At 38.6% G+C, this 53,818-nt stretch carries 50 protein-coding genes; 12 read left to right on the top strand and 38 right to left on the bottom strand.

Annotation, left to right across the window (positions count from 1 at the left end; all coding sequences use genetic code 11):
- Positions 1-103: 103 nt before the first annotated feature.
- From RZ78_RS01185 to purB, 3 genes are all read right to left on the bottom strand, one after another.
- Entirely contained in the window at positions 104-784 is a 681-nt protein-coding gene (locus tag RZ78_RS01185; protein ID WP_054607867.1) for an Lreu_0056 family protein, read from the bottom strand.
- Between the two features lie 94 nt (positions 785-878).
- Positions 879-1,427 (bottom strand): hypothetical protein, encoded by a 549-nt coding sequence (locus RZ78_RS01180; protein WP_054607866.1) that lies wholly within the window; start codon positions 1,425-1,427, stop codon positions 879-881.
- A gap of 82 nt (positions 1,428-1,509) precedes the next feature.
- On the bottom strand, positions 1,510-2,805 hold the full coding sequence (purB, locus tag RZ78_RS01175) for an adenylosuccinate lyase (RefSeq protein WP_053791439.1): 1,296 nt from the start codon (positions 2,803-2,805) through the stop codon (positions 1,510-1,512).
- 230 nt (positions 2,806-3,035) lie between these two features.
- Between purB and RZ78_RS01170 the strand changes: the two genes are divergently transcribed.
- Entirely contained in the window at positions 3,036-4,328 is a 1,293-nt protein-coding gene (locus tag RZ78_RS01170) for an adenylosuccinate synthase (protein WP_054607865.1), read from the top strand.
- 15 nt (positions 4,329-4,343) lie between these two features.
- The gene (locus RZ78_RS01165) at positions 4,344-5,309 is read left to right on the top strand and encodes a GMP reductase (protein ID WP_054482847.1); all 966 of its coding nucleotides are present in this window, start codon (positions 4,344-4,346) and stop codon (positions 5,307-5,309) included.
- Positions 5,310-5,859: 550 nt separating this feature from the next.
- Here RZ78_RS01165 and RZ78_RS01155 read toward each other — a convergent pair.
- The 15 genes from RZ78_RS01155 to RZ78_RS01085 all read right to left on the bottom strand — a co-directional run bounded on the left by RZ78_RS01155 (position 5,860) and on the right by RZ78_RS01085 (position 24,023).
- Entirely contained in the window at positions 5,860-6,633 is a 774-nt protein-coding gene (locus tag RZ78_RS01155) for a rolling circle replication-associated protein (RefSeq protein ID WP_054607863.1), read from the bottom strand.
- Between the two features lie 265 nt (positions 6,634-6,898).
- Positions 6,899-9,091 (bottom strand): BspA family leucine-rich repeat surface protein, encoded by a 2,193-nt coding sequence (locus RZ78_RS01150; RefSeq protein ID WP_054607862.1) that lies wholly within the window; start codon positions 9,089-9,091, stop codon positions 6,899-6,901.
- A 163-nt stretch (positions 9,092-9,254) separates the two neighbouring features.
- Entirely contained in the window at positions 9,255-9,914 is a 660-nt protein-coding gene (locus RZ78_RS01145; protein ID WP_054607861.1) for a class A sortase, read from the bottom strand.
- A gap of 126 nt (positions 9,915-10,040) precedes the next feature.
- On the bottom strand, positions 10,041-10,985 hold the full coding sequence (locus tag RZ78_RS01140) for a dihydroorotate oxidase (RefSeq protein WP_054607860.1): 945 nt from the start codon (positions 10,983-10,985) through the stop codon (positions 10,041-10,043).
- Between the two features lie 11 nt (positions 10,986-10,996).
- Entirely contained in the window at positions 10,997-14,173 is a 3,177-nt protein-coding gene (gene carB, locus RZ78_RS01135; RefSeq protein WP_054607859.1) for a carbamoyl-phosphate synthase large subunit, read from the bottom strand.
- A 1-nt stretch (position 14,174) separates the two neighbouring features.
- Positions 14,175-15,254 (bottom strand): carbamoyl phosphate synthase small subunit, encoded by a 1,080-nt coding sequence (locus RZ78_RS01130; RefSeq protein ID WP_054607858.1) that lies wholly within the window; start codon positions 15,252-15,254, stop codon positions 14,175-14,177.
- Positions 15,255-16,523, bottom strand: coding sequence for a dihydroorotase (locus RZ78_RS01125; RefSeq protein WP_054607857.1), 1,269 nt, complete (start codon positions 16,521-16,523; stop codon positions 15,255-15,257). It lies immediately after the preceding gene.
- Positions 16,507-17,445: an aspartate carbamoyltransferase catalytic subunit gene (locus tag RZ78_RS01120; RefSeq protein ID WP_054607856.1), complete on the bottom strand. Its 939-nt coding sequence runs from the start codon at positions 17,443-17,445 to the stop codon at positions 16,507-16,509. Before RZ78_RS01120 ends, RZ78_RS01125 begins: the two co-directional genes overlap by 17 nt.
- Positions 17,446-17,861: 416 nt before the next feature.
- Entirely contained in the window at positions 17,862-18,578 is a 717-nt protein-coding gene (locus RZ78_RS01115; protein ID WP_081006869.1) for a LysM peptidoglycan-binding domain-containing protein, read from the bottom strand.
- Between the two features lie 387 nt (positions 18,579-18,965).
- Complete coding sequence (locus RZ78_RS01110) at positions 18,966-19,448, bottom strand: LysM peptidoglycan-binding domain-containing protein (protein WP_054607854.1); 483 nt, start codon at positions 19,446-19,448, stop codon at positions 18,966-18,968.
- 507 nt (positions 19,449-19,955) lie between these two features.
- Positions 19,956-21,341, bottom strand: a complete 1,386-nt coding sequence (gene nhaC / locus RZ78_RS01105) for a Na+/H+ antiporter NhaC (RefSeq protein WP_421391810.1) — start codon at positions 21,339-21,341, stop codon at positions 19,956-19,958.
- Positions 21,342-21,754: 413 nt separating this feature from the next.
- The gene (gene trxA, locus RZ78_RS01100; protein WP_054607852.1) at positions 21,755-22,075 is read right to left on the bottom strand and encodes a thioredoxin; all 321 of its coding nucleotides are present in this window, start codon (positions 22,073-22,075) and stop codon (positions 21,755-21,757) included.
- Positions 22,076-22,079: 4 nt separating this feature from the next.
- Entirely contained in the window at positions 22,080-22,814 is a 735-nt protein-coding gene (locus RZ78_RS01095) for a TerC family protein (protein WP_034534155.1), read from the bottom strand.
- Between the two features lie 79 nt (positions 22,815-22,893).
- Positions 22,894-23,571 (bottom strand): glycoside hydrolase family 73 protein, encoded by a 678-nt coding sequence (locus tag RZ78_RS01090; protein ID WP_054607851.1) that lies wholly within the window; start codon positions 23,569-23,571, stop codon positions 22,894-22,896.
- Entirely contained in the window at positions 23,571-24,023 is a 453-nt protein-coding gene (locus RZ78_RS01085) for a MerR family transcriptional regulator (protein WP_054607850.1), read from the bottom strand. Before RZ78_RS01085 ends, RZ78_RS01090 begins: the two co-directional genes overlap by 1 nt.
- Before the next feature lie 257 nt (positions 24,024-24,280).
- Here RZ78_RS01085 and RZ78_RS01080 point away from each other — a divergent pair, with 257 nt between their 5' ends.
- Positions 24,281-24,739, top strand: coding sequence for a C40 family peptidase (locus RZ78_RS01080; protein WP_337589037.1), 459 nt, complete (start codon positions 24,281-24,283; stop codon positions 24,737-24,739).
- Between the two features lie 63 nt (positions 24,740-24,802).
- Here the strand turns inward: RZ78_RS01080 and RZ78_RS01075 are convergent, their stop codons facing one another.
- Positions 24,803-25,468, bottom strand: a complete 666-nt coding sequence (locus tag RZ78_RS01075) for a histidine phosphatase family protein (RefSeq protein ID WP_054607848.1) — start codon at positions 25,466-25,468, stop codon at positions 24,803-24,805.
- 61 nt (positions 25,469-25,529) lie between these two features.
- Positions 25,530-25,796, bottom strand: coding sequence for a hypothetical protein (locus RZ78_RS01070; RefSeq protein ID WP_034530962.1), 267 nt, complete (start codon positions 25,794-25,796; stop codon positions 25,530-25,532).
- Between the two features lie 198 nt (positions 25,797-25,994).
- On the opposite strand from RZ78_RS01070, the gene RZ78_RS01065 reads away from it, so the two are divergent.
- Together RZ78_RS01065 and RZ78_RS01060 are read left to right on the top strand one after the other, a co-directional pair.
- Entirely contained in the window at positions 25,995-28,109 is a 2,115-nt protein-coding gene (locus RZ78_RS01065; protein WP_424580123.1) for an LTA synthase family protein, read from the top strand.
- Positions 28,110-28,218: 109 nt separating this feature from the next.
- Positions 28,219-28,980, top strand: coding sequence for a potassium channel family protein (locus RZ78_RS01060; protein WP_054607846.1), 762 nt, complete (start codon positions 28,219-28,221; stop codon positions 28,978-28,980).
- A 4-nt stretch (positions 28,981-28,984) separates the two neighbouring features.
- Here the strand turns inward: RZ78_RS01060 and RZ78_RS01055 are convergent, their stop codons facing one another.
- Positions 28,985-29,974: an NAD(P)/FAD-dependent oxidoreductase gene (locus RZ78_RS01055; RefSeq protein WP_054607845.1), complete on the bottom strand. Its 990-nt coding sequence runs from the start codon at positions 29,972-29,974 to the stop codon at positions 28,985-28,987.
- An 81-nt stretch (positions 29,975-30,055) separates the two neighbouring features.
- Here RZ78_RS01055 and RZ78_RS01050 point away from each other — a divergent pair, with 81 nt between their 5' ends.
- Both RZ78_RS01050 and RZ78_RS01045 read left to right on the top strand, forming a co-directional pair.
- Positions 30,056-30,835, top strand: coding sequence for an alpha/beta hydrolase (locus RZ78_RS01050; RefSeq protein WP_054605332.1), 780 nt, complete (start codon positions 30,056-30,058; stop codon positions 30,833-30,835).
- A gap of 214 nt (positions 30,836-31,049) precedes the next feature.
- Positions 31,050-32,012, top strand: coding sequence for a nucleoside hydrolase (locus tag RZ78_RS01045; RefSeq protein ID WP_041152831.1), 963 nt, complete (start codon positions 31,050-31,052; stop codon positions 32,010-32,012).
- Positions 32,013-32,052: 40 nt separating this feature from the next.
- Here the strand turns inward: RZ78_RS01045 and RZ78_RS01040 are convergent, their stop codons facing one another.
- Together RZ78_RS01040 and spx are read right to left on the bottom strand one after the other, a co-directional pair.
- Entirely contained in the window at positions 32,053-32,856 is an 804-nt protein-coding gene (locus RZ78_RS01040; protein ID WP_054607844.1) for a Cof-type HAD-IIB family hydrolase, read from the bottom strand.
- Between the two features lie 64 nt (positions 32,857-32,920).
- Complete coding sequence (gene spx, locus RZ78_RS01035) at positions 32,921-33,319, bottom strand: transcriptional regulator Spx (protein WP_034534086.1); 399 nt, start codon at positions 33,317-33,319, stop codon at positions 32,921-32,923.
- A 218-nt stretch (positions 33,320-33,537) separates the two neighbouring features.
- Between spx and RZ78_RS01030 the strand changes: the two genes are divergently transcribed.
- On the top strand, positions 33,538-35,124 hold the full coding sequence (locus RZ78_RS01030; protein ID WP_337589036.1) for a bifunctional UDP-sugar hydrolase/5'-nucleotidase: 1,587 nt from the start codon (positions 33,538-33,540) through the stop codon (positions 35,122-35,124).
- Between the two features lie 57 nt (positions 35,125-35,181).
- Here the strand turns inward: RZ78_RS01030 and rny are convergent, their stop codons facing one another.
- Both rny and RZ78_RS01020 read right to left on the bottom strand, forming a co-directional pair.
- Positions 35,182-36,774, bottom strand: coding sequence for a ribonuclease Y (rny, locus tag RZ78_RS01025; RefSeq protein ID WP_054607842.1), 1,593 nt, complete (start codon positions 36,772-36,774; stop codon positions 35,182-35,184).
- A gap of 172 nt (positions 36,775-36,946) precedes the next feature.
- Complete coding sequence (locus RZ78_RS01020; protein WP_054607841.1) at positions 36,947-37,900, bottom strand: alpha/beta hydrolase; 954 nt, start codon at positions 37,898-37,900, stop codon at positions 36,947-36,949.
- 116 nt (positions 37,901-38,016) lie between these two features.
- On the opposite strand from RZ78_RS01020, the gene RZ78_RS01015 reads away from it, so the two are divergent.
- Positions 38,017-38,448 carry a helix-turn-helix domain-containing protein gene (locus RZ78_RS01015; protein WP_034530974.1) on the top strand — a complete coding sequence of 144 codons (432 nt, stop codon included), beginning with the start codon at positions 38,017-38,019 and terminating at the stop codon, positions 38,446-38,448.
- Between the two features lie 200 nt (positions 38,449-38,648).
- Here the strand turns inward: RZ78_RS01015 and RZ78_RS01010 are convergent, their stop codons facing one another.
- The 6 genes from RZ78_RS01010 to RZ78_RS00985 all read right to left on the bottom strand — a co-directional run bounded on the left by RZ78_RS01010 (position 38,649) and on the right by RZ78_RS00985 (position 44,914).
- Positions 38,649-39,134, bottom strand: a complete 486-nt coding sequence (locus RZ78_RS01010; RefSeq protein WP_053796214.1) for an S-ribosylhomocysteine lyase — start codon at positions 39,132-39,134, stop codon at positions 38,649-38,651.
- Positions 39,135-39,158: 24 nt separating this feature from the next.
- Positions 39,159-40,034, bottom strand: a complete 876-nt coding sequence (locus RZ78_RS01005; RefSeq protein ID WP_054607840.1) for a MetQ/NlpA family ABC transporter substrate-binding protein — start codon at positions 40,032-40,034, stop codon at positions 39,159-39,161.
- Between the two features lie 13 nt (positions 40,035-40,047).
- Complete coding sequence (locus tag RZ78_RS01000) at positions 40,048-40,719, bottom strand: methionine ABC transporter permease (protein ID WP_054607839.1); 672 nt, start codon at positions 40,717-40,719, stop codon at positions 40,048-40,050.
- On the bottom strand, positions 40,709-41,752 hold the full coding sequence (locus RZ78_RS00995; protein ID WP_054607838.1) for a methionine ABC transporter ATP-binding protein: 1,044 nt from the start codon (positions 41,750-41,752) through the stop codon (positions 40,709-40,711). The genes RZ78_RS01000 and RZ78_RS00995 overlap by 11 nt, the downstream gene beginning before the upstream one ends.
- A 264-nt stretch (positions 41,753-42,016) precedes the next feature.
- Positions 42,017-43,153, bottom strand: coding sequence for a 5-methyltetrahydropteroyltriglutamate--homocysteine S-methyltransferase (locus RZ78_RS00990; RefSeq protein WP_054607837.1), 1,137 nt, complete (start codon positions 43,151-43,153; stop codon positions 42,017-42,019).
- 432 nt (positions 43,154-43,585) lie between these two features.
- On the bottom strand, positions 43,586-44,914 hold the full coding sequence (locus RZ78_RS00985; RefSeq protein WP_034530975.1) for an ammonium transporter: 1,329 nt from the start codon (positions 44,912-44,914) through the stop codon (positions 43,586-43,588).
- 210 nt (positions 44,915-45,124) lie between these two features.
- Here RZ78_RS00985 and RZ78_RS00980 point away from each other — a divergent pair, with 210 nt between their 5' ends.
- Complete coding sequence (locus RZ78_RS00980; RefSeq protein WP_054607836.1) at positions 45,125-45,967, top strand: hypothetical protein; 843 nt, start codon at positions 45,125-45,127, stop codon at positions 45,965-45,967.
- Positions 45,968-46,188: 221 nt separating this feature from the next.
- Here RZ78_RS00980 and RZ78_RS00975 read toward each other — a convergent pair whose 3' ends face one another.
- Together RZ78_RS00975 and RZ78_RS00970 are read right to left on the bottom strand one after the other, a co-directional pair.
- Positions 46,189-46,722, bottom strand: coding sequence for a hypothetical protein (locus RZ78_RS00975; protein WP_054607835.1), 534 nt, complete (start codon positions 46,720-46,722; stop codon positions 46,189-46,191).
- A gap of 18 nt (positions 46,723-46,740) precedes the next feature.
- On the bottom strand, positions 46,741-47,121 hold the full coding sequence (locus RZ78_RS00970) for a hypothetical protein (RefSeq protein ID WP_053791403.1): 381 nt from the start codon (positions 47,119-47,121) through the stop codon (positions 46,741-46,743).
- Between the two features lie 86 nt (positions 47,122-47,207).
- Between RZ78_RS00970 and RZ78_RS00965 the strand changes: the two genes are divergently transcribed.
- Entirely contained in the window at positions 47,208-48,098 is an 891-nt protein-coding gene (locus RZ78_RS00965) for an RluA family pseudouridine synthase (protein ID WP_054607834.1), read from the top strand.
- Between the two features lie 76 nt (positions 48,099-48,174).
- Here RZ78_RS00965 and RZ78_RS00960 read toward each other — a convergent pair whose 3' ends face one another.
- The 4 genes from RZ78_RS00960 to RZ78_RS00945 all read right to left on the bottom strand — a co-directional run bounded on the left by RZ78_RS00960 (position 48,175) and on the right by RZ78_RS00945 (position 52,498).
- Positions 48,175-50,565, bottom strand: a complete 2,391-nt coding sequence (locus RZ78_RS00960; protein WP_054449616.1) for a phosphoketolase family protein — start codon at positions 50,563-50,565, stop codon at positions 48,175-48,177.
- 241 nt (positions 50,566-50,806) lie between these two features.
- Positions 50,807-51,526 carry a GntR family transcriptional regulator gene (locus RZ78_RS00955; RefSeq protein WP_054607833.1) on the bottom strand — a complete coding sequence of 240 codons (720 nt, stop codon included), beginning with the start codon at positions 51,524-51,526 and terminating at the stop codon, positions 50,807-50,809.
- A 67-nt stretch (positions 51,527-51,593) separates the two neighbouring features.
- Entirely contained in the window at positions 51,594-51,923 is a 330-nt protein-coding gene (locus tag RZ78_RS00950) for an ArsR/SmtB family transcription factor (RefSeq protein WP_054607832.1), read from the bottom strand.
- 11 nt (positions 51,924-51,934) lie between these two features.
- Complete coding sequence (locus RZ78_RS00945) at positions 51,935-52,498, bottom strand: cadmium resistance transporter (protein WP_054607831.1); 564 nt, start codon at positions 52,496-52,498, stop codon at positions 51,935-51,937.
- A 118-nt stretch (positions 52,499-52,616) separates the two neighbouring features.
- Here RZ78_RS00945 and RZ78_RS00940 point away from each other — a divergent pair, with 118 nt between their 5' ends.
- Positions 52,617-53,114 carry an aminoacyl-tRNA deacylase gene (locus tag RZ78_RS00940; RefSeq protein WP_034530987.1) on the top strand — a complete coding sequence of 166 codons (498 nt, stop codon included), beginning with the start codon at positions 52,617-52,619 and terminating at the stop codon, positions 53,112-53,114.
- 12 nt (positions 53,115-53,126) lie between these two features.
- On the opposite strand, the gene RZ78_RS00935 is transcribed toward RZ78_RS00940, so the two are convergent.
- Positions 53,127-53,768 (bottom strand): HD domain-containing protein, encoded by a 642-nt coding sequence (locus tag RZ78_RS00935; RefSeq protein WP_054607830.1) that lies wholly within the window; start codon positions 53,766-53,768, stop codon positions 53,127-53,129.
- Positions 53,769-53,818 lie beyond the last annotated feature (50 nt).

The raw sequence follows: 53,818 nt of genomic DNA, 5'->3' as shown, positions 1-53,818 counted from the left end.
ATAATCTTTAATGGCAGCTAATTTTAATTCTTTAGAAAACATAAAAGAACCCCTTAAGTTAGATTTCTCCAACTCAAGGGGTTCAGTTCAGAGTCTTTTTTATTTAGTTATCTGTCATATATCTAGTTGAGGATTCCTGTTGTTTCTCCCAATCATCTTCATTTGGAATTGATTTTACGTAATTATCAACATGTTCTCTTTGGGCACTGGTTTTGTAAAAAGTTTTGACTAGGTAATCTTTACTTACAGTTTTTCTGATCACCGGAAGTTGAGACATGGCTAACTTTCCTGAAGGATCCTTACCCTTATATTGTAAAGAGACAGTTGATGTACCCACCTTGAAAAATGTGTCAGCAGTCGTGTCCCCGTTATATGTGAATTGATTATATTGGTGGTTATTTGACTCTTCTAAACTATTACTTTTATCAGCATAAAACAAACCACCCATAGATGTAGAATTCTTTGAGCTTAGTTTCTTTACGGATGTAAAATCTTTAAAGTAATCCGTGCTAGCTTTTTTATCAGATTCTTGAGAAAATCTGTATTCTAATGCCAATACACCATATGTCTTATCATCTAAGTTCAAACTGTTAGCAGCATTTGTGCCTTTACTGTCACTTGATGAACTTGCATCACTAGCTGATTCTGAGCTAACCTTCTTTGAAATTTGACCCGCTCCGTATGGTTTGTCGGATTGGTGGGAAGCCTTACTCTTACCACATCCCACCAGCATCAATGAAATAATTGATGCCAATCCAATTATGTATATTGTTTTCTTTAACATTTATGATTCCCCCTACAACTTTTATATTACCATTATTTTAAAGTTATAAATGGATAATTTTCAAAATAAAAAAGCCAACCAACCTGGCTGACTCTTACTTAAATGTTAATGTCATTAGCATTGACGCGTTAATAATCATGTAGATAACAATTGAAATCACTAGTGGTTTCCAATCATATGCTAGACTGACTTTCACTCGGTTAAACCAACGCTTGAAGTAATTTCCTTCATCCGCATCAATGATTGAATCAATGATGTTAAAACTAATTTTAGCGTTGATGTATGCCATGTATAGGATGGTCAAAGTACCAATCAATAGTACCAATCCACCTAAAATATCACCAACTGGGAGTGTGTAGTAAGCAAGCGCTAATTCTTGTCCAGCTAGTAATAATGTAATAATTGTTGGCAAGGCCACAATACGACGTGATGGTAGCAAAGTACATACGAGGTAGAACAATACCAAGATCACTGCGTAAATCAATGAGCTTAATAGCGTTGACCAGTGTACTAAGAAGAATGTCACTTTAACATTGCCCCAGTGAGCAAAGTGCGCCTTACTGAAACTGTAGTAAACAGCGAATAAGAAGAATAGAACTGAGAAAGTCCAACCTTCTTTTGTCATTTCAAATTTTTTATTCATTATATATCACCTATGTTTCATTCTAACTGATTTTAAAAAATTACACAAAAAAAGAGCTGGCGGATTGCCAACTCTTTTTGTTTTACATTAAACCACAGCGTTTGAAAATTTCATCGACGTGGCGGATGTGATAGTGATAATCAAAGGCATCATCAATGTCTTCTTTTGAAAGTTTTTCGTTAATTGTTTCGCTTGCTTCAACCAATGGCTTGAATTGTTTGTTTTCATCCCAAGCAATTGCAGTAAGTGGTTGAACTGTGTCGTAAGCAGCTTCTCTAGTCATCCCTGCTTCAACTAACTTCAACATTACACGTTGTGAGTAGATTAGACCATTAGTAATGTTTAGGTTACTTAGCATTCTTTCTTCGAATACATCTAGATCGCGAACAATATTGTTGAAACGGTGCAACATGTAGTCGATTAAGATAGTAGAATCTGGCAAGATAACACGTTCTGCAGATGAGTGGGAAATGTCTCGTTCATGCCATAATGCAACATTTTCCATCGCAGTAACAACATGTCCCCTCATTACACGAGCTAATCCACAGATGTTTTCTGAACCAATTGGGTTTCTCTTGTGTGGCATTGCTGATGAACCTTTTTGACCCTTAGCAAAGTGTTCTTCAACTTCATGAATTTCTGAACGTTGTAGTCCACGAACTTCGGTAGCAAATTCTTCTAAACTAGTAGCAATCACGCCAAGACATGCAATGTAGTTAGCATGTAAATCACGTGGTAGCACTTGGCTGGCTACTGATTGGGCACGGATACCTAACTTTTGACATACGTATTGTTCAACGTATGGATCAACGTTAGCGAAAGTACCAACGGCACCCGAAATCTTACCTGCTTCAACATCCTTTGATGCCATGTTGAAACGTTCCAAGTTACGTTTCATTTCTTCATACCAACGAAGTAACTTCAAACCAAAGGTAGTTGGTTCGGCTTGAACACCGTGAGTTCTTCCCATGATAACAGTATCCTTGTACTTAAGGGCCTTGTTACCGATAGTTTCGATAATTTCTTCGATATCTTTACGAATAATGTTGTTAGCTTGTTTCAAACGGTAACCTTGGGCAGTATCAACGATATCTGTACTGGTCATACCGAAGTGAATCCATTTACTTTCATCACCTAAGTATCTTGAAACATCACGAGTAAATGCTACGACATCATGATGGGTAGTCTTTTCAATTTCTTCAATTTCTTTTTCGTCAAAGGTAGCGTTCTTTTGAATCTTAGCTAAATCTTCAGCAGGAATTTCTCCTAACTTAGCCCAAGCTTCGTCAACAGCAACCTCCACAGCTAGCCATGAGGCGTATTGATTATATTTAGACCATACATTTCCCATTTCTGGTCTGGTATAACGATCAATCATCACAATCCATCCTTTCGAATATCTTGCTTTAATATTAACATATAAAATTCGCTTTTTCACTATTATCTTAAAATTAATTATACTTATTGTTCGTTTTTTATTTATTTTCCGAACATTATTTTCTCATTTATACAAATAGTTCTTGATTAATTTTTCCAGCATGGTAAAATCTTTCCTGGAGTGTTGAAATACACTCCTCAATACTTAAAGAAATATATGAGGTGAACTTGATGTCATCAATCGTTATTATAGGTAGCCAATGGGGCGACGAAGGAAAGGGTAAAATTACCGACTTTCTAAGTCAAGATGCTGATATGATCGTAAGATATTCTGGCGGAGACAACGCCGGCCATACCATCGTTATTGACAACAAGGAATTTCACTGCCGTTTAATTCCATCCGGAATCTTCTATTCCGATAAGCTAAGTATCATCGGAAACGGAGTTGTAGTTAATCCAGAAACTTTAATTTCTGAAATGGACTACTTAGAAGAAAATGGTTTTGATTATTCTGGACTACGTATCTCAAACAGAGCCCAAGTAATCATGCCATACCACATCTTGTTTGATAAATTACAAGAAGAACAAAAAGAACATAAATTAGGTACCACCCACAAGGGTATCGGACCTGCTTATATGGATAAACTAGAACGTATCGGTATTCGAATCGCCGACTTGATTGACGAACATACCTTTGCTGACAAGTTACACCAAGCATTAAACATTAAAAACAACATCTTAGAAAAACTATACGACCAACCTGGTTTTGACTTCGATGAAATCTTTACTAAGTACAGTGCATACGCTAAGAAGATTGCACCATTCGTTACTGACACTTCTCTACTAATTAATGAAGCTTTAGATAACGACAAAAAAGTACTATTTGAAGGTGCCCAAGGCGCAATGTTAGATATCGACCATGGGACTTATCCATACGTTACTTCATCTAACCCTACTGCCGGAAACGCAGCCACTGGTACTGGTATCGGTCCTAACCGTATCAACTCAGTCGTTGGTGTATGTAAAGCCTACACATCACGTGTTGGTGATGGACCTTTCCCAACCGAACTATTCGATGAACGTGCTGATCGTATCCGTGAAGTCGCTCATGAATACGGGGTTGTTACTAAGCGTCCTCGTCGTATTGGTTGGTTAGATGCCGTTGTCCTACAACACGCCGTTCGTACTTCTGGTATCACCCACCTATCACTTAACTGTCTAGATGTACTTTCTGGTTTTGACACCGTTCGTATCTGTACTGGCTACAAATACGATGGCGAATTAATCAAGTACTACCCTGCTAACCTAGACTTCCTAGATAAGTGCGAACCTGTCTTTGAAGACCTACCTGGCTGGGAAGAAGACATTACTAAGTGCAAGACTGTCGAAGAACTACCCGCTAACGCACAAAATTATCTAAAACGCGTTTCTGAACTAACTGGCGTTGAACTATGTACTTTCGCCGTTGGTCCAGACCGTGAAGCTACTAACATTTTGAAAAACGTTTGGGAAGATCATAAATAAAGTGAGGTCATTATAATGAGAACTTTTGATTACCACAATGTCCAATTATTACCTGAAAAATGTATCATTAAGAGCCGTAGTGAAGCTGATACTTCAGTTCAATTCGGCCCACATAAATTCCAACTACCAGTTGTTCCCGCAAACATGGAAACAGTTATGGATGAAAATCTAGCTACTTGGATGGCTCAACATGACTACTTCTACGTAATGCACAGATTCCAACCGGAACAACGTCTAGAATTTGTTCAAAACATGCACAAAAAAGGTTTATTTGCTTCAATTAGTGTTGGTATCAAGGATGCTGAATACGACTTTATCGATGAATTAAAAGCCGCTGACGCTGTCCCTGAATACACTACTATTGATGTGGCTCATGGTCACTCAGACTTCGTTATCAAGATGATTAAATACATCAAAAAAGAAATTCCAGAAACTTTCTTAATCGTAGGTAATCTAGGTACTCCTGACGCTGTTCGTGAAATCGAAAACGCCGGTGCTGACGCTACTAAGATTGGGATTGGACCTGGTAAAGCATGTATTACTAAGTACAAGACTGGTTTCGGTACTGGTGGTTGGCAACTTTCAGCACTTAAGTGGTGCTCAAAGGCTGCTACTAAGCCAATGATTGCCGACGGTGGTATCCGTACTAACGGTGATCTTGCTAAGTCAATTCGTTTCGGTGCAACCATGATGATGATTGGTTCAGTTTTCGCTGGCCACGTTGAATCACCTGGTGAAATCGTTGAAAAGAATGGTAAGAAATTCAAACAATACTGGGGTTCAGCTTCTGCCAAACAAAAAGGTGAACACCACAACGTTGAAGGTCGTCAATTGTTAATCCCATTCAAGGGAAACATTGAAGACACCCTTCTAGAAATGAAAGAAGATCTACAATCATCAATCTCATACGCTGGTGGAAAAGACTTAATGTCACTACGTAAAGTTAACTACGTTCTACTAGACAGCATTGATGAATCATAGGATTTATATGTAAAAAGACCAACTCGGGGGAGTTGGTCTTTTTTTGTTGCTAAGTGTTAATTGAAACAAGTATATCTCTACAAAGTGGTCAGATTGGTTCGATTTGTTTGTGAACCTACTTTCCATTTGGGACTTCTTCGCTTCTGAAAGAAGTGTTGGCAATAACCTAGCGGTCATTGTTCTTGTGTTTCTAGTATCTCAAAAAATTTATAAGAAATGATATGGAGGATTTATTCATGAAAGCTGCAAAGAATTTACTAAACATAAATAACATTGAAATTATTTCAAACTTGTCATCCTTATGTCTATTCATTGGATTAGATAAAAGCATGACTTTTTTGATAGTTACATTTTTCATGTTTTCAAAACATCTATTAATTATGACCAAGAATATTTTCACTTACTTAAATGATATTCGAAGTGGCGTCGAGCCGACGCCCGGAAAAGACTTGATTAAGGTCAAAACCATCCACAGATGCTCTCGCATCTGCAGTAAAGATTTGAGGATGAAGAAGTCGGTAAGTGAGTTTTATATTAAATATTAATAGAACTATTTAGCAAGTGAGTAATACTTAATTCTTTTTCCACTATATGCATCGGTATATTCTGCACGACTAATAATTTGATTGTTATTAATTAATCGATTAATTTCATTTTCGTTATTAAAGGCATTATCAATAAGCATATTGGATGGTTTCAATCTACTTAGATTTTTAGATGTAGAATAGCACTTCTTACCAAATAGCGATTCCTTCCCCAGAGATTTGGTCATATATTTGCTAATGTAGGATGAAATCCTCATAGCATCATCATTATTACTTATATTTTCTACTCTTACAGATCCACCATCATCTTTTATTCTTTCGTCTTTTTTAATTATGGAAGCCCAATACTCGTGAATTTTTTTGTAATCCGGCTTGTATAAATTGGAAATTAAATGATAATGGATTGCTCCTCTTTTTTGGAATTCCATTACACATATGTATTTAAACTCTTCTTTACTTATCTTTCTTATTTTTCTTATGTATTTAGCTAATATTTCATTGGCCATACTAACATCTTCCAAATTATATCTAAAAGTTAACGTAATAAAGCTAAATTTAGTATTTAGAAAATTATTTTGAATCAATCCAATTATTTTCTTCTTAGCTCTATGGTTACTTTTTGTTCTACTTTCCATGTTTGTTTTTTTATTGCCAGATTTCTTTGTGATATGTAGTCTCTTTACTTTCTTACCTTTCGGTTTAACTTTTTCAAAAATACGAATCTCTCTTACATGTTCACCTTCCATCAAGCTGACATTATAATAATTATCGCTTTTCATCTTCATGCTCCTTATAAATGATATTAATAACTCTACCAAATGAACATTAATAATATATTATATAAAATTAATATTTTGCATATAATGTTTATATGGTTACGATAAACGTAAAGTCAGTATTTCCAAACCCTTCTGGTTCTTTTTTTACTTAAACTTAACTATAGTTAAATATCAGTAAACATTAACTGATCCTAATGAACTTGCGTTTAAATATAATCAAAAATAAAAAAGCCAACTCTTTCGAGTTGGCTTTTTTGGTTACTTATTATTTTTCATTTCTTTTACGTCTAAATAAAGCTAAAGCAAAAGATGAAATTAACATTAATAGCCCCGTTACTTGGTAGGATTTGGTACCTTCATCACCAGTTTGTGGCAATTTATCTTTTTGTGTCTTATCGACATTCATTTTCTTGTCGTTAAGCTTTTGGTTTGTTGTCTTTTTACTGTTCTTACCTTTTGTTTTAACAGGGTTTGCAGCGTTGTTTTTGTTTGAGCTTGGTACCTTCGCTACTGAACTTGAAGCACTTGAACTTTGCGCGCTGCTTTGTTCTGTGCTTGTGGCACTTGAACTTTGAGCACTACTTTGTTCTGTGCTTGTTGCGCTTGAACTTTCTGCACTGCTGTGTTCTGTGCTTGTGGCACTGGAGCTTTGTGCACTACTGTGTTCTGTGCTTGTTGCACTTGAACTTTGTGCGCTGCTTTGTTCGGAACTTGAGACGCTAGAACTTTGGGCACTACTGTGTTCAGCACTTGAGACACTTGAACTTTGAGCACTGCTGTGTTCTGTGCTTGTGGCACTTGAACTTTGAGCACTGCTGTGTTCTGTGCTTGTGGCACTTGAACTTTGCGCACTACTTTGTTCGGCACTTGAGGCACTTGAACTTTGTGCGCTGCTTTGTTCGGCACTTGAGGCACTTGAACTTTGCGCACTGCTTTGTTCTGCACTTGAGGCACTTGAACTTTGCGCACTGCTTTGTTCTGCACTTGAGGCACTTGAGCTTTGCGCACTGCTTGATGAAGAGCTTGATTGTGAAGTAGTTTCTTTGGCAATCAAGATTTTGTATGTTTGAGTTCCATCAGTTGGTACTAGTGTAGCTTCCTTATCATTTACTAAACGATAACCAGATGGTAATAATGCACTTACATTAACAGATTGTGTATCTAAAACATTAAAATCTTTAGAAACAACAGTTGAGTCGTTATTTTGATCAACTAAGTTAATAGTTCCATTTAATTGTTTGTAGACCTTAACATCAATTTTACCGTTATCACCTTGTTTTAAAGTAATAACGTTATCATTATCATTTATGACACCGTATCCTGCAGGAACCGGGATACTAATAGGGGTATTAACCACACCTTGAGCAGCTACAGAAAGAGATAACGGTTGTCCATTAACATTACCGTTAATAATCTTAACTACTGCAGCTCCCCAATCTTTGCTTGGTTCACCATTTATACTCAATGTTCCATCTTGATTTAATTTATATAGATTAACATTTCCGACTGCACTATCGAATTGAACCTTGGATGGGTCGTAATTAGGTCCAATAATGATGGATTGAAGATTACTTTTAACTAAATCCTGTTTATCATTGTATGGATATCCATCGTCATTTCCTCCTGGTATAAAAGCAAAAGCTTGACTTACACCATTAATATTACGGGTGTCCAAGTTAGCAATATTAACACTAGTTAATTGAAGAGTGTTAATAAACATATATACCATTGAAGATAAATTAGGTGTTTTAAAGTTAGATAAATCGATACTCTTTAATGATGTTGCCCATCCTAAAAAGTAGTTAAGATTTGTTACTTTTTCAGTATTAAAAGTATTAACACCGACAAGATTTGTAAGATTGTAGTCATGAGCAAACATTTCTGACATATCGGTTACATTGCTGGTGTCTAGACCAGTAACATTAATGTCTGTGACGCGGTGATCACCTGCAAACATTTCAAAAGCATTAGTTAAGTTTGGTGTTTTCCAACTGCTTACATCAATGGATTGTAAGTTATGATCTTCAACAAATAATCCACTTGCGATAGATAGTTGACTAGCATCAACTTTATTTAGGCCAACAAATTCAGTTAGGTTATTAAAATCACCTAACAATCTACCAGATTCACTTGGTAATTTCACCGTGTTTAAAAAGACAATCTTCTTTACACTTGATTTGTCAAATGGGAATGTTCCTAATGTCGCAACGGTATCACCAGATGAAACTGTTAAGACACCGTCACTACTTAAGGCAACATTAGCATCTCCCCACTTACCTGTTTGCACCTGAGTTGCAGAAGCAGTATCAGCATGGACATTGTTTACGTTACTTTGGACATATGCTCCAGTTCCTAGCAAACCGACTGTCACGATGGATACTACGACCCAGTTCTTTTTTACTTTGCGCATTACTTTTTTATCATTGTATTTATAATTATTTTTATTGTTATATTTCATTGTTAACACCCCTGAGTCAATAAACTTTATCTTCATTCCATTATAGTCATTCTAAAAAATAAAATTAAAACTCCATTAAAACTTAATATTTTCTTATCAATTTTTTCACTTTCTTAACATAAGTAGACACAAAGTAAAAAGAGGACCATAACAGTCCTCTTTTTTACTTAAAGTATTTAGCTGTCTTATCACTTAAGTCGGTAATTGAGCTTAGTTTAGCTCTTACCATTGTACGGTTTGGTTCGTTTGGTGTCCCACTAGCACAGGTAATCAATGTTAATGTTGGTTTCTTGTACTTCTTGGTGATGAATTGGGTATCGTATTGATCAATCACAGATACTGAGCTGACTTCATACTTGTATACCTTTTTACCGTTGGTGATGTAAATGGCATCCCCTTCAACCACCTTGTGTAATGGGCCAAACAAAATCTTTTCGTTGTTCATGTGATGTCCGGCAATCGCATAGTTACCCTTACCTAATTGTTGGTTGGGTTTCATAGTTCCGACCCCTGACAATAATTCTTCGTTATCCAAACCATAGTAGACTGGTAGGTTGATTGAAACTGATGGAATAGAAATCTTACCAATCATTGTGTGTTTATGACTAAATATGGCCTTTGAGATTGAAGAAGCACTAACGCTTTCAATCTTTGAAAAGTCAAAGTTGGCCTTCTTGCTTTTATCTTGTTGAACGATCTTACCGTTCATTTCACTGCTAATCAAATGTTGAATGGCTGAGTTTTCTAGAAATGGTAGACTAACTAGAAAAATTCCAACTACAAGTAGCAATACCCATGTAGCTGTATATAATTTCTTTCTCATGATGATTCCTCACTCGTTATTTTATAGTTTTATCGTACCATAAAAACGAAAAATTTCGTCATTTGAGGTTCAAGCATTACCAATTTTTAAATAAAAAAAGACTGGGTCTTCCCAGTCTCTTTTTGGCTAGTCTTCAATTACCTTTAGTTTGCCGCGGAAATCATCTAGTGATGCGTATCCCTTAGCTTCCATAATGTCAGTTAACTCTCTTGTGACACGTTCGAAAGTTTGTAGCCCTTCTTCGTATAATTGAGTCCCGATTGAAACCATCTCAGCACCACACAAGATGTGCGCGAAAGCGTCTCGTCCGTTGGTAACTCCACCGGTACCAATAATCTTAATGTCATCGTTTAGACGTTGACGTAAACCGCGGACATTGGCTAAGGCAGTTGGTAGGACCATTGATCCACCGACGCCCCCAAAGCCACCTTTTGGTTTTAATACGACGGTTTCTGAGTTGGTATCAATCCATAGTCCATTTCCCACTGAGTTAATGGTATTCACGTGGCTTAATGGGTACTTGTTCAATACTTCGGCAATCATGTCGAAGTGAACTAAATCGAAGTAAGGTGGCAACTTAATGCCTAGTGGTTTCTTGTAGAAACTGAATACTTCGTGTAGTAAGTCATCAGCAGCTTCAAAATCATATGCCATTTGAGGTTTACCAATCACGTTTGGACAAGATAGGTTCAACTCGGTCAAACCATGGTAGTCATCGTTATCTTGAAGTTGGTGTAGTATCTCCAAGTCTTCTTCCTTTGACATCCCTGCCACTGATACGATGATTGGCTTTTTTTGGTCGTGATTCTTCAAGTAATCCATGTAGTAATCGAACCCTTGGTTAGGTAGACCCATTGAGTTAATGGAGCCGTTTGCTAGACGGTAGTATCGAGGCAATGGATTTCCAAAGCGACTCTTTGGAGTCATACTCTTGGTTACCATGGCACCTGATACCGGTTCGTTCATTAGTTCGTCTAGTTCTTGTTCGGTCTGACAATGAATTCCTGACGCGTTTAAAAATAGGTTCTTTACTGACATGTTGGCGATTTGTGCTGATAAGTCTACTGACATTTGAATTCCTCCTAAAGTGCGTTGACGGTTAGTGTTTGATCTTCTAGTACTGTTAACAATGATGCGACAGTGTCTAATGCGGTGAACAATGGCACCGCATTTTCAATCGCTGCGGCTCTGATTTGTGCTTCATCATCAAAGGTTGCTTCAGTTGAGTCAATGGTGTTAACGACTAGTTTTAGGTGTTGCTTATTTAATTCGCTGACCGGGTTATTATCATCGTCTTCTGAGAACTTGTGGATTAAGGCGTTATCTAAACCATTTTCTTGGAAGAAACGATGAGTGTTTTCAGTCGCTTTAATTTGGAACCCTAATCTTCTGAAACGTTTGGCTAGTTCTAATGCTTCTTGCTTGTCTTCGTCGCAGACAGTGAATAAGACGTTGCCTGATGTTGGAATGGTAATTCCTGATGCGATGAATGACTTGTATAGTGCCTTGGCGTAGCTGGTGTCTGATCCCATTGCTTCACCGGTGGACTTCATTTCAGGGCCTAGTGTGTTATCAACTAGTGGTAGTTTTGAGAAACTAAACACTGGTGATTTCACGCTGATGCGGTTGGCTGGTGTCACTACCCCAGACTTGTAGCCTAGGTCGGATAGTTTTTCACCGGCCATGATACGAGTTGCAAGGTCAGCCATTGGGACGTGAGCCACCTTAGACATGAATGGTACTGTTCTGGAAGCCCTTGGGTTAACTTCGATGACGTATGCCACGTCGTCCTTGATAACGAATTGGACATTCATCAATCCCTTGGTGTTTAGCGCCTTGGCTAGTTCAACCGCCGCGGTTTCAATTTGATCTTGGACAGTTTGTGACATGATTTGTGGTGGGTATACTCCCATTGAGTCCCCTGAGTGAATTCCGGCTCTTTCGATGTGTTCTAGAATTCCAGGAATGACCACAGTTTCTCCGTCTGATACAACGTCGACTTCGGCTTCTGAACCCAGTAGGTATTGGTCGATTAGGACTGGGTGGTCGTTAGATGCGTGGACCGCCTTAGTCATGTAACGGTGTAGTTCTTCGTCGTCATGGACGATTTCCATTGCCTTTCCACCTAGTACGTATGAAGGTCTAATCATGACTGGGTAGCCGATTTGGTTAGCAATCTTTAGGGCTTCATCGATGTTTGTGGCGGTGTCACCTTGTGGTTGTGGTAGTTTCAATTGTTTGATGACTTGGTCGAAGTCGTGACGATCTTCGGCGCGGTTGATGTCTTCCACGGTTGTTCCTAATACCTTCACGCCCGCTTCGTGTAGTGGTTCTGCCAGGTTAATCGCAGTTTGACCGCCGAATTGGACGATCACTCCTTCTGGTTTTTCAATGTCAATCACGTTTAGCACGTCTTCGATAGTTAGTGGTTCGAAGTATAACTTGTCTGACATTGAGAAGTCGGTTGAAACTGTTTCTGGGTTGGAGTTCATGATGATGGCTTCATAGCCCAACTGTTGAAGAGTTTGCACACCGTGAACCGTGGCGTAATCGAATTCAACTCCTTGACCGATTCTAATTGGTCCAGAACCTAGGACTAAGACTGATTTCTTGTCTGATACTTCTGATTCACTGTGTTGGCCCCATGTGCTGTAGAAGTATGGAGTGGCCGCCTTGATTTCACCGGCTGATGTATCAACCATCTTGTAGACTGGTGTGATGTTATTGTCCTTACGCATTTGACGAACTGAATTTTCGTCGGTGTTCCAAATTTTAGCAATCCATTCGTCTGAGAAACCGTAGCGCTTGGCCATCTTCAACATTGGAAGTGATTGGTCGGTTGCTAACTCTGTTTCAATTTCTACGATGTGTTGAATTTTATCTAAGAAGAATAAGTTGATTTGGGTGCGAGCATTGATTTGTTCAATGGTAGCCCCTCTTCTGATTAGTTCGGCAATCATGAATAGTCGATCGTCGGTTGGGTCTTCAATTGCTTGAAGCATATCGGCTGTGTCGACACCTTCGTATTCGGCTGGGTCAAAGTAGCGTTGGTCGATTTCCAAAGAACGAACTGACTTTAATAAAGACTCTTCGAAGTTTCGACCGATGGCCATGACTTCACCGGTAGCCTTCATTTGTGTTCCTAGGTGGTTATCCGCTTGTGGGAACTTATCGAATGGCCAGCGTGGTATCTTGGTTACGACGTAATCCAAGGCTGGTTCGAATTGAGCTAGTGTGATTTGAGTTACCGGGTTCTTGATTTCGTTTAGATTGATACCGACCGCAATCTTTGCGGCAATCTTTGCGATTGGGTATCCGGTCGCCTTTGATGCTAGTGCTGATGAACGTGAGACACGGGGGTTAACTTCAATGATGTAGTACTTCATTGAAGTTGGGCTTAGTGCCATTTGCACGTTACATCCCCCTTCGATATGAAGGGCTCTGATAATCTTCAATGCGGCGTCACGTAGCATTTCGTATTCACGGTCGGATAGTGTTTGGACCGGTGCGGCAACGATTGAGTCTCCGGTATGCACCCCGACTGGGTCGACGTTTTCCATTGAGCAGACAATCATGGCGTTATCGATTTGGTCTCTCATTACTTCCATTTCGATTTCCTTGTATCCGGCGATTGAGCGTTCCACTAGGACTTGACTGATTGGTGATAGACGTAGTCCGTTTTCCATGATTTCTTCGAATTCGGCCATGTTGTGAGCGAATCCACCACCGGTTCCCCCTAGTGTGTAGGCTGGACGAATGGCTAGTGGAAAGCCGATTTCGTTGGCGAATGCAATCGCGTCTTCCATGTTTTCGACCGTCTTTGATTCGGGAACTGGTTCACCAATTTCTTCCATTAGGTTTTTGAAACGAAGTCTGTCTTCTGCTTCTTCGATGGCGTCTAGCTTGGTACCCAGTAGTTCGACGTTGTATTCGTCTAGGATATTACTGTCGGCTAGGTCCTTGGCCATGTTCAAACCAGTTTGACCACCCAATGTTGGTAGAATTGCATCGGGTAATTCTTGGCGGATGATTTTACTGATGAATTCCAATGTGATTGGTTCGACGAAAATCTTGTCGGCGATGGTGGTGTCGGTCATGATGGTTGCTGGGTTGGAGTTGATTAGGATTACTTCGTATCCTTCTTCCTTCAAGGCTAGGCAAGCTTGAGAGCCTGAGTAGTCAAATTCAGCAGCTTGCCCGATGATGATTGGTCCGGATCCAATTACTAAAATCTTGTTAATGTCAGTTCGTTTTGCCATCTTAAATCCCCGCTTTCTGGTTGTCTTGCATTGCTTTTACAAAGTCGTCAAAGACGTATTCAGCATCATGTGGTCCAGGTGATGCGTCTGGATGATATTGGACTGAGAATGCTGGTCGATTCTTCAAACGCACTCCTTCGACAGTTCCGTCGTTGATTTCTGTTTGGGTAATTTCTAGTTCAGTTGATGGAATTGATTCAGCGTCCACCGCGTATCCATGGTTTTGCGAAGTGAAGTAAGTTTGTTCCTTACCGGCTTCTGCAATCGCGTGGTTGAAACCACGGTGGCCAAACTTCATCTTGTAGGTGTTAGCACCGTTGGCTAAAGCGAATAGTTGGTGACCTAGACAAATTCCTAGGATTGGTAGTTGTTCTTCTAGTTCGCGAATGACTGGTAGAACGTATTCTAGTTCCTTTGGATCCCCAGGTCCGTTTGATAGTAGAATGCCATCTGGATGACTAGCTAGAATTTCTTCCGCAGTACTGGTTGATGGGAAGACTGTCACGTTTAAGTTACGTTGCGCTAGTGAACGTAGGATGGAGTCCTTTAGTCCAAAGTCGATTAGAGCGACACGCAAACCAGTATTAGGTGCTTGGTAGACGCTGCTAGTTGAAGCGCTTTGTGCTGATGTGCTTTCTAGTGGTTGGTTGAATGCTGCTTTTATTGTTTCTGGTTTTAAGTCGTCGACGATAACAGCTTCCATTGAACCTTCGTCTCTTAATTCTTGGGTTAGTGCTCTAGTATCGATTTGTGAAATTCCTGGAAGGTCTTCTAGTTCAGCGTATTGAGTTAGTGTCATGTTGCTACGCCAGTTTCCAACCAGTCTAGCAATTTCGTTTACGACGATGGCTGCAACTGATGGGTGCAAGCTTTCCATGTCGTCTCTGTTCACTCCGTAATTTCCGATTAGTGGGTAGGTAAACACAAGCATTTGACCATCGTAACTTGCATCGGTCATGCTTTCTTGGTAACCGGTCATCCCTGTTGAGAATACCAATTCACCGTGAACTACCTTCTTGGAACCAAATCCGATTCCTTCGTAAGTTGAGCCATTCTTTAATACTAAGTATCGTGCTTGCATCTATTCCACGCTCCCATCTTGATATGCGACGTTGCCGTCTACTAATGTTAGTTTTGTCTTTCCATACACCTTTTGACCGATGAATGGTGAGTTCTTACCTTTTGACAAGAAGTCATTGGCGACGATTTCGTATTCATCATTTAGGTCCATCAAGGTTAAGTCAGCTGGTTGGCCCTCTTCTAACCTACCCGCAGGTAAGTGGAAGATGGCAGCTGGATTCTTACTCATCCATTTGACTAATGTCTTTAGGTCAACCAATCCTGATTTAGCAAAGCTGGTGTACATTAGGCTGAATGCTGTTTCGATACCGACAATTCCGAATGCGGCATCTTTCATGGATCCTGATTTTTCCTTCTCACTGTGTGGCGCATGGTCGGTTGCTACCATATCGATTGTGCCGTCCATTAGACCAGCGATTAGTGCATGTCTGTCTTCTGGACTTCTTAGTGGTGGGTTCATCTTCATCATTGGGTTGTCACTCTCTATCATTGAGTCATCTAGTAGTAGATGATGCGGTGAAACTTCGGCGGTAACGTTGACCCCGCGTTGTTTAGCCATTCTGACTAATTCGACTGATTCCTTAGTTGATATATGAGCAACATGGTAGTGGACGCCGGTGTCCTTAGCTAGGACTAAGTCTCTGGCTAGTTGTGATGATTCTGAAAGTGGTGACATCCCTGGAAGTCCTAATTCGTCAGCCTTGGCACCCGCATTCATCACCCCACCATTGATTAGTGAGTCGTCTTCGACGTGGGCAACCAATGGTTTGTTTAACTTTTGAGCTTCCTTCATGGCTAAATACATTGTTTCAGCGTTTTGGACTCCGTGGCCGTCGTTGGTAAAGGCGATTGCGCCCATCTCAGCCATTTGAGTGAAGTCGGTTGGCTTGTATGCGATTAATTGTTTGGAGATTGCTGCGTATTGGTAGGCATGCACAACACTCTCGCGTTGGTTTAGACTTAATTGTTCTTGTAACTCGTGTGGTGTGTCCACGACCGGTTTGACATTTGGCATCACACAGACGCTGGTGAAACCACCGTGCGCTGAGGCCTTACTTCCGGTCTCTGTGGTTTCCTTGTATGTTAGTCCTGGATCTCTGAAGTGGACGTGGACGTCGACTAGTCCAGGCAGTGCAGTTGCACCATTTCCGTCAATCACTTGATTGAACTTGTCACCTAGGTTGGTTCCGATAGCCTTGATTTTATTATCTTCGATTAGGATGGATTGTAATTGGTTGTCTACATACACGTTCTTAATTAATGTCTTCATATTCGTCCTCCGCAATTAGGTCTTTACTCTTTAGGATTGATGTTAGGATGGCCATTCTGGCGAACACCCCGTTTTGCATTTGTCGAAAGATTCGAGATTGTGGTGCTTCAACAAGTGCGTCGGCAATTTCGATGTTGCGATTGACCGGTGCCGGATGCATGATGATGGCTTTCCTCTTCATCTTGTTGCCGCGTTCTTCGGTTAGGCCAAAGATGTTGGCGTATTCGACGGCGGTAAAACTTTCTCGCGCATCTTCGTTTAGTCTTTCTAATTGCACCCTTAGCATCATCATGACGTCGACTTTTCCGACGATGGTATCGATGTTGGTAAACTCACCGAAGTTGTCGAAGTCACTTGGGTACCATTCATCTGGTCCAGCGAAGTATAGCTTGGCGCCAAGTCGTTTCAAGATTTCAGCGTTTGATCTTGCGACTCTGGAGTGAAGCAAGTCGCCAACGATGGCAATCTTTAAACCCTTGAACTTCTTGAATTCATCGTAGATGGTAAGTAAATCTAGCAAACTTTGTGATGGATGTTGTCCGCTACCGTCCCCGGCGTTAACCAATGATGTGTGGATTCTTTCGTCGTAGATGAGCGGTTCGTACCAGCCGGTGGTCTTATGTCTGATGACCACCCCGTCGGTCCCGATGGCTTGTAACGTTTTGACTGTATCTGATAAGGTTTCACCCTTTTGCACCGAACTATTCTTAGGGTCGATGTTAATTGGTGTGATGCCTAACTTTCGTTCAGCCATTTCAAACGATGTGTGAGTTCGCGTACTGTTTTCATAGAACATGTTAGCGAAGTAGACCGGACGCTTTAGCTGTACTAGTTTGCCGTCACGGTATTGAATGGCTAGCTTGATTAGTCCCATGATTTCGTCATCATTTAACTGATTAAGATCTAAAAAGTGTGTTTGCATGTATCCATCCTCCTAAAAAAGCACCCAACTCGATGGAGTGGGTGCTTGGAATGGTCTGATTGCGTATATTCCAATGCACCCTCTCTGGAGTTGCTTAATTGAAACCAAGATAATAAAAAAGGACTTCCCTGACCGTGTCAGAAAAGTCCCTCAATGTCTGTTGTTTACACTGATGGCGTATAGTTTCTACGCATAGGCCTTGTCTGACTCTCTGGTCAATACTTAAAGGCGAATCTCTTTTTATGTTGTTTATAATATATCATACTTAAAAAATATAACAAGCCATTATTTAATGTTTTTATAAAAACAAATTCAATAACCCTGTCATGAAAGCTTTGTCAGGCAATAAAAAAAAGACGCCAGTAAAGGCGTCTTTTTGTAGATATAAATATCGATTGAATAAATCGGCTAAGATCTTAGTACCAACCGTGTTGTAACCAGAATGACTTAGCGTTATCCCATGAACCGTAACGGGCAGCAACATATTGGTCAGCAACTCTTTCTTGGTTAGCAGCAGAGTAGTCACCGTGTAGCATAGCAGCACCTAGTTGGTACTTACCATAGTATTGACCGTTTGAGGCAGTGTATGAACCACCAGATTCACGGTTAGCAATCCAATCCTTAGCAGAACTGTTTGAGCCAGTGTAGCTTGAGCTTTGTGATTGGCTGTAGTTAGTTGTGCTTTGAGTTTGTGTTTGACTGTAGTTGCTTGAGCTTTGTGTTTGAGCTTGTGGTTGACTGTAGTTGGTTGTGCTTTGAGTTTGTGTTTGTGCTTGTTGTTGAGTTTGGGCTACTGATTGTTGGTTAGTAGTACTTTGGTTAGTTGTTGTTGAAGCAACAGTGTTTTGATCAGTAGATACAGTTGCACTTGAAGGTAAAGTTAGTTTTTCACCTACGTAGATTAAGTCTGTGTTAACACGGTTGTTAACTGCTCTAAGTGAACTTAATGAAACGTTGTATTTTTGTGATAATCCCCATAGAGTATCACCACTTTGAACAGTCACAGTCTTATTAACTGTTGCCTTAGCTTGTTGTTGTGGTTGTTGTGCAGATGCGTTAGCAGTTTGATCTGCGTTGGCGTTAGCACCACCAGCTACAAATAATCCAGCTACTGCGGCAGTAGCAAATAACATTGACTTCATACTATTTAATTTAACGATAATAATTCACTCCTATAAAAATCTATAATTCTGTATTTCTGTATCGTCGAAAGTGTTAATCGATTTGATTAACTGTGATATATACTACATCGTATCCATTACATGCCTATATCATGCACGTTAAAAGATTTGGCTTTTTCGTAACATTATCGTTACGCTGTAACAATATGACATCAAAAGTAGCATTATGCCCGTCGTTGAGCCATTTTAAACGTTACATACAGCTTAAATTATTCTAAAATTGTTTCTAATCTGGCAAAAAAGTACCAAAAAAACTTCTCAAAAAGGGATTGCAAACCCCAAATTGATCAAAAAATGGATAAAAAAAGGCGTTGAAAGTAAAACTTTCAACGTCTCTTTTTAATACCAGTTATTGGCAACCCAATGTTGTTTGGCGTTTACCCAAGAACCATATCGGTTAGCAACATATTGTTCTGCGACACGTTCTTGATTAGCTGGTGAGTAATCACCGTTAAGGTAACTACTATCTAATTGATATCTACCATAGTAACGACCGTTTTGTGCGGTGTATGAATCGGTAGATTCATGGAAAGAAATCCATGCCTTTGCTTCGGCATTTGCTTTGTTCCATTCTGATTGAGCACTGGATTGTGATTGATTTTGTTTCTTAGAAGTAGAATGATGTTTATTTGACTTAGTCGAGTGTTGCTTTTGAACCTTCTTATCGTCTTTTGCATCATTATTATTATCTGGAATCACGATTTGATCGCCAGCTAATAAATCATCATCACTATACTTGCCATTAGCATGCTCTAAAACAGACATGAAAACATTGTACTTATCTGACAAGTTTTCTAGTGTATCGCCAGACTTCACAGTCACTACTGTATTCGCGTTGGTATCTACAGTAGCATTTCGGTAAATAGAAAGTAATCCCGCGAACGAGATTGCGATTACAAGAAATAAAACATGAAATTTATATCTAATAACTGAAACACTCCTATATAAAATTAAAAAATAAAAAATTGCGTTTGTTGTCTTTCAACAACGAATGCATATTCTATCTACTTAATATTACATGAGTATTACATACATGTTACGTTCGCTGCTTAGTTTGTAATATAGTAACATTACTGTAACTTGTTGAAATATAAATGAACAAAATGACTAATAACACAGCTTTCTAGTTTTAATAATCGTGTACAATATATAGGCATTTTTTGATCAATTTTCGCAAAAAAATTTTGATTTTTTTTCAAAACCACTCAAATATGTTTCATTTGAAGTGATGTGCAACGTAAAAATCGCAAACAAAAAACCTACCACAAATCGCTTTATGATAGGCTTTTTAACTTTTTCTTAATAGTATTAAATTATTCTAAACATTAGTTAATCTTTATTGTGCTTAATAGCAATTCCTGTGACTGCACTTAGAATTGAGAACACTGGTGACAAGATACTTAGGAATAGGAATGGTGCAAAGTGACTTGCAGGCACACCTAATGTTGCTGAAATAAATGCTCCGGCAACACCCCATGGAATCAAGTAGTTAATTACGGTACCACCATCTTCAATCGCACGACTTAGTGCAACTGGTGCTAACCCAGCTTGGTGGAAGACCTTCTTAAATGCGTTTGCAGGTAGAATTTCTGATAGGAATTGTTCACCAACGAAGACGTTTACCCCGATGGCTGTAAAGATTACGGCAATGATTAACTTAGCGTCACTGTTTAGATGCTTAGTAAGTGGTTGAACAACGGCATCGATGATACCTAGGTGCATCAATAGTCCACCAAATGCTAAGGCAATCATAATCAATGCTAGAGTTCCCATCATTGAACTGATACCCCCTCTTGATAGAAGAAGGTCAACTGACTTGTTACCAGTCTTTGATACGAAACCACTAGTGATTAGGTCGTTAATCTTTAGTAGTGAAAGCTTGTGATCTTGGATTCCCATTAATCCGATTGAAACAATGATGTTAATGAATAATGTAGGAATTGTTGGAATATGACTCCATGCACAGATAAGTAGTAGTGCGATTGGAATAATTGCTAAGAATGAAATGTGGAAATTGCTGTTCAATACGTTTACTGTCTTGTCGACGTTTGATAGGTTAGCTTTACCATCACTGTGGTTTAAGAACACGAAGATGATGAATGAACCAATCATGGCAGGAATTGTTGACCACATCAAGTTCTTGATGTGAGCAATCAAGTCGGCTCCTGATACCGCAGCAGCTAGGTTAACAGTTGCTGATAGTGGTGATGACTTATCACCGAAGACCGCACCTGAGATAACGGCACCTGCAATCATGGCTGGGTTCATGCCCATAGTGATACCGATTCCCATGAAAGCAATCCCTAAAGTAGAAATAACGGTGAATGCACTACCGATGAATGTACCAACTAAGGCACATACTAGAAAGATTGATGGTAGAAACCAGTTGATGTTAATCAAATGGAAACCAAAAACCATTAGCGAAGGAATTACCCCTGAGGCAATCCAAACACCAATTAGTGAACCAATTAACAGGAAGATAAATAATGGAACAATTCCATTTTTAATTCCAGTGATGAATCCTTCGTCGATGTCATCCCATTTAAAACCTTTGAATCGACCCCAGAATACCAAAAGCATAATTCCAGTTAGGATTGGTACTTCTGGTGAAATTCCTAAACCAATAACACCGAATGACATAATTGCCATCATTACAACTAAAATAATAATTCCCTCAGCCAGAGTGACTGTCGGTTTCTTTTCTTCTTGCATAATATCTCTCCTCAAAATAACGTTAATTTTTTCTTCTATTATATATGTAGTCTTTTATTCATTTTGATATCGGATTAATCCTCCGCAGTTAGCAATTCTCATCTTCTCGTCTTCTTTCCATAAAAAAAGTCCCTGTTGTCTAAAACAACAGGGACGACTTATTTGTATTTTTACCGTGGTACCACCCAAATTAGTAACCACACGTAGTGGTCACTCACTCTCTAGAAATAACGACTCTAGTTGCCGTTCTTGGGTAGACACTATCCAATGTATTTCATCGAGATTAGCCTGATCGGTTCGCAGCAACCACCGACTTCCTGACACCCAGCTAATTCGTTACTTAGTTTGGAATAATTGTTTTGCTTTATTTGATTAAATTAAGATTAGCACTACAGATTTAATCCGTCAACTAAAATTTACATTTCTTCTAGTTTACGGTTTAGATAATGCGCCATCTTTTCCTTTGGATATACTCCAGTCACCTTTTCGACTGCCTTACCATTTTTAAATAAAACGATGCTTGGTAGTCCCATCACCTTGTATTGTTTTGCCACGTCTTCATTATTGTCGACGTTCATCTTACCAAAGTGAATGCGGTCACCGAATTCTTCTTCCATTGCTTCAAGCACTGGATCCATAATCTTACAAGGACCACACCATGGTGCCCAGAAATCAATGACGGTTATCTTGTTATCTGTTTCTTGTGCAAGATTTTCCCTTGTGATTGTTGTTGCCATTAGATTACCTCTTTGCTTTGCGAATAAAATGAATGATGAAGGTTACGATAAATGTAACCAATACGATTAAACCAAAGTGAAGTGGTTCAATTTCAATATCAATCATTGGAATTGAAAGGATTAGCTTCAAAGCGATCACTGCGATTAAGAAGTATGCCATTGTCTTTAACTCTGGGACCTTCTTCATCACTAACATGATGACTTCGGCAATTCCTCTCATACATAGGATCCCGATTAATCCACCTAGTAATACAATCACTGGATTATCAGAAATTGCTAAAGCAGCTAATACGGAATCAACGGAGAAGACAATATCCATAAATTCAATTTGTAATACTGTCATCCAAAAACGCTTACGATTGGATTCGTTGGCAGATTGCTTGAACATGGATTTTTTCTGTTTGTCAGAATGAGCGAAGTGCGCATAGACTAAGTAGAAAAGATATAATCCACCAACAACCTTTAATTCCCAGATATGGATTAGAAATACCCCTAATCCAATAATGATAAATCTAAAGATGTAAGAACCCCAAAGACCATAGAATAATGATTCTTCTTGTTCCTTCTTAGTTGGTAAAACTTGAGCCTGCGTGGCTAAAACCACCGCATTATCAACTGACAGTAAACATTCGATTAATACTAGGGATAAAATAACAACCCATGCATCCTCCGAAAAGATTACGTTATGCCAGTTATTCAAATCGAAAAACGGACCATATAATTTACTTAATAATGGTATCACCTAAAGTCTCCTCTTCTATTTTTCTACTATTATATAAGATAAATTTTTGAAAATATAGTTTTAACTATTAAATTTTTTATTTACTAATTTGATCATCGTACTTAGCTAAATTGTATTGCTTAATCAATGCAATTAAGTTCTTTGCGTAGTTAGGATCGGTTGCGTAACCATTCTTTTGTAGCATCTTAGCTTGTTGTTCATAGCTCATAACATTTTTTTGCTTAATGAAGTTAAGTGCTGTCACAGTACTGTGGTTTTCAACCGCATCATAGACGCTTGGGTACTTTCTGAAAGTAGCAGGAATTGAAATCTTCTTCTTGTCACCTTCACGAACAACCTTAACACCCTTAGCTACTGGTGTATCGTTACTTACGTATTCATCAGTGTAGTATTGGATTGATTTTCCCTTGTATGTTCCCTTCACACCGAAGATGTTGTATGCCTTCTTGTATAGTTCTGATTGACCCCAGTTAGATTCTTGGATAGCTTGGGCAATCACAACGCTTGGTAACACAACGTGTTGTTTGTTCCATACTTGAACGGCTGGTTTAGCGATTGTTTCGGCAAACTCATGACGCTTCTTAGCAGCTTGTTCTTGTGCTTCTTCAATTCTTTGTTGATCAGATTTTTGAATTTGGTTTTCTCGGATTGTACTGTGCACTTGCTTTGCAACCTTATATCCACCAAATAATACAATCACAATTACAACTAACCAGACAATCTTCTTAGTTAAACTCATTTTCTTTTTTCTCATCATTTATCCTTCTTTTTTATATCGACAACACGATATTTTATTTCGTCATTCTCATCAACTGCGGCATATAATATGGAAGTTTTTTCTTCATTAAAGTAACCTAGGTTGACAACTGGCTGACCATCGATTGTCTCAACGTCTTCAAAGGCATTCATCATAAACCTTCTTAAATAGCGCATCTTAGCGATGTTTTCAGAAGCTGTCTCATTGGCAGCTGTAAGGGTGAATCCCTTATCTAAGTAATGCTTAATTAATGTTACTTTATTTAAGTTTTCCATATTAAAAACGCGAGATCTACTCTTATCGTCTCTAATTGAGGTAATGTAACCTTTTTGTTCCCAGTAACGAAGTTGACGTGTTGACACGTCCATCATCTTGCTGACTTCCCCGATTTTAAAAATTAGACGATTAAGGTCTATTTTTTCGGGAAATAATTTCTTTAAGCCCGACATTTCAACGGTTCCTTTCGTGTAATCTACATAATAAATTTACCACAAATTTGGAACCCTTTCATTACTTTAATTGGGTACAGTAAATATTAAACACTAAAATTATAAAGATTACATTAAAATTGCAAAGTTTTAATTAATTTGAAACTACTTTGTTACATTCTTGAAATATTAATCCCTTATCATATGAAATATATTGAGATAGAGAAAAAAACGAGAGAGATTTTTTATAAGAGAGAGGATTTTGAGAGATGAAAAAAATGATTACTAAAATTGCTATAACCGCAGCCGCGTTTACTTCACTACTATTTGCAGGTGCCGCTGCAAGTAACAACAACACAGCCCACGCTGATACTAATACCCAATTTACTTCAGTATACAGTGTTGCTAAGTCAAAATTAGGTGACCGTTACGTTTACGGTTCAGAAGGTTCACGTACTTTTGATTGTTCTGGTTTTACAAAATACATATACAGACACGGTCTAGGTGTTAATTTACCTAGAACTGCGCAACAACAATACCACTACTCTAAAAAAGTTGGTAAGAAGCAACTTCAAAAAGGTGATCTAGTATTCATTGGTTCATCAAAGAATAGCATTTACCACGTTGGTATGTACATCGGTGGAGGCAAAATGATTGATGCTCAAAATCGTGGTGTTATCCGTGAAAGCATCCATGCTCCATGGTGGCACGTAGTAGCTTACGGTCGAGTAGCTTAATTTCATCTCTTAAAATCCAAAAAAAGACGATTACAAAATGTAATCGTCTTTTTTTATATTCTTTTATTGAACGTTGTAATCTGTAATCTTAACTTGATCGTCGCTTACTTTCATCTTAGTAAGACTGCCATTAGCTGGGCGTTCAGTGACGTCGTATTTACCTTCACCAAAACGTTCAACCAAACTCAATACCGCGTTTCCGTGACTAATTAATAGGACATTATCGCCATCGTGGATGTTCTTATCATTTCTGATTAGGTCTAATCCTTGGTCCCAACGTTTCCAGTATTCTTCGTTGCTTTCAGCTTGGTGGAAAGGATCGGATTCCTTTAAGAAGTCCTTAGCTTTACCGATTGAATACTTGGTAACAATGTCTTTGAATGTTGGCAAACCATGAGGTGCTCCAGCAACGTACCAGGTTTGATCCATATCATTTCCTTCGTAGTATCCGTAGAATTCTTCTCTTAGGTATTTAGAAATGGTTGGTTCTTTGACTGAATCGGCCTTGTTACCATCTAAGATGATCTTTGCGGTATGCATGGCTCTGGTGGTATCACTGCAATAAGCTGCCGCAAAATGGGTATTGGCAAGCTTATCAGCAGTCTTTTTTGCACCCGTAATTCCTTTATCGGTCAAAGGTGAATTACTCCACCCTTGCAAACGATTGTAAATGTTAAAGTATGTTTGTCCGTGACGGACAACGTATAGATTAAATGTGATAACATTCATCCCCTTTTTTAACTGGTAATAATAGAATATCACTAATAAAAAAAGTTAGACAACATTCTGCCTAACTTAATTCAGTATTATAGTATTTAGACGCAATCTTGTGGTAGCGCAACTTATCTAGCGTCTTATAAATTATCATTTGTAGTTCGTGTAGTTTAATGATAGTGTAGGAACTCAATTGGACTAAGATTAATCTTTCAGTACGATTGATAATCTCTTGGTTACTAGTCAAAGCTAGCAAGTCACTATGGACCATCTCTGGCATGAATTCAATTATTTGTCCATCACTTAACTGAACATTTAATTTTTTAGTATTACCTTTTAGCAATGCCGTCATCCTCCTACTGATTTAACTTTATTTTACAACATTTGCATAATTTTGCAACTATATATGGTGATAGATATTTTTTATTTTGCCACATATTGTGGTGATGTTTTTATGACACGAAAAAAACATGCCTTTTTGACTTCGGTCTGTTAATATTAAGTATGAATTATATCAAAGGAGCTCTTCATTTTGAAAGCGATAAATTATCTGCGCTCTAAAATGTCCACTAGGTTTGGATTCTTCATTCTACTAGTTGTTTTATTTTGGGCTAAAACTATATACGCATATTTCACTGATTTCCAATTAGGACTTGCAAATCCGTTTGAATACTTCATAGCATTCATCAATCCAATCGCAACTACCATGCTTTTGTTTGGACTTGCAATGTACATTAAATCAAGTCGATTATTTTACCCTATTATCCTATTGATCGATGGGTTAAACACTTTACTACTATATTTAAACGTTATTTATTACCGTGAATTTACCGACTTCATGACAGTAAGTACCATGACCGGTTACTCAAAGGTTAACCAAGGACTTAGCGGATCATCACTTGCACTTACCATGCCACATGATGTCTTCTACTGGTTAGATATCGTTTTAGTATTACTTCTACTATTATTTAGAGTAATTCGCATCGATAACAAGAAGTTCGGTGGTAAGGGCGCATTCGCCATTACTTCGGTTGCCGTGTTAATATTCACCGCCAACCTATCATTTGGTGAAATGGCCAGACCACAACTTCTAACTAGAACTTTCGACCGTACATACATCGTTAAGTATCTTGGCGTTGATTCATTTACAGTCTATGACGCCATCTCCACTCAACACACTAAGGACTTGCGTGCAATGGCTACCAAGTCAGAAATGAATGACGTGCGAAAGTTCATCAACAAGCATTACGCCGCCCCTGAAAGATCGATGTTTGGATTAGCCAAGGGTAGAAACGTAATTATCATTCACTTGGAAAGTTTCCAACAATTCCTAATCGATAAAAAGGTCAACGGCCAAGAAGTCACTCCATTCTTGAACAGTCTCTACCATAGTAAGTCAACAATTGCCTTTTCTAACTTCTTCCACCAAGTGGGACAAGGAAAGACATCCGACGCTGAAAACATGCTAGAAACCAGCACCTATGGATTACCTCAAGGTTCAATGTTTACCCAATTCGGAAGTGACAACGTCTTCCAAGCAGCTCCTGCTATTTTGAAACAAGATAAGGGATACACTTCAGCAGTATTCCACGGAAACGTTGCTAGTTTCTGGAACAGAAACAATGTTTACAAGAACATGGGTTACCAATACTTCTTCGACGAAAGCTACTACGATACTTCCGGCGATAAAGCACTTGGTTACGGTTTGAAGGATAAGCTATTATTCAGAGATTCCGTTAAGTACCTTGAAAGATTACAACAACCTTTCTACGCTAAGTACATCACTGTTACTAACCACTTCCCTTACTCAATCGATAGCGAAGACAGTAACTTTAAGACTACTAACACCGGTGATACCAAGGTTGATAACTACTTCAAGACTGCTCATTACTTAGATCAAGCCATCCAAGAATTCTACGCATACCTACAAAAATCAGGGTTGTTGAAGAATTCAATCATCATGCTATATGGTGACCACTATGGTATTTCTAACTCAGAAAACCTAAGCCTTGCTAGAGCATTGGGTAAGAACCCTAATGACTGGACTGACTTTGATAACGCACAACTACAACGTGTTCCATTGATGTTTAACATCCCTGGCATGAAGCATGGTTACATCGACAAAACCTACGGTGGTGAAATCGACGTCTTACCTACTCTACTTCACCTATTGGGTGTCAACACCAAGCAATACATTCAATTTGGAACCGACTTATTCTCCAAGAAACATGACACTGTCGTTGCATTTAGAAACCGTGATTGGGTAAGTACTAAGTACACATCCATCAGTGGTACTATTTACAGCAACAAGACCGGTAAGGTAATTCACCCTACCCCTCATCAAAGAAAAGTCTTCAATAAGATGCAAGCTCGTGTTAACACTGAGTTATCATTCTCTGATGAATTGAACGAACAAAACTTACTTCGTTTCTACACCCCTAGCGGATTCACTCCGGTAAATCCTAAGGATTACAATTACCAAGATGGTTTCCAAAAGGAACTTGGGGCTGAAACAGAATTGGGTAAGAAATCTACTAGTTTGTATGACAAGCTAAAGAAGAAATCCACTCAATCCCTATACAAGACCGATGCACCAGAATTAAACCATTCAGGTGGATCATCTCGAATCTCCAAGAACAACAACGAAGATAACTAAAAGAAAACGACCAATTGAAAGATTGGTCGTTTTTTATTTGCTTTAAACTAACTTAAAGGTAAAATGATTATAATTGGATTAAGAGATAGAGAAAAAGTGAGTTGAAATAATGAAACAATTTAAAAATAAAACCGTCGAATTGATTTATAGTCTGTTTATTATTTTTATCGCCGTCGCATCCGTTGTGATGGTCGGTCTAGACTACTTCGGCGTTATCAACATCTATCATGGTATTTTAGGAAATATTTACTATGGTATCTGGATCTTTTACATTATTGATTACATATCCGGCTTTCTATTGGCCAAGAACCACAAGCAATTCTTATTAGAAACATCGTTGGACTTAATTTCATTAATTCCAGCCCATCCGATCTTCGTGGTATTTCGTCTATACCGTGTGATTAGAATCGTCCGTCACTACAACCTATTTTGGAAGTTTGGTTGGGACGGAAAAGTGACCGGTGGAATCCACCGTTTCATTTACGACACTGGTTTTATCTACCTATTCTCAATCAGTATCGTGATTTTAATCTTCAGTGCTTTGATTTACTCACACTTCGAACAACATGATTTATCCACCTCATTATGGTGGGCAATTACAACCGCCACTACCGTTGGTTATGGTGATATTTCGCCGCAAACCGCTGGTGGAAAGCTAATTGCCGCATTCCTAATGTTCGGTGGAATTGGTTTTATTGGTTTGTTGACCTCTACGATTACCGACTTCTTCACCCATGGTGATAAGGACGAAACAGACGATAAAATCGATCAATTAACCAAACAAATTCAAGCTTTGACTAAGGAAGTTCAAAGCCTTGAAAAGACGGTCCAAAAAAATAGCACCCCCTCAAAGGATGCTAAGAAAAAATAGTTTTTTATGATAATTGAGTACTGTGAATTGGTGCTCGATTGCCTGGGTATAGGTCGTTCATAATCGCATTGATTGTGATTGGAACTTCACCGAATCCAGTCGCGATGATAGTTTGTTTACCATCGTATTTGGCTTGGTCACCCACGGCGTAAATGTTCTTGATATTAGTTTGAAGATTGCCATCAACCTTTGTGGCATGGTGGTCTTCTTCGATATCTACATTCCAGCCTTGCATGTCTTTATTGTTAGAAATGAAGCCGTAATTTACTAGAATCTTATCAACATCAATATCGATGAATTCATCATCTGTCTTCATCTTCTTAGCGTGGACTCTAACTTGGTTATTGTCCACGTTTTCTAATGACTTAATTAAGTAAGGAGTCACTAGTTTGACGCTTGATTGCTTCAATAGGTTAACGGTGTGTTCTAGTCCTCTAAACTCGTTTCGACGATGCAATAAGTAGACTTCATCGGCAATATCTTCTAGCATTAGTGCTTGATCGATTGCTGAATCACCACCACCTGCAACTAAAACTTTTTTATTTTTAAAGGCATCTAAGTCCGAAGCGGTGTATACTAGTTGTTGGTCTGAGATTGTTTCGACACCATCAGCGCTTAGTTTACGTGGGTTAAATGCCCCGTTACCAACCGCAATAATGATGGCTTTAGTTTTGGTAATTCCCTTATTTGTGGTAACCTTAAAAACGTCGTCAATTTTTTCAACGTTGACTACTGTTTGATTCAACTTAATGTCACCATCCATGGTGGCAAGTTGTTTCTTCAAGTTAGCCACTAAATCACGACCTGAAATCGCAGGATAGGCTGGGATATCTAGAATCGTTTTTTCTGGATATAATGCATTTACTTGTCCCCCTAGTTCTGAAAGACTTTCGATGATTTGGAATTTGGCGGTACGTAGTCCGGCATAAAAACCGGCAAACATTCCAACGGGACCTCCTCCAATTATCGTAATATCATAGATTTCATCTGACATTTTATTTTAACTCCTTTTATTTTGGTGTTATTTAATATATTATGTATCTTATAATTATACTTTAGCAAAGGAAGAACAATTATGCACAGCAAACGCAGAAAAATTATCATTGGGATTGTTTTGATTATTGAAGCAATTGCCCTATTCATCACTACCTCATGGATTTTTAGAGGTCGTGTCCTAAATGATGTGAAGGTAGACAAGACAAGAACTGCAACTATCTTCATCCCCGGTTATGGTGGTAACGCCGTTTCAACCGATGACTTCATTAATCAATTCAACGATCACGGCATTGCTAAGCGTGCTCTTCGTATTCATATTTCTAGCAATGGTAAGGTTACTACCATGAAGAAATATGTCAAGAAGATTTCAGCTGACAACCCATTAGTTCAATTAATCTTTGAAGACAACACTCACCCAATCAAAGAAGCTAAACAAATGAAAAATGTGATGACTTACCTATACAAGACTTACCACATTAAATCAGTTAACTTCTTAGGACATTCATCAGGTGGTCAAATCGCCTACGAATACATGGTTAGAAACCCTAACCAAAAGGAAGCTCCTAAGATTAACAAGTTCGTAAGTATCGCCAACGACTACCCAGCTGGTGATAAACGTGCTAAGAACTTACCACGCAACTTAAAGATTTTTAACATCGCAGGAGAAATCTACAACGTTGGTACCGATGGTGAAGAAGCCGTGGATATCGTTAAGCCAATGGGTAAACTAGTTAAGCCTTACGTTAAGAGCTACACATTCTACCTATACCGTGGAGATCCAATTTCTGCTGAACATTCAATGTTGCACGAAAACCCAACATTGGATAAAACAATTGCTGAATTCCTATTTAGAAACTAGCAACCAAAATCTCGATTTCGTTTAGAAGTCGAGATTTTTTTATTAACAAATTTCTCATTTTCGTTAAATTTGTTCGTATTTATATGTCATTTCCTTAAAAACTTCTTAGTATCCCCTTTTATTTTGGATGAAAAGCCCATATAATTAAAGTTAATGAAAAATGTTCACGGGCAAAGATCCGTGAGGGGAATTAATATTGGGAGGGTTTTTCATTATGGCAAAGCAAAAAATTATCTTAGACGTTGATACAGGTGTCGATGACGCAATGGCTATCGCCTACGCTGTCGCTGCCCCTAACGCCGATTTAGTAGGTGTTGTGAACTCATACGGAAACGTATTGGTAGAACAAGCCGCTAAGAACTCACTAGAAATTCTAGACCTATTAGGTGCTACTGACGTACCAGTATTTGAAGGTGAACCACATTCACTAGAAACTGACAGTTTCGAAGTAATGGAAGTTTCAGCTCATATTCATGGTGTTAACGGTGTTGGTGAAGTTGAATTACCAGCAAGTAGCCGCCAAGTGGAAGAACAATCAGGTGTCGACTTCATCATCGAAGCCGCTCACAAGTACGGTAAGGATTTAACAATCATCCCTACTGGTCCACTTACCAACCTAGCCTTAGCATTACGTAAGGACCCATCAATTGCCGACTTAATCGGTAACGTTACTCTAATGGGTGGTGCTTTGACTGTTCCTGGTAATGTTTCTGATGCTGCTGAAGCAAACATCAACCAAGATGCTACTGCTGCCAACGAAGTATTTAGAAGCCCACTACACGATACTATGGTTGGTCTAGACGTTACATTAAGAACTCTTCTAACTAAAAAAGAAACTCAACAATGGCGTGACTTAGGCACTGTTGCAGGTGAAAAGTTCGCTGATATCGTTGACTACTACATCGATATTTACGCTGAAATGTACCCACACCTAGGTGGTTGTTCACTACACGACCCATTAGCCGTTGGTGTTGCTTGTGACCCAAGCTTCGTTCAAACATTGGACCTAGACCTATTGGTTCACACTGGTGAATTAAACTACGGACGTACTACCGGTGATACTGCTCACCTAGACGATCCAAATCCTACTGCTAGTGTTGCTATCCAAGTAGATGAAAAGCGTTACCTAAAGACATTTATGGAATACTTGAACTACTTATTCGCAAACAACAAGTAAACAAAAAGGACTTAAACTTCTCGTTTAAGTCCTTTTTTATTTATTCATTAAAGTATTTGTGTAGAAATACCGCTACCCCATCGTCATCGTGATCGACGGTAACATCTGTGGCAATCTTCTTGATTTCATCAGAGGCATTGCCCATCGCAACACCGACATTGGCAGCTTCAATCATTTCGTAATCATTTTCCGCATCACCAAATGCCATCAGGTTGGAAAAATCCAATCCTAAGTGCTTTAACAAAATATTTAAACCGTAAGCCTTACTCATGTTTAATGGCAAAAATTCCATGATTTTGGGCTGAGAACGGACGATTTTATAATGGTCAGTAATTTCTGCTGGAAAATTAGCACGTGCATTATCCAATGCCGCAATTTGTTCTGACATGATGGCCTTACTGTATGGTTTGTTCTCTAATTCCTTGAAATCAGTTGGAACGAATTCAAGTGGTGAATTCAAGACTTCCTTATAGGTTGATTTAACCAAATCGGTTAATTCGTAGACCTTTTCAAAGTCTAGAATGTCCAATGGTAAGTCGTTATCCAATGCGTATTGATGAATTAAGGAAAAATCTGCTAGGGTTAGTCCCTTTTGGTTTAACACCTTTTGATCGTGATTTCGAATCACCATTCCACCGTTGAATGTGATGGTGTAATCATTTTCCTCGGTTAGACCAAGTTGTTTTACATATGGCCAGACCGCATTAATCGGGCGACCGGTACATAGGACAACGGCGATTCCCTTTTTATGTAATTTTTGTAGTGTTGAAACATTTTCATCACTAATTTCTTTGGATGAATTCAATAGTGTATTGTCTAGATCCAGCGCAATCATTTTTATCATAATGTGACTCCTTTTGAGTGAATAAAAAAACGACATTACAAAGTAATGCCGTCACTCTAAAATATTAAGCTTCCAACTGTGATTCTAATTCTTTTAGTTCAGTTTCACGAATGGAACGGGGTAAGAAACGACGAATTTCTTCCTCATTGTACCCAACTTCCAAACGTTTGTCATCAAACACAATAGGACGTTTGATAAGGTCTGGATACTTGACAACTAAATCTACCAAGTCTGATAGTGACAAGCTATCAAAATCGATGTTTAGCTTTTTGAAAATTTTGGATCTTGTTGAAATGATGTCTTCGCTCCCATTTTCAGTAAGACGTAAGATTTGTTTTACTTCGTCCGCATTCAATGGGTTAGAATTGATATTTCTTTCGCGGAAAGCAATATCGTGGCCCTTTAACCAGGCTCTAGCTTTACGACTGGATGCACTACTTGGTGCTACGTAAAGATTCAACATTTATATCACCCCTTAATCGCTTAATTTTTATAAAAACAATTATGGTTAGGTTAGTAGTACTTACTAAATGTAAATACAATTAACTGTAATCATCTTAACATACCTATAAGATAAATCAATTTAAATTTTTATTAAGAAAAGGTAAATGTTAATCAAATCTTAATTTTTCATTTTTAAAAAAGTGATAAAATATACACAATAAAAGAAACGGAAGAATCATGATAATTCAATACGGGGGTGGCACGATGAAAATAAATCTTTTAGAGACAAGTGATACACACGGCTTTTTGTTCCCCACTAACTATGTGAACTTAAAGGACGATAAACCCTTTGGGGTGCTTCGTTGCGCTACAGCAATCAAGGATCTTAGAACCAAGCTGGATAACGTCGTAGCCATCGATAACGGGGATTTCTTGCAAGGATCAGCATTGGCATACTATATTGCTGAAATCAAAAAACAATCCGCACCAAAACAAATTAACGACGTCTTTAATGCCGTTGATTACGATTTTGGAGTATTAGGAAATCATGAGTTTAATTACGGATTATCATACCTACACAACACCATAAATGAGTGTAATCGCCATTTTCTTTGTGCCAATATTATTGATGAAGATGGTACCCACCCATTTGGTAATCCATATGAAATTAAAGATATTAATGGTGTAAAGGTCGGATTCTTGGGTCTAACCACTCAAGGTACCACTAAGTGGGAAAAGAACTCCCATTTAGCCGGTCTAACCTTCCTTTCTGCCAAGGACACCGCCGCCAAATACATCCCTGAAATGAGCGAAAAAACCGATTTAAACGTCATCGTTTATCACGGCGGAATCGAACGTGATGAAGAAGGTGTCCCAACCGAAGTCTTAAATGGTGAAAACGAAACATACGATATCCTAGCACATGTTGACGGTGTCGATGCCATTATCACCGGTCACCAACACAGAAAGATTGCTGGTCACCTATTGGGCGTCCCAATCATTCAACCAGGTCATCGTGGTCAATACGTTGGACACATCGAATTAGATGTTCAACAAGATGACAATGGTAAATATTTTGTGCAATCCAGTGAAGTCGAATTAATTCCAACTAAGAAGTACCAAGTTGATCATGAAATCGCCAATAAGTTGGACGACATCCAAGAACAAATCAACAAGTGGTTAGATGAACCAATGGCTCATATCGAAGGATCAATGGACTTTGATAACGCCTTTGAAGCCCGTTTAAACAAGACCAGTTTCATCCAGTTCATTCAAAATATTCAGATGCAAACTATGGGAGTAGACATTTCGGCAACCGCCCTATTTAATGATGAAGCTCACGGTTTTGAAAATCCGATTACAATGAGAAATATCATCACTAACTACGTTTACCCTAACAGTCTATCCGTGCTTAAGATTACTGGTGCCGAATTAAAGGCCGCCATGGAAACTAGCGCCAAGTACTTTGACTACCAAAACGGTAAGATTGGTGTAAACCATGACTACATTTTCCCTAAGCTAAAGCATTACAACTACGATATGTATGAAGGTGTCGACTACGTGATTAACGTCGCTAAACCAGTTGGTCACCGTATCGAAGATTTGACCTACCATGGCAAACCAATCGATGACGACGCCGAATTAAAAATCGTGTTAAACATCTATCGTGCCGTCGGTGGTGGAAACTACCAAATGTTTTCTCAAGACAAGATTATCAAGTCAGATGATCGAATGATGAGTCAATTAATCGCTGATTACTTAAGAGAACACAAGACCATTAAAGCTGAAAACAATCATAACTTTAAGGTCATCTACAGACCATAAAAAAAGAGTTCCAAAACTTCATGTTTTGGGACTCTTTTTAGTTTAACAATAATAGCATTAAGCTTCTTTAACTGTATTATGATTGCGTTTCTTATTCTTACCAACGTATTGAACAGCTTTTAGTTCACGAATGGTAGTAACCTTAATCTTACCCGGATAAGTCAATTCATCTTGAATTTGATCCTTAACGTGTTTAGTCAATAGCTTACTGTTATCATCATTTAACATTTCAGGATTTACAATAATTCTGATTTCACGTCCAGCCTGGATGGCATAGCTATCGCGAACACCCTTGTGTTGGTTAGCAATGTTTTCTAGGTTACGTAGACGACTGACGTATTCTTCAATTGATTCACTTCTAGCTCCTGGACGAGCACCAGAAATGGCGTCGGCGGTGGCAACCAGAATAGCGATTGGATCAGTTGGTTCAACGTCACCGTGGTGAGAAGCAATTGAATTAACAACGACTTCGTTTTCACCAAAGGCCTCAGTTAGTTTGACCCCTAATTCAACGTGGGTTCCACCAACTTCGTGGTCAATGGCTTTACCAATATCGTGAAGTAATCCAGCACGTTTGGCCAATTGGGTATTCAAACCTAATTCGGCAGCCAAGGCACCGGTCAATTGAGCAGTTTCAATTGAGTGGTATAAAACGTTTTGACCATAACTAGTTCTAAACTTCAATTTACCAATAATCTTCATCAAGTCAGGATGAACACGTCCAACGTGGAGTGAGTGAACAACTGTTTCACCGGTTTCACGTAAAGCCGCGTTAACCTTTTGAGTAGTGGTATTAACCAGATACTCGATGTTGCTGTTGGTAAAGTGACGAGAAATGATCAGACTTTCAATAGTTGTACGAGCAATTTCTCTTCTAATTGGATCATGAGTAACAATGTGAAGTAGTAATGGGTAGTCTTCATCAAAGATTAAATCAGTTCCAGTTAGTGTTTGTAGTAGACGAACATGTTGTTCGTCCTTACCAATTAACTTGGATTTGATGTCGCTACTTGGCAAGGCAATGTTTCTTTCAATGTGACTTCTAGGTTCATCCCTAGGGCCTCTTTGAATAGCTTCAATTACTAGGTCATTAGCAATCTTGTTAGCGGCAACCTTGCTTTCGGACAAGTTGTACTTAACTTCGATGTCTTTTTCACGACGAAGAGCGTTTTCGGTATGATTCAACACAGCATGACGAGCATAGTTCTTATCGATATGACTGATTGATTGAAGTGTCAATTCACGTTGTTGCCAAATGTCTTCGGCTTGGTGCATGACGTCATCGATATCATCTTGGACCTTAGCTTGTTCATCGCTGCGTTCATTTAAATCATTAGTATATTTAGTTAATCGGTTCTTCATTTGTTCCAAGTACTTTTCGTGTTGGTTCAAACGGTTTTCACGGGTGATATTTTCTTCTTTTTGAGACTCGATTTCATCGTCTGCAATCTTTTGGTATTGCATGATGTCTTCTTTGTCATCAGCAATGATTTGCTTAGCCTTTACGGCAGTCTCATCGGCGGTCTTTTGTAAATGTTGTGCAGCCTTACTTTTGGCAGCGTCAACTTGACCCTTGATGCGCATATCACTAACCCAAAAACCTAATAAAGCACCAGCGATTAAAAATACTAATGCGGCTAGTTCAATCAAAAAGCGTCCTCCTTTCTGATTTTTTTATTTATTTTTTTAACGAATATTAAACGTATTGTTTGATGGTGTTATTACACACTATCTATAATAACATTTAACCCCCTATTTGATACACTGAAAGTTTTTAAAATTACGAAAAAGGCGCTAGATTCAACATCTAACGCCTTTAATATTATTTAAAATATTTGTTCAAAAATCCCTTAATTGTATCAACATACAACTTTGGATTAGTTTGATAAGAAGCAGCATGGGCTGCATTTTTCACAACAAGTAGTTGTTTTGGTCCCTTGCTAGCCTTGTATAGTGGGTAAACCATGCGAGTTGGTACGAACTTATCGTTGGCCCCATGAATGAATAGCATTGGACGGTGATTCTTCTTCACTTGGTTTAGTGATGAAGCTTCGTACATGCTGTATCCGGCTCTAATGTGGGTAATTCCACTTAGGATTGGAACCAATGGCCAACGTGGGAATGCTGGCATGTTGTAAAGTTGACCGGCTTCGTAGTTAATTTCATCGGAAACACTGGTGTAACCACAGTCTTCAATAAATGCTTTAACTTGGTGTGGCACGTCTTTTTCACCGGATACCATCATGGTAGTAGCTCCCCCCATGCTGACACCAAACATCACGATTTCAGTCTTTGGTCCTTGGTACTTGATGACTTTTTTCATCCATTTAATGTAGTCGAGACGATCTGGCCAACCGTAACCAACGTAATTACCCTCGCTTTGGCCTTGGCCCCTATCATCGGGAGTTAAAACGTTGTAACCCATTTGATGGAAGATGTAGGCATAAGGAGCCATCTTTTCCTTACTACCCATGTAGCCGTGGGCAATCACCACGGTCTTGTTAGTCTTCTTCTCTGCTGGAATGTAGTTAGCCACCAGCTTTAAGTTTCCGGTCGCAGACTTCTGGGTCCAGTGAATCTTTTTGACGTTGTAGTACCACTTGGTACCTGGATATAGTGGTGAATTCTTCTTAATTTTATCGTTACTTAAAAAGGTCTTGTGCGAAGGAACCACGGCGACGTTGTAAAAATACATCCCCGCACCCACAAAACCAACTACCGTCAATACGATTAAAGTAATCACGGTCGCTAGTAAGATTTTGGTTTTCTTTTTCAAGATAGTGCTCTCCATTTCAGTATTTAATAATTCGAGTATAGAGTTTCAATAAATAAAAAGCAACTACCCGCCAATTTGACGCATTTTCGGTTATAATATGCGTAGAGGTGTTGTAAATGTTTCCGATTCGATTAAGAGCTCTTCGTAAAGGGCAACATATCAGTATGAACCAACTTGCAAACAATCTAAACGAAAGATTTCCAGAAGATGAACACAAAAATACCCCTTCACAAATTGGTAATTGGGAACGTGGGATTCGTTCACCTTCGTATGTCGAAATCAAAAAACTGGCATTGTACTTCAACGTCAGCATGGATTATTTGACAGGAAGAACTTCTGTTGAACATTTCAATCTAGGTAGCGTCTTGATGGAGAAAAATGAACTAACCTTTGGTAATCACACTTTGGATCAACAAGATCGATACGAAGTATACCAACTTATCAATGGTTATCTTCATGGCAAGGACCGTCAATACTTAGAAGACGGTGAACAACCAGAAGCATACCAAGAAGAACTTAATTTAAATTTTGATGATTATAAAATGTAAAAAACTCCAGAATGTTTTCTGGAGTTTTTTTCGTAATTGTACATAGCACTCATTTTTTGTTTTTTAGTCGATGAAAGATATGGGGTCTGCCAACATATGCCCATGTCATCAATAAGAAATAACCTAACCAAAACACAATAAATGCGACGGCGCGGAACCAATAGTATTGCCATAAATCCATATCTTTCACCTCATTTGTTTTAGATTACTTTTCGTTCGTATGGTTCAGTACTAATTTGTTCGTCCAAAATAGTCTTGCACCATTCCTTTGCTGAGAATAATGAATGATCACGGTAGTTACCACAGCTTTCTGCAGTAGTACCTTGGACATCTTCCCATTCGATGTCATCTCTGATTGCTCGTAGTGAATCCTTTAATGCTAACGCTACCTTATCGTTTCCAGGGTTACCCCAGGTGATTAAATGAAAACCAGTACGACAACCGAATGGTGAACAGTCGATAACACCGTCTAAACGGTCACGTAATAGTCCTGCAAGTAAATGTTCAATGGTATGTAATCCGGCAGTTGGGATTGCTTCTTCATTTGGTTGAACTAGACGTAAATCAAAGTTAGCGATTGTGTCGCCGTTTGGTCCATGTTCTTCTGTGATTAAACGCACGTAAGGTGCCTTTACTGCTGTGTGATCTAATGTAAAACTTTCTACCTTTGTTTCTACTTTTGCCATAATAATCTTCCTTTCAAAAACGAATTAGTATTTAAATGCTGGTAAAGATACGCCCTTGTATTCCTTTTCGATTAGGTCGTATACCGCTTTAGAATGGTATGCGTTAACCACCTCCTTATAGGTCTTGTTGTTTTCTTCTGAAGTCTTAGTTACCAAGATGTTAATCCATGGCTTGTTGTATGAATCGTTAATGTTTGGTGCGATTGCATAGATTGAATCCTTAGATGGGTTCAAGTGGTTGGCTTGAACGAAGTTTGAGTTGGTAATACCAGCTGCGAAGTTAGGTAATAACTTGATGATGGCTGCTGGGTCAACTTCAATAATTTGTAACTTCTTAGGGTTACTTGTGATATCGGATACTGTTGGTGAGTAACCTTTAGCTGGATTAGTCTTGATTAAGCCGGCCTTTTCTAATACCTTCAATGCTCTACCAGCGTTAGTTGGGTTGTTTGGAATGGCAATCTTGTCGCCTTCCTTTAGATCCTTAACGTTCTTAATCTTCTTTGAATAGATGTTCAAAGGTTGGATATAAGTGTTACCAATTGCGGTAAGCTTGTAGTTCTTTTGACTTACTTCTTGATGTAGGAATGCATAGTGTTGGAAAGAGTTAATATCAATTTGACCACTATTGGTTGCTTGGTTTAACGCTTCACCGTCACTGAATACTTTTACGTCAGCGTAGATGTGTTTACTTGCTAATTCCTTGTTTACTTGTTTCCAGATTGGCACATCGTTACTACCAATAATTCCGACGGTGACAACCTTTTTGCCCTTGGCGCTTTCGCCTGACTTGTTGTGACCAGATACGATAATGAAACCTAATACAACGACTAGAATCGCTACTAAGATAGCTGATAAACTAGCGACTTTCTTTTTATTATGACTACTTTTTTGACTCATATAAAACGCTCCTTTAGCGGGTTAATAGTTCCGCGATTAATGTTCCAATTACTTGGACAATTGTGACTAAGATTAGTAATACGATGATGCAGGCCATCGTTACATCGAATTGGTTTTGTTGGTATCCGTATTGAATGGCGAAGTTTCCTAGGCCCCCTCCGCCAACAACGCCGACGATGGCGGTTAGTCCGATGAGACTAATGATTGTGGTAGTAGTCATTCTAGTGATACTGATGATGCCTTCGTGTAGATAGATTGACTTCACAATTTGGAAGTTGCTTAAGCCGATTGCCTTACCGGTTTCAATTAAACCAGGATCAATTTCGTTTAACGCTGATTCAATCTGACGGGCAAAGAATGGTGTAATTCCGACAACCAATGGGAAGATGGTCCCGGTTACCCCAATGGCAGTTCCAGAAATCAATGTAGTTAGTGGAATTAACGCAACAATTAGAATGATGAATGGAATACTTCTAAATAAATTGATTAATTTATCGAAGATATTAAAGATGATGAAGTTGGGATTAATTCCATCGTGCTTGGTGACTACCAAGATGACTGCGATGACCAAACTGATAATTAATGAAATTATTCCGGATAAAATCACCATTTCAATCGTTTCGACAATCGATTGGGTGAATTCAGGCCAGTTCGTTCCAACGTTTGGAAAAAGACTATTCAACATCGTTAATCACCTCCACTTCAATTCCAATGTTTAGTTTTAATTCCTTGTAGGCATTTTCGATATCTTCCTCGTTTCCTTCAACGGAGATAATCAATCCACCGATGAGCTTGCCTTGGATTAATTTGATATCACCTAACAAGATGCTGATGTCGACGTTGTACTTTCTAGATACCAATGAAATAACTGGATCAATCGTGTTTTCATTGTTGTAAGTCACCCGAATTAAGCGGTGACCTTCAGGTAAACCTAGTGCTTGATACAATCCCTTTGAAACGTTTAAGTTGGTGGTTGTCTTGACGAAACGTTTGGTAATCTCTTCTTTTGGATGAGAGAAAACATCGTAGACATTTCCAGTCTCAACAATCCGACCATTATGTAGAACAGCAACATCTTCGCAGATTTGCTCAATTACTTTCATTTCATGGGTTACCACAACGACTGTGATATTAAGTTTTTGATTTAGTTCTTTTAAGATTTCCAAGATTGAATCCGTCGTTTCTGGATCCAGTGCACTAGTTGCTTCATCACAAAGCAATACCTTCGGGTCATTAATCAACGCTCTAGCAATCGCTACTCTTTGCTTTTGGCCTCCGGAAAGTGAATTTGGATATGCATCCGCTTTGTCGGATAGACCAACCAATGATAGCAGTTCGTCAACCTTAGCTGTCGTTTGCTTCTTTCCGATTTTTTTGTACTTAATCGGTAATGCGACGTTTTCAGCAATCGTTCTTTGGGGCATCAAGTTGAACTGTTGAAAAATCATACTAATTTCACTTCTTAAATCGATTAATCCCTTTTCGCTCAATTCATTGACCACCGTATCAAGATATTTGATGGATCCTGAAGTTGGTAGTTCCAAACCGTTAATACAACGAATTAACGTCGATTTACCGGCTCCGGAATATCCGATGATACCGAATATCTTACCTTGTTCAATTTTTAAATTTACACCGGACAAAACCTCGTTTTGTCCTTCATCAGTTTCGAACGTTTTATTGACGTTTTCAAAACTGATAATGTCGGTCTTACTCATATCTTCACCTCCTAATAAAAAACGGCATCCTTCGATTAATTAAAATCAAAGGACGCCGTTAGCGTGGTACCACCCAGTTTGGTAATTTTCATTACCCACTCATCGTAAATTACGATTAATTGAATATCGGTAATTGACCGCATCCATTGCTGGACGATACCTCCTAGACCATCTATAGAAAAATTAACTTACTGCTTTTCACCATCCGCAGCTCTCTATCAAAGTAATTAGTCTACTCTTCTATTCATTGGTATGTTTTGTTTATTATTCTCCCCAGATCTTTTTAGCAGTGTCGACTACTAATCTAATCTTGGCCCATTGTTGTTCTTCTGTTAGGTGGTTTCCTTCTTCAGTTGAAGCAAATCCACATTGAGTACTTAATGATAGGTGTTTTAAATCTACATATTCAGTAGCTTGGTTTACACGTTGGATTAAGACTTTTTGATCTTCTAGTTCTGGACGCTTGCTGGTAACTAGACCTAAGACAACGTCTTTTCCTTTTGAAACTTCAGCAAGTGGTGCGAAGTCTCCTGAACGGTCATCGTCAAATTCTAAGTAGTATGCTTGAACGTTTTCCTTACCAAATAGTGTTTTGGCAACTGGAGCATAGCCACCCTTTGATGCCCATGTTGATGCGTAGTTACCACGACATACATGAGTGCTGATACGTAAGTCTTCAGGTAAGTCGCGAATGGCTTCGTTGTTGAATTTTAGGTTTAAGTCTAGTAATTGTTGGAGGTTATCAAAACCATCTTTTACTAATGCCCAACCATCTGGATCAGCAAGTAAGCCCCAGGTACAGTCGTCTAACTTAACGTCGCGACAACCAGCATCGTATAAAGCAAGAATTAAATCGTGGTATGCCAAACCTAAATCATGAATTAATGCGTCGGTGTCAGTTCCGTATACCTTTTGTAAGGCGGCGACATTTTCAGGTCCTCTTACTAGTTCTAAGTAACATTGAGCTGGTGATGGAATGCTTTGTCTGGCAATCACTTCATCATTGTCTTCAATCAATGATTGTAAGTACTTGAATGCTAATAAGTCAGGATGATTAGGATTGAACTTAATCTTGCCATCTAATTGAGCTGAGTCATTTCTGGTTTCAACGTCATGGAAGATGTAACCATGTTCTTGTTTGGTATGTTTGATTCCATCAAAACCCCAGAAGGTATCTAAATGCCAGTAGCTACGACGGAATTCACCGTCAGTAACAATCTTTAAACCGTTAGCAATTTCTTTTTCAACTAAATCTTTGATCAACTTGTTTTCAATCTCAGTCAATTCTGCTTTAGTAATCTTTTCGTTACTGAAGTCTTCTCTTGCTTGCTTTAGTTTCTCTGGTCTTAAGAAACTACCTACGATATCAAAATGTTTTTGCTTAGTTGCTACTTGTGTCATATCAATCACTCCTCTAAAGTTTTAATGAATTTTTTATCAAATAAAAAAATCCGCTCCTAGTATAAATACTAGAAGCGGATTCCGCGGTACCATTCTAATTTGGATGCAGCTTACACTACATCCCTCACTAACGTCTATCAACGTGTGCAATTAATAATGGTTGCCACCCCATCAGCGTTTAAGTATCGACGCTGCCAATTAACGGGCCATCTTCACCTTTGTCGAATCGATCTACTCACAGCTACCGTAGACTTTCTGAACTATCTTCAAGGGTTACTCTCCCGATCTTTTTGTTGTCTGATTTATTTGATTGACTAAATACTAATGCCGTAAATAATAAAAGTCAACACTTTTTATCATATTTTTCTAATTTATTTTTAATTAAACAAGCAAAAAGACCGCTATTGCGGTCTTTTGAAAGGTATAATATTTTTAATCTTTTGGTAGATTTGGATTGTCTAAGTGGTTAATTTGCCCCTTAAACTCATCAGCGTTAACTTCGATATCCTTACTGTGATCCTTGCCAGTTTCACCGTATGAAACCATGTAATCGGCAGCTTCACCGTGTTCTACGATATCTAGTCCGGCTCTTTCTTCTTCTTCAGTTACACGCATTGGCATTACTAGTTTTAGTAGTGAAATAATAATTGCACAAGCCACTGCAACGAAGATGATTGTTACTAAAGTAGCGATGATTTGAGTTAGGAATAACTTGAAACCACCACCGTAGAATAGACCATTGTCTACAACTGAGCTGTTTACTGCCTTAGTAGCAAATAGACCAGTCATGATACTTCCGACCATTCCTGAAACACCGTGACAACCGAATGCATCAAGTGTGTCATCTGCACCTACTTTAGCCTTTAGCACGTTTACGTAGAAGTAACTTACTAGAGTAGCAACGATACCGATTGCAAAAGCTCCGGCGATAGTTACGAAACCAGCAGCTGGAGTGATACCAACAAGTCCACAAAGTGTACCAGTACAGATACCACCTAATTGTGGCTTACCAACAAAGTGCATATCTAATAGCATCCATACCATCATTGAAGTTGCGGCAGCAACAGTTGATGTCATGGTAGCTTGCATTGCGACATTGTTTACACCTAAAGCTGATCCGGCATTGAAACCATACCAACCAATCCAAAGAATGGTAGTACCTAACAATACCCATGAAAGGTTGTAGTGCTTAGTTTCTTTGCCGAAGTTTAGACGCTTACCTAGGTAAATGGATAATACCAACGCAGTAACCCCTGCATTAATATGTACGACAGTTCCACCAGCAAAGTCTAAAGTACCAAGCTTTGCTAAGAATCCAGTTGGTGACCATACCATGTGTACCATTGGGTAGTAAATGATAATTGACCATAGTATTACAAACCATAATAAGAACTTGAAACGAATACGACCAACAATCGCACCAACGAATAGCGCTGGAGTAATAACCGCAAACATCATTTCAAAGATTGAGTAAATGCTTACTGGAATCTTAGTTGGTGTAAGTGATGTAAGATCAATTCCATTCATAAATGGATGGGCTAGGTTTCCAATAAATCCACCTATATCACCTGAGAATGAAAGGCTGTAACCAAATACAACCCAAAGAATAACTGCTAAACCAGTCATAATGAATACTGACATGGTAGTGTTAACAACGTTTTTCTTTGAAACTAGGCCCCCATAGAAGAATGCTAGACCCGGTGTCATAAACAGAACTAAAATACTTGAAATAAAAACAAATCCCGTACTTGCTAAATCCATCAATATCTACCTTCATTTCCTTATAATGTTATATCATGTAACATATTATATCATTAAAATTAAATAAGTACAGGGTTAATTGTCTTTAATTTGAATTTAAATCCAAGTTTATGGCACATTATGTTATATCATATGACATAATACCCTCTTTTTGCATTCATCTCGGTTTTCCCATAAAATAATAATTAAGCAACTCAAGGGAGTTAGACAATGGATAAAAAGAAACTACTTAAGAAAATGAAGAAAAATAAAAAAATCATTCATAAGCCTTCATACATCGAAAGAATGAAGAAGTACTATGATTTATTCAATGATTTTTCTGACATTAAATATCTAATCAATAACGTTTTAGAAGCAGACCGTTTATTACAACAAAACCAATTACCACAAGATTTACCGGTATTGCTATTGCCAGACGACATCCAAGACACCATCTTCGCTTACGTGAACGAAAAGTACCCAATGGGCGACCCTAAGGGCGACGCCGTCTGGAACCAATTCGTTGATCAATTACCAAAACTAGATCAAGACTTACGTGAATTCCGTGACTACTTAGAAGAACAATACGGGATGTGGGCATACATCTCCGCCCCATTCACCAATGACATTGCCAAGTTCTTAAATGGCAAAAAAGTTTTGGAAGTGATGGCCGGAAATGGATACATCTCAAAAGGATTACGTGAGAATGGTGCTGATGTCATTTGTACTGATAACCTTGCATGGAAGAAGGAAAACGAAACCGGTAAACATCTAGTTACCGACGTCGAATCATTGGACGCAATCGATGCCTTCAATAAGTACAAGGACGACATTGACTACATCATCATGTGCTGGTCACCTGATGGTATCGATATCGACTGGAAGTTATTATCAGCCATCCGTGAATCTGGTAAGGACATTCCACTAATCACCATTGGTGAAAAATACGGTGCCACAGATTCGAAGCAATTCTGGGACAATGCTGAATTCGTCGAAAACAATGACGTTAAGAACTTAAACCGTCACCACAAACCATTCGATTTAATTGAAGATCAACTATACTTGGTTAAATAAAAAAGAGCGTAACTTCAAATGAAGTTACGCTCTTTTTGGCATCTACTAAGTAGACGGATAAGTGGTGTTCACATCACCAACATATCAGACACGCGAATTACGTCCGCATAATGTGTCCCCTTCGAAAATATCGCTTAATCACATCTTGTGAATACAACCGTAGTTGCGCGATCTCCTCGACTCATCGCAACAAGTAGTATAACACATAAGAGTGATTTAGACTATTTTTTCTTGGTAGTCTTTTTAGCAGTTTTCTTCTTAGCAGCTGGCTTTTTCTTGTCTGTCTTTTCGGCAACTTCTTGTTCAATCTTTTGATTTTCTTCGATTGCAGCAAGTTGGTCATTTGCCCATGCACCCAATTTAGCACTTAAATCAGTGTTGACCGCAAAGTCATCTTGTGATGATAATTCATCAATACGCATCTTTGAACGGTTCACATCAGGTGATTCTACGAACATGTAGACGTTTAGTGGGCAGTTAGTTTCGTCACTCATCATCTTTGAGATATTCTTGATGTATCTGTATGGTAAGTTCACGATATTGTTTTGTAGGTAAAAACTAATGTCTTCACCCTTCACTTGTAGTAGTGCAGAAGCCAAACGGCCACTGTTTACTTGTTCTTCCATGAATTCCATCAATGGTTGAAATGCCTTTTCAGTATCCTTCTTCAAGTCTTCCAAAGACACTTCAGCTGAGTAAGTTTCAAAACTTTCAGCAGTAACATCATCGATAAATTTTTGTGCATCCATTTCCATATTATTAAAACACCTATCTTATTTTTTTACGTTCTTTTTAACGATTCTTACGTAGTCGCTTTTAATTTGTTTTGCGGCGATTCGATACCACAATAAGTTCACAATAATTCCTAGCACCGCAAATACGACTGCTAGTACTGAAACACCACTATGGCTTTGGGTCGCAAAGATAAATACAATTCTAATCATCGCTAAAGTATAGATACCCACAACAAATAATAGGAAGTGGTAAGCTAGACGCCACTTAAGTAAACCACCTATAATTAGAAGTAGGTATAATACTGCGGCAACGATAATTGTCTTGATTAGATCTTGGGCATTTTCACCCATTAAAAAATCACATATAATAAACATTACTAGTGATAAGAGACTCCAAAGGCTGATAATCTTTTTATCCATAATGCCCTCCGGTTTAAAATTACTATTTACACCTTATCACAACTCGACTGAATATAGTAACACATTTGACTAAAAGAGGTGAAAAAATGCAAAAATGGGAATATAAACTAACCGTTTCTGAAATCGCTAAAGAAACGTCGCTACGAGAATACCTACAAAAGCAATTATTAATCCCTAAGCACCTCATCTTTTCCTTAAGGACCAATGAACGGGTCTTGGTTAACAATAAGTATTTACCCATGAATTTTGCGATTAAGAACGGTTATGAAATCCATCTTACGTTTGTTGAAGATGATTTTTCGTTGCCGGTACAAAATCTAATCCCAGATAGTTCAATTAAACCTGATATCTTATACGAAGATGCAGATTTGTTGGTGGTGAATAAGCCAAGCGGATTCAAGACCCACCCTAATCAACCTGGTGAGACCAACACACTACTAAACTTCTGTGAGGCCTACCTCAATCAAACCAATCAGCATGCATTTATGATTCACCGTTTGGATCAATTCACCTCAGGAGCCATCATTGTCGGCAAAAATCCTGCAGTGGTCCCTATCTTGGTTCGACTAATCAAGGATAAGGTCATTCATCGAAACTACCTAGCCTGGACCGAGGGTATCATCACCTCACCAACTGGAACAATCGATAAACCAATTGGTTTTGACCCCAATGATAAACGTAAACGAAAGATTGATGGTATCAAACCTCTTAAAGCTAAAACCGACTACATGGTGCAATGTACCACTGACAACAATTCTTTAGTCGAATTATCGCTGCATACTGGGCGAACTCATCAACTTAGGGTCCATTTAGCATCCATTGGCCACCCGATTGTGGGCGACCCTTTGTATAACCCTAATTCAGATAATGATGATATGTTACTTCATTCTTGGAAGTTAACGTTAATTAGACCTTATTATATGGATCGAATCGAGATTAAGTCACCACTTCCCGATTCGTTTAAAACATTTATGTAAACAAAAAGAACCGTATCAAAAGATACGGTTCTTTTCTTTATGGTTTGACCATAAGTAAATCAGATAAATTATCTAATTACTTTAATGGTTTCCATTGCCATTCGTTAACTTCTGGTAAGTCAGTACCAACTTCACGGATGTAAGCATTGTGCTTGTCAACCATGTCGTTCATACGTTGTACGAATGATGCACCCTTAACTGAGTATTCTGGAATGTCATTAACAACTTCCTTAGCTAGGTCGTAACGATCTAGTTGGTTCAATACACGCATGTCGAATGGTGTAGTAATATCACCGTTTTCACGGTAACCATGAACGTGAACGTTGTGGTTGTGACGATCGAAGAATACATCCTTAACAAGACCTTCGAATCCGTGGAATGCGAATACAACTGGCTTGTCAGTAGTGAATAGACGGTCAAATTCTTCATCAGTTAAACCACGAGGGTCAACCTTAGGTGAACGTAGTTTCAAGAAGTCAACAACGTTAATGAATCTGATCTTCATTTCTGGGAATTCGTCATGTAGTAATGAGATAGCAGCTAGTGATTCCCAAGTTGGTTCAGTACCAGCAGCAGCAATAACTACGTCAGGTTCTTGACCTTGGTCAGTTGAAGCCCAGTCGATGTAACCTAAACCATTGTTTACAAGGTTAGTAGCTTCTTCAATTGAGAACCATTGTGGACGTGGGTGTTTTGAAGTAATGATTAAGTTAATCTTTTCTTGGCTAGCGAAAGCAACGTTACCAACAGCTAATAATGTGTTAGCATCAGCTGGTAAGTATTCACGAATGAATTCTGGTTTCTTTTCAGCTAAGTGAGTTAACATACCTGGATCTTGGTGAGTGTAACCATTGTGATCTTGTTGGAATACAGTTGAAGTATCAACAAAGTTCAATGATGGGTACTTCTTTCTCCATGGTTGGTCAGCAGCTTTACGTAACCACTTGAAATGTTGAGTTAACATTGAGTCAACAACACGACCGAATGATTCGTAAGTTGCGAAGAAACCATGACGACCAGTTAATACGTAACCTTCTAACCAACCTTCAGCTTGGTGTTCTGAAAGTTGTGAATCGATTAAACGACCTGATGGTGCAACGTATTGGTCATTTGGTTCCATAATTTCTTCCATCCATTGACGGTTAGTTTCAGCAAACACACCGAATAGACGGTTTGACATTGATTCGTCAGGACCAAATGCACGGAAGTTATCTGGGTTAGCCTTCATAACGGCACCTAACCAGTTACTCCATACAGCCATATCTTGGGCTACAGTTTCACCTGGAGTCTTAACGTCAACAGCAAATTCTTTAACGTCAGGTAAGATAAGTGGCTTAGGATCGATACCACCGTTAGTAATAGGGTTAACTGACATTCTTCTGTCACCCTTAGGTGCTAGAGCCTTAATGTCATCCTTGATAGTACCATCATCGTTAAATAATTCTTCTGGCTTGTATGACTTCAACCAGTTAACGATTAAGTCAGCGTGTTCCATCTTGTCTGATGAAACATCAACTGGGATTTGGTGAGCACGGAATGAGTTTTCAATTGGGTTACCGTCTAAGTCAAACTTAGGACCAGTCCAACCCTTTGGAGTTCTAACAACGATAACTGGCCATACTGGTTCTTTAGCAGTGTCAGCAGTTTCGTTTTCACGTGCATTCTTTTGAACATCTTTAATTTCTTGAACAGCTTCGTCCATAACCTTAGCCATCTTTTCGTGGTAAGCCATGTGATCATCGAAGTCTTGTTCGTTTTCAACGAAGTAAGCTTTCCAGCCCATACCCTTGAAGTAGTCAGTAATTTCTTGGTCTGACATACGTGACATGATAGTTGGGTTAGAAATCTTGAAACCGTTTAAGTTAATGATTGGTAGAACGGCACCATCTTTAACTGGGTTGATAAACTTGTCTGAGAACCAACTTGCAGCTAGAGGACCAGTTTCTAATTCACCATCACCAATTTCAACAGCGGCAATTACATCAGGGTTATCAAAGATAGCACCAACACCGTGGGCTAGTGAGTAACCTAATTCTCCACCTTCATGAATTGAACCTGGAGTTTCAGGGGCAGCATGTGATGCAACTCCACCAGGGAATGAGAATTGTTTGAATAATTTAGCCATACCCTTTTCATCTTGTGAAATGTTTGGGTAAATGTCTGAGTAACTACCATCAATGTATGAGTTAGATACCATAACTTGGCCACCGTGACCTGAACCTTCAATGTAGAACATGTTTAGGTCATACTTGTTAATAACACGGTTTAAATGTGCGTAAATAAAGTTTTGAGATACGATAGTACCCCAGTGACCGATAGGCTTAACTTTAACATCGCTTGATGTTAATTCTCTCTTTAATAATGGGTTATCTTTTAGATATAGTTGACCTACTGATAAGTAGTTAGCAGTACGCCAGTATTTATCTAATTCTTCCAAGTATTGCTTGGAATCGAAATCTTGAGCCATTAATTAACACTCCTTTTAAAATAAAAACTATTGAAATTAATAATGGAAAAATCATCAGACTACGCCCGATAATTTTAATTACAATGAATATAATAAAGACTTTTTACAAAAAGTCAACCTTTTTGCAAATTGATACGGTCCAATTTCCACATTGCAATTAAACCATTATTACATCGTCATTATTATGAACGATTTTGGCATAATAGTCCAATGATTTTCATAACTTTTTCGTATTAAATTTTTATACCATAACGAAAGTATTGTAACGTAAATATTGATAGTGCAGACGCATGTTTGAGACCTCAAATGGAGTTCCATCATCTAGAAAGAAAATCCCTTCCATGACACCAACTGGTTCAGTAGGTTTTAGGTTCAATAATTTTTGATCTTGTTCATTTGATGGACTTGCCAATATTGATAAAAATGAACGTGTAACGCTCTTATTAATAGTGTCCTCAACATAGTTAAAAATAGATTTTTCAACAATCTCTTGTGTTAGCTCTGGAGCAATTTTAATAGGAATGTATCCTGTTTCTATCATGAATGGTTTGTCATCAAATAGACGAAGTCGTTGAATCTCATATACGAAGTCTCCATCAGCCAAGAATAAATCCTGCTGAATTTCTTTACTTGCGGGTACAACTTTAAAGCTCAATAACTTAATCTTCGGTACTTTCCCCTGACTCTTCATACTATCAGTAATCCCTAGGTTAGAACCTTCATAATGAAAAATCGTCTTATTTTTCATAAATAACGGATTAATGAATGTTCCTGAGCCACGCTTTTTGAAAATAATTCCGTCATCAGCCAATACTTTCAATGCCCGCTTCACAGAACTGCGGCTTACATGGTAGGTCTCACTTAATGTTCGCTCGTCGGGCAAGCGTTTGTTAGGAAATTCGTTATCGACTATCTTTTGCTTTAAGTCAGATGACACTATCCTATAAACTAAATCAGCCATTTTCTACTCCTCACGATTAATTTTCTAAAAATCAGTATAACAGATTTATCGATACAACTTCGCAAATTTAAAACAAATTCCTTGGATGAGGTTTTCCAACTATCTCATGTTTTACGTGTTGAATCATATCTGAAATCGTTTCAACCACGTGCGGATCGTCGACACCATATAACACGCTGGTTCCGACTTTTTCCTTACAAACAATTTGATACTTATATAGGATACCTAGTTGTTTTGAAACCACCGGTTGATCGAGCTTAGTCTCCTCGCAAATCTGATTAACACTTAATGATTTGTCCGCATCCATTAAGGAAGTAATGATTAAAATTCTGCGTTCATTACTCAATACCTTGTAGATGGCTGCAACCTCTTCAATGATTTTCATTTTATCCTGCATTTAAACATCCCCTAGAACCAAGAAATTACGTGGGCAATTAAGCCGCTATCAAACAATACATAGATTCCGACACCAATGTAGACCACCTTTGTCATAATCTCACCGTATTTTTCCATCAAATCATTGATTGGTTTGATATTACCAATCCACTTGATAATCAAAATTACCAGAATTGATAAAACGGTTAATACCGCAATCACTTCTAATATTTGAATCGCACTAATAGTAGATAGCACCGGCAAGAACAATGCCAGGTTGCATCCAGCACATACTGATAGGTAAGTAACTAGTGTAATCACGACTGGTGACTTGTGATTCACCTCTTTGGCGTCTTCGTCCTCATCCTTTAAGGCCATGTAGATAGGTAGGATTCCCAGCAAACCTAGCATCCATTCCGGTAGAAAACGGTCTAGAATTTGACCAACACTAAAGCTTAGTATTAGTAGTACCCATAATCCAATTAGATACCCCATCATAACTGAACCTAATTTATGTTTTTTCAACAATAGAAGTAGGATGAAAAAGAAGTCTAGATTCACCCCTAAAAACGTAATTAAAATTAATAACCAATTCATCTTATATTCCCCTTTTTAAAATATACCTTTTTAGATATATATCATTTTTGGTATATACTACATTAACGTTAATTGGTTGTCAATTCTATGCTAAAATAATTACCGAGGTGATTTTGAAATGGGAAAAAAGAAGAAAAATAAAGTTCATAAGACATTAGTCGAACAAATTCTTGATAAAAATAACATTTCTTATATCCAACACCAATTCGCAACACACGACGAAAATAACGTCGCTCAACTAGAAGTCGAAGAAGACATGGATCAACATCGTATCTACAAGACATTAGTGCTTGAAGGTAAGGAAACTGGTCCAGTTGTTGGCGTGGTGCCGTTGGATCAACATTTAGACGAAAAGAGACTTGCCAAAGAATCTGGCAACAAGAAGGTCAACATGGTTCCGCTAAAGGACCTATTAAAGACCACTGGGTATGTCCATGGTGCAAACACACCTGTTGGAATCTACGAAAAGTTCCACTACCCTATCTATATTGATAACGAAGCTAAGCGCCAAGGCCAAATTCTGGTATCATCCGGACAAGTTGGTCGCTCCGTTGAACTAGATGCAACTGATTTAGTTAACTTAGTTCACGGTCACTTCGTTGATATCGTAAAGTAATTACGTATCTAATTAGTGAATGCCTTGCCATTCATCCTTAAATTCCCTCACAAAATCGTGCATATATTGACTACGTCTGTCCGCCATTTCTTTGGCAACCGTCGTATTCATTAAATCAGGTAGTTTGAATAACTTTTCATAAAAATGATTAATGACCGTTGTATGCTCACGATATTGACTTTTGTCCATATCATTGCGAGGCATTTGTTCGGGGTCATAGATGGTATCACCAAAGTGACCTCCGAAATACATAGCTCTGGCAACGCCAATTGCGCCAATCGCATCTAGTCGATCGGCGTCTTGGACGATCTGCCCATTAATCGATAATTCATAGTGATGTTTTAAATTTGCACTGTAAGACATGTGCGTAATGATATCCATCACTTCATCAATTTGTACTGAGGTGTAATCCAGTTGTACTAACTTGGATTGCACCTCTTTTTGTTTGTCATATGTATCATCGATTAACTTATCGTCAATCACGTCGTGCAAGTATGCAGCAGTTAAGACAATTAATAAATCAGCATTTTCCGTTTGTTCACTAATTGCCTTGGCCAATGCAACAACTCTTTGAATGTGGGTGTAGTCGTGTCCGGTAGTGTCATCACCCAGTTGTTGTTCGACGTATTGTTTTAACTTATCGATAGTTTCCATGCCAATCCCCCATTTTTCTTATTATTATAATCTAAACAAAAAGCATCCTA

Source organism: Apilactobacillus kunkeei (genome assembly GCF_001308195.1).
GTDB classification, from domain to species: Bacteria; Bacillota; Bacilli; order Lactobacillales; family Lactobacillaceae; genus Apilactobacillus; species Apilactobacillus kunkeei_C.
The sequence above is the reverse complement of the archived record's forward strand: the minus strand, read 5'-3'. Positions and strand labels throughout refer to the sequence as shown.

Coding starts and splice junctions, on each gene's coding strand:
- RZ78_RS00970 (WP_053791403.1), bottom strand. CDS start 47,121: ATGGATAAAAAGATTATCAGCCTTTGGAGTCTCTTATCACTAGTAATG.
- RZ78_RS00940 (WP_034530987.1), top strand. CDS start 52,617: ATGGGAAAAAAGAAGAAAAATAAAGTTCATAAGACATTAGTCGAACAA.
- RZ78_RS00980 (WP_054607836.1), top strand. CDS start 45,125: ATGGATAAAAAGAAACTACTTAAGAAAATGAAGAAAAATAAAAAAATC.
- RZ78_RS01170 (WP_054607865.1), top strand. CDS start 3,036: ATGTCATCAATCGTTATTATAGGTAGCCAATGGGGCGACGAAGGAAAG.
- RZ78_RS01115 (WP_081006869.1), bottom strand. CDS start 18,578: ATGTTATTTGCTACTGCCGCAGTAGCTGGATTATTTGTAGCTGGTGGT.
- RZ78_RS00995 (WP_054607838.1), bottom strand. CDS start 41,752: ATGAGTAAGACCGACATTATCAGTTTTGAAAACGTCAATAAAACGTTC.
- RZ78_RS01165 (WP_054482847.1), top strand. CDS start 4,344: ATGAGAACTTTTGATTACCACAATGTCCAATTATTACCTGAAAAATGT.
- RZ78_RS01085 (WP_054607850.1), bottom strand. CDS start 24,023: ATGTCGGGCTTAAAGAAATTATTTCCCGAAAAAATAGACCTTAATCGT.
- RZ78_RS01015 (WP_034530974.1), top strand. CDS start 38,017: ATGTTTCCGATTCGATTAAGAGCTCTTCGTAAAGGGCAACATATCAGT.
- RZ78_RS00985 (WP_034530975.1), bottom strand. CDS start 44,914: ATGGATTTAGCAAGTACGGGATTTGTTTTTATTTCAAGTATTTTAGTT.
- RZ78_RS00955 (WP_054607833.1), bottom strand. CDS start 51,526: ATGGCTGATTTAGTTTATAGGATAGTGTCATCTGACTTAAAGCAAAAG.
- RZ78_RS00990 (WP_054607837.1), bottom strand. CDS start 43,153: ATGACACAAGTAGCAACTAAGCAAAAACATTTTGATATCGTAGGTAGT.
- RZ78_RS00935 (WP_054607830.1), bottom strand. CDS start 53,768: ATGGAAACTATCGATAAGTTAAAACAATACGTCGAACAACAACTGGGT.
- RZ78_RS01155 (WP_054607863.1), bottom strand. CDS start 6,633: ATGAAAAGCGATAATTATTATAATGTCAGCTTGATGGAAGGTGAACAT.
- RZ78_RS01090 (WP_054607851.1), bottom strand. CDS start 23,571: ATGAGAAAAAAGAAAATGAGTTTAACTAAGAAGATTGTCTGGTTAGTT.
- RZ78_RS01045 (WP_041152831.1), top strand. CDS start 31,050: ATGGCAAAGCAAAAAATTATCTTAGACGTTGATACAGGTGTCGATGAC.
- RZ78_RS01055 (WP_054607845.1), bottom strand. CDS start 29,974: ATGTCAGATGAAATCTATGATATTACGATAATTGGAGGAGGTCCCGTT.
- RZ78_RS01150 (WP_054607862.1), bottom strand. CDS start 9,091: ATGAAATATAACAATAAAAATAATTATAAATACAATGATAAAAAAGTA.
- RZ78_RS01040 (WP_054607844.1), bottom strand. CDS start 32,856: ATGATAAAAATGATTGCGCTGGATCTAGACAATACACTATTGAATTCA.
- RZ78_RS01080 (WP_337589037.1), top strand. CDS start 24,281: ATGATTACTAAAATTGCTATAACCGCAGCCGCGTTTACTTCACTACTA.
- RZ78_RS01180 (WP_054607866.1), bottom strand. CDS start 1,427: ATGAATAAAAAATTTGAAATGACAAAAGAAGGTTGGACTTTCTCAGTT.
- RZ78_RS00950 (WP_054607832.1), bottom strand. CDS start 51,923: ATGCAGGATAAAATGAAAATCATTGAAGAGGTTGCAGCCATCTACAAG.
- RZ78_RS01130 (WP_054607858.1), bottom strand. CDS start 15,254: ATGCAAGCACGATACTTAGTATTAAAGAATGGCTCAACTTACGAAGGA.
- RZ78_RS00945 (WP_054607831.1), bottom strand. CDS start 52,498: ATGAATTGGTTATTAATTTTAATTACGTTTTTAGGGGTGAATCTAGAC.
- trxA (WP_054607852.1), bottom strand. CDS start 22,075: ATGGCAACAACAATCACAAGGGAAAATCTTGCACAAGAAACAGATAAC.
- RZ78_RS01120 (WP_054607856.1), bottom strand. CDS start 17,445: ATGCAAACACACTTTTTAGATCTTAATCAGTTAAATGATGACGAAATC.
- carB (WP_054607859.1), bottom strand. CDS start 14,173: ATGGCAAAACGAACTGACATTAACAAGATTTTAGTAATTGGATCCGGA.
- RZ78_RS00965 (WP_054607834.1), top strand. CDS start 47,208: ATGCAAAAATGGGAATATAAACTAACCGTTTCTGAAATCGCTAAAGAA.
- RZ78_RS01050 (WP_054605332.1), top strand. CDS start 30,056: ATGCACAGCAAACGCAGAAAAATTATCATTGGGATTGTTTTGATTATT.
- spx (WP_034534086.1), bottom strand. CDS start 33,319: ATGTTGAATCTTTACGTAGCACCAAGTAGTGCATCCAGTCGTAAAGCT.
- RZ78_RS00975 (WP_054607835.1), bottom strand. CDS start 46,722: ATGGAAATGGATGCACAAAAATTTATCGATGATGTTACTGCTGAAAGT.
- RZ78_RS01000 (WP_054607839.1), bottom strand. CDS start 40,719: ATGTTGAATAGTCTTTTTCCAAACGTTGGAACGAACTGGCCTGAATTC.
- RZ78_RS01145 (WP_054607861.1), bottom strand. CDS start 9,914: ATGAGAAAGAAATTATATACAGCTACATGGGTATTGCTACTTGTAGTT.
- RZ78_RS01030 (WP_337589036.1), top strand. CDS start 33,538: ATGATAATTCAATACGGGGGTGGCACGATGAAAATAAATCTTTTAGAG.
- RZ78_RS01125 (WP_054607857.1), bottom strand. CDS start 16,523: ATGAAGACATTAATTAAGAACGTGTATGTAGACAACCAATTACAATCC.
- RZ78_RS01140 (WP_054607860.1), bottom strand. CDS start 10,985: ATGTCAGTAGACTTATCAGCACAAATCGCCAACATGTCAGTAAAGAAC.
- RZ78_RS01060 (WP_054607846.1), top strand. CDS start 28,219: ATGAAACAATTTAAAAATAAAACCGTCGAATTGATTTATAGTCTGTTT.
- RZ78_RS01005 (WP_054607840.1), bottom strand. CDS start 40,034: ATGAGTCAAAAAAGTAGTCATAATAAAAAGAAAGTCGCTAGTTTATCA.
- purB (WP_053791439.1), bottom strand. CDS start 2,805: ATGATTGATCGTTATACCAGACCAGAAATGGGAAATGTATGGTCTAAA.
- RZ78_RS01075 (WP_054607848.1), bottom strand. CDS start 25,468: ATGAATGTTATCACATTTAATCTATACGTTGTCCGTCACGGACAAACA.
- RZ78_RS01185 (WP_054607867.1), bottom strand. CDS start 784: ATGTTAAAGAAAACAATATACATAATTGGATTGGCATCAATTATTTCA.
- RZ78_RS01010 (WP_053796214.1), bottom strand. CDS start 39,134: ATGGCAAAAGTAGAAACAAAGGTAGAAAGTTTTACATTAGATCACACA.
- RZ78_RS00960 (WP_054449616.1), bottom strand. CDS start 50,565: ATGGCTCAAGATTTCGATTCCAAGCAATACTTGGAAGAATTAGATAAA.